Origin of the sequence: Streptomyces sp. JHA26 (genome assembly GCF_002005565.1) — a bacterium.
Lineage (GTDB): Bacteria > Actinomycetota > Actinomycetes > Streptomycetales > Streptomycetaceae > Streptomyces.
This window is the reverse complement of sequence record NZ_BDJC01000020.1, coordinates 1-57,318: the sequence shown is the minus strand read 5'-3', so window position 1 is coordinate 57,318 and position 57,318 is coordinate 1. Positions and strand designations below refer to the sequence as shown.

At 71.2% G+C, this 57,318-nt stretch carries 45 protein-coding genes, 1 tRNA gene and 6 pseudogenes (1 of these 52 only partly in view); 17 read left to right on the top strand and 35 right to left on the bottom strand.

The features are described 5' to 3' along the window. The 3 genes from JHAT_RS14900 to JHAT_RS14890 form a co-directional block, all read right to left on the bottom strand. On the bottom strand, positions 1-3,203 hold the 5' portion of the coding sequence (locus JHAT_RS14900; protein ID WP_077798650.1) for an NACHT domain-containing NTPase. Its footprint begins 409 nt before the window's first position; the window shows 3,203 of its 3,612 coding nt (coding positions 1-3,203); it begins with the start codon at positions 3,201-3,203; its stop codon lies beyond the left edge, outside the window. Between the two features lie 315 nt (positions 3,204-3,518). Then, positions 3,519-3,737 carry a hypothetical protein gene (locus tag JHAT_RS34640; RefSeq protein ID WP_171990899.1) on the bottom strand — a complete coding sequence of 73 codons (219 nt, stop codon included), beginning with the start codon at positions 3,735-3,737 and terminating at the stop codon, positions 3,519-3,521. A gap of 142 nt (positions 3,738-3,879) precedes the next feature. Beyond that, positions 3,880-4,866: an aldo/keto reductase gene (locus JHAT_RS14890; protein WP_077798648.1), complete on the bottom strand. Its 987-nt coding sequence runs from the start codon at positions 4,864-4,866 to the stop codon at positions 3,880-3,882. Between the two features lie 278 nt (positions 4,867-5,144). On the opposite strand from JHAT_RS14890, the gene JHAT_RS14885 reads away from it, so the two are divergent. From JHAT_RS14885 to JHAT_RS14875, 3 genes are all read left to right on the top strand, one after another. Beyond that, positions 5,145-5,579 (top strand): ATP-binding protein, encoded by a 435-nt coding sequence (locus JHAT_RS14885; RefSeq protein WP_077798647.1) that lies wholly within the window; start codon positions 5,145-5,147, stop codon positions 5,577-5,579. 79 nt (positions 5,580-5,658) lie between these two features. Beyond that, on the top strand, positions 5,659-5,946 hold the full coding sequence (locus JHAT_RS14880) for a hypothetical protein (RefSeq protein ID WP_077798646.1): 288 nt from the start codon (positions 5,659-5,661) through the stop codon (positions 5,944-5,946). Positions 5,947-6,124: 178 nt separating this feature from the next. Then, positions 6,125-6,661, top strand: coding sequence for a hypothetical protein (locus tag JHAT_RS14875; protein WP_077798645.1), 537 nt, complete (start codon positions 6,125-6,127; stop codon positions 6,659-6,661). A gap of 45 nt (positions 6,662-6,706) precedes the next feature. Here the strand turns inward: JHAT_RS14875 and JHAT_RS35735 are convergent, their stop codons facing one another. Together JHAT_RS35735 and JHAT_RS14865 are read right to left on the bottom strand one after the other, a co-directional pair. Further along, a complete protein-coding gene (locus JHAT_RS35735; protein WP_290439805.1) occupies positions 6,707-6,841 on the bottom strand; it encodes a hypothetical protein in 135 nt (44 codons plus the stop codon). Between the two features lie 141 nt (positions 6,842-6,982). After that, positions 6,983-7,483 carry a hypothetical protein gene (locus JHAT_RS14865; protein ID WP_077798644.1) on the bottom strand — a complete coding sequence of 167 codons (501 nt, stop codon included), beginning with the start codon at positions 7,481-7,483 and terminating at the stop codon, positions 6,983-6,985. A 494-nt stretch (positions 7,484-7,977) separates the two neighbouring features. Here JHAT_RS14865 and JHAT_RS14860 point away from each other — a divergent pair, with 494 nt between their 5' ends. The 4 genes from JHAT_RS14860 to JHAT_RS14845 all read left to right on the top strand — a co-directional run bounded on the left by JHAT_RS14860 (position 7,978) and on the right by JHAT_RS14845 (position 14,960). Further along, positions 7,978-9,615: a hypothetical protein gene (locus JHAT_RS14860; RefSeq protein ID WP_143660433.1), complete on the top strand. Its 1,638-nt coding sequence runs from the start codon at positions 7,978-7,980 to the stop codon at positions 9,613-9,615. A gap of 155 nt (positions 9,616-9,770) precedes the next feature. Further along, positions 9,771-11,585: a DUF4357 domain-containing protein gene (locus JHAT_RS14855; RefSeq protein WP_077798642.1), complete on the top strand. Its 1,815-nt coding sequence runs from the start codon at positions 9,771-9,773 to the stop codon at positions 11,583-11,585. Further along, positions 11,582-12,790, top strand: a complete 1,209-nt coding sequence (locus tag JHAT_RS14850) for an McrC family protein (RefSeq protein ID WP_077798641.1) — start codon at positions 11,582-11,584, stop codon at positions 12,788-12,790. The genes JHAT_RS14855 and JHAT_RS14850 overlap by 4 nt, the downstream gene beginning before the upstream one ends. A gap of 40 nt (positions 12,791-12,830) precedes the next feature. Continuing rightward, positions 12,831-14,960 carry a UvrD-helicase domain-containing protein gene (locus tag JHAT_RS14845; RefSeq protein ID WP_077798640.1) on the top strand — a complete coding sequence of 710 codons (2,130 nt, stop codon included), beginning with the start codon at positions 12,831-12,833 and terminating at the stop codon, positions 14,958-14,960. 196 nt (positions 14,961-15,156) lie between these two features. On the opposite strand, the gene JHAT_RS14840 is transcribed toward JHAT_RS14845, so the two are convergent. From JHAT_RS14840 to JHAT_RS14815, 6 genes and pseudogenes are all read right to left on the bottom strand, one after another. Then, positions 15,157-15,555 (bottom strand): EVE domain-containing protein, encoded by a 399-nt coding sequence (locus JHAT_RS14840; protein WP_077798681.1) that lies wholly within the window; start codon positions 15,553-15,555, stop codon positions 15,157-15,159. A gap of 108 nt (positions 15,556-15,663) precedes the next feature. Further along, positions 15,664-17,322 (bottom strand): N-6 DNA methylase, encoded by a 1,659-nt coding sequence (locus tag JHAT_RS14835; RefSeq protein ID WP_077798639.1) that lies wholly within the window; start codon positions 17,320-17,322, stop codon positions 15,664-15,666. A 143-nt stretch (positions 17,323-17,465) separates the two neighbouring features. After that, positions 17,466-18,494 (bottom strand): alpha/beta hydrolase family protein, encoded by a 1,029-nt coding sequence (locus JHAT_RS14830; protein ID WP_077798638.1) that lies wholly within the window; start codon positions 18,492-18,494, stop codon positions 17,466-17,468. Between the two features lie 86 nt (positions 18,495-18,580). Next, a complete protein-coding gene (locus tag JHAT_RS14825) occupies positions 18,581-20,200 on the bottom strand; it encodes a phosphodiester glycosidase family protein (RefSeq protein WP_077798637.1) in 1,620 nt (539 codons plus the stop codon). A 129-nt stretch (positions 20,201-20,329) separates the two neighbouring features. After that, entirely contained in the window at positions 20,330-21,115 is a 786-nt protein-coding gene (locus tag JHAT_RS14820) for an SAM-dependent methyltransferase (protein ID WP_077798636.1), read from the bottom strand. 76 nt (positions 21,116-21,191) lie between these two features. Beyond that, positions 21,192-21,509: pseudogene (locus tag JHAT_RS14815) on the bottom strand (discoidin domain-containing protein); the annotation flags it as partial. Between JHAT_RS14815 and JHAT_RS14810 the strand changes: the two are divergent. Then, positions 21,489-21,944 (top strand): annotated as a pseudogene (locus tag JHAT_RS14810) (coagulation factor 5/8 type domain-containing protein); the annotation flags it as partial. The pseudogenes JHAT_RS14815 and JHAT_RS14810 overlap by 21 nt on opposite strands. Positions 21,945-22,060: 116 nt before the next feature. On the opposite strand, the gene JHAT_RS14805 reads toward JHAT_RS14810, so the two are convergent. Further along, positions 22,061-23,182 (bottom strand): Gfo/Idh/MocA family protein, encoded by a 1,122-nt coding sequence (locus JHAT_RS14805; protein WP_077798635.1) that lies wholly within the window; start codon positions 23,180-23,182, stop codon positions 22,061-22,063. 105 nt (positions 23,183-23,287) lie between these two features. Between JHAT_RS14805 and JHAT_RS14800 the strand changes: the two genes are divergently transcribed. After that, on the top strand, positions 23,288-23,743 hold the full coding sequence (locus JHAT_RS14800; protein WP_077798634.1) for a MarR family winged helix-turn-helix transcriptional regulator: 456 nt from the start codon (positions 23,288-23,290) through the stop codon (positions 23,741-23,743). Positions 23,744-23,808: 65 nt separating this feature from the next. On the opposite strand, the gene JHAT_RS14795 is transcribed toward JHAT_RS14800, so the two are convergent. From JHAT_RS14795 to JHAT_RS14780, 4 genes are read right to left on the bottom strand one after another with little or no spacing between them, the layout of a single operon-like run. Next, the gene (locus JHAT_RS14795) at positions 23,809-25,167 is read right to left on the bottom strand and encodes a GH1 family beta-glucosidase (RefSeq protein ID WP_171990898.1); all 1,359 of its coding nucleotides are present in this window, start codon (positions 25,165-25,167) and stop codon (positions 23,809-23,811) included. Positions 25,168-25,196: 29 nt separating this feature from the next. Beyond that, positions 25,197-26,036 (bottom strand): carbohydrate ABC transporter permease, encoded by an 840-nt coding sequence (locus JHAT_RS14790; RefSeq protein WP_077798632.1) that lies wholly within the window; start codon positions 26,034-26,036, stop codon positions 25,197-25,199. Between the two features lie 17 nt (positions 26,037-26,053). Continuing rightward, entirely contained in the window at positions 26,054-27,043 is a 990-nt protein-coding gene (locus JHAT_RS14785; RefSeq protein WP_077798631.1) for a carbohydrate ABC transporter permease, read from the bottom strand. 14 nt (positions 27,044-27,057) lie between these two features. Further along, entirely contained in the window at positions 27,058-28,374 is a 1,317-nt protein-coding gene (locus JHAT_RS14780; RefSeq protein ID WP_077798630.1) for a sugar ABC transporter substrate-binding protein, read from the bottom strand. 272 nt (positions 28,375-28,646) lie between these two features. On the opposite strand from JHAT_RS14780, the gene JHAT_RS14775 reads away from it, so the two are divergent. Beyond that, a complete protein-coding gene (locus tag JHAT_RS14775) occupies positions 28,647-30,440 on the top strand; it encodes a coagulation factor 5/8 type domain-containing protein (RefSeq protein WP_077798629.1) in 1,794 nt (597 codons plus the stop codon). A 140-nt stretch (positions 30,441-30,580) separates the two neighbouring features. Here JHAT_RS14775 and fusA read toward each other — a convergent pair whose 3' ends face one another. The 4 genes from fusA to JHAT_RS14755 form a co-directional block, all read right to left on the bottom strand. Continuing rightward, on the bottom strand, positions 30,581-32,620 hold the full coding sequence (gene fusA, locus JHAT_RS14770) for an elongation factor G (RefSeq protein ID WP_077798628.1): 2,040 nt from the start codon (positions 32,618-32,620) through the stop codon (positions 30,581-30,583). A 194-nt stretch (positions 32,621-32,814) separates the two neighbouring features. Then, the gene (locus tag JHAT_RS35265; protein WP_253195498.1) at positions 32,815-33,255 is read right to left on the bottom strand and encodes a DUF6461 domain-containing protein; all 441 of its coding nucleotides are present in this window, start codon (positions 33,253-33,255) and stop codon (positions 32,815-32,817) included. A gap of 166 nt (positions 33,256-33,421) precedes the next feature. Next, positions 33,422-35,056, bottom strand: a complete 1,635-nt coding sequence (locus JHAT_RS14760; protein ID WP_077798627.1) for an RNase H family protein — start codon at positions 35,054-35,056, stop codon at positions 33,422-33,424. 220 nt (positions 35,057-35,276) lie between these two features. After that, positions 35,277-36,509 (bottom strand): DNA sulfur modification protein DndB, encoded by a 1,233-nt coding sequence (locus tag JHAT_RS14755; RefSeq protein WP_077798626.1) that lies wholly within the window; start codon positions 36,507-36,509, stop codon positions 35,277-35,279. Between the two features lie 327 nt (positions 36,510-36,836). On the opposite strand from JHAT_RS14755, the gene JHAT_RS14750 reads away from it, so the two are divergent. Then, positions 36,837-38,972 (top strand): N-6 DNA methylase, encoded by a 2,136-nt coding sequence (locus tag JHAT_RS14750; RefSeq protein WP_253195497.1) that lies wholly within the window; start codon positions 36,837-36,839, stop codon positions 38,970-38,972. A gap of 313 nt (positions 38,973-39,285) precedes the next feature. Here the strand turns inward: JHAT_RS14750 and JHAT_RS14745 are convergent. Then, positions 39,286-39,625, bottom strand: a pseudogene (locus tag JHAT_RS14745) (transposase family protein); the annotation flags it as partial. A 44-nt stretch (positions 39,626-39,669) separates the two neighbouring features. Then, a complete protein-coding gene (locus JHAT_RS14740; protein ID WP_143660430.1) occupies positions 39,670-40,404 on the bottom strand; it encodes a hypothetical protein in 735 nt (244 codons plus the stop codon). A 276-nt stretch (positions 40,405-40,680) separates the two neighbouring features. On the opposite strand from JHAT_RS14740, the gene JHAT_RS14735 reads away from it, so the two are divergent. Next, complete coding sequence (locus tag JHAT_RS14735; RefSeq protein ID WP_077798623.1) at positions 40,681-41,190, top strand: hypothetical protein; 510 nt, start codon at positions 40,681-40,683, stop codon at positions 41,188-41,190. Here the strand turns inward: JHAT_RS14735 and JHAT_RS14730 are convergent. Together JHAT_RS14730 and JHAT_RS34370 are read right to left on the bottom strand one after the other, a co-directional pair. Beyond that, positions 41,185-41,430 (bottom strand): DUF6461 domain-containing protein, encoded by a 246-nt coding sequence (locus JHAT_RS14730; RefSeq protein ID WP_253195496.1) that lies wholly within the window; start codon positions 41,428-41,430, stop codon positions 41,185-41,187. The two genes, JHAT_RS14735 and JHAT_RS14730, sit on opposite strands and share 6 nt — an antisense overlap. A gap of 183 nt (positions 41,431-41,613) precedes the next feature. Next, positions 41,614-41,934, bottom strand: coding sequence for a hypothetical protein (locus JHAT_RS34370; RefSeq protein ID WP_143660427.1), 321 nt, complete (start codon positions 41,932-41,934; stop codon positions 41,614-41,616). Positions 41,935-42,271: 337 nt separating this feature from the next. Between JHAT_RS34370 and JHAT_RS14720 the strand changes: the two genes are divergently transcribed. Continuing rightward, entirely contained in the window at positions 42,272-43,450 is a 1,179-nt protein-coding gene (locus JHAT_RS14720; RefSeq protein ID WP_077798621.1) for a Cmx/CmrA family chloramphenicol efflux MFS transporter, read from the top strand. 117 nt (positions 43,451-43,567) lie between these two features. On the opposite strand, the gene JHAT_RS14715 is transcribed toward JHAT_RS14720, so the two are convergent. Then, positions 43,568-44,158 (bottom strand): dihydrofolate reductase family protein, encoded by a 591-nt coding sequence (locus tag JHAT_RS14715; RefSeq protein WP_077798620.1) that lies wholly within the window; start codon positions 44,156-44,158, stop codon positions 43,568-43,570. Positions 44,159-44,227: 69 nt separating this feature from the next. Here JHAT_RS14715 and JHAT_RS14710 point away from each other — a divergent pair, with 69 nt between their 5' ends. Both JHAT_RS14710 and JHAT_RS14705 read left to right on the top strand, forming a co-directional pair. Next, positions 44,228-44,806 (top strand): TetR/AcrR family transcriptional regulator, encoded by a 579-nt coding sequence (locus tag JHAT_RS14710; protein WP_077798619.1) that lies wholly within the window; start codon positions 44,228-44,230, stop codon positions 44,804-44,806. A 273-nt stretch (positions 44,807-45,079) separates the two neighbouring features. Beyond that, on the top strand, positions 45,080-45,811 hold the full coding sequence (locus JHAT_RS14705; protein ID WP_077798618.1) for an EcsC family protein: 732 nt from the start codon (positions 45,080-45,082) through the stop codon (positions 45,809-45,811). A gap of 197 nt (positions 45,812-46,008) precedes the next feature. Here JHAT_RS14705 and JHAT_RS14700 read toward each other — a convergent pair whose 3' ends face one another. Then, on the bottom strand, positions 46,009-46,362 hold the full coding sequence (locus tag JHAT_RS14700) for a hypothetical protein (RefSeq protein ID WP_077798617.1): 354 nt from the start codon (positions 46,360-46,362) through the stop codon (positions 46,009-46,011). 436 nt (positions 46,363-46,798) lie between these two features. Here JHAT_RS14700 and JHAT_RS14695 point away from each other — a divergent pair, with 436 nt between their 5' ends. Further along, complete coding sequence (locus JHAT_RS14695) at positions 46,799-47,905, top strand: vWA domain-containing protein (protein WP_077798616.1); 1,107 nt, start codon at positions 46,799-46,801, stop codon at positions 47,903-47,905. Between the two features lie 189 nt (positions 47,906-48,094). Here JHAT_RS14695 and JHAT_RS14690 read toward each other — a convergent pair. Together JHAT_RS14690 and JHAT_RS14685 are read right to left on the bottom strand one after the other, a co-directional pair. Continuing rightward, positions 48,095-48,179 (bottom strand) — tRNA-Leu (locus JHAT_RS14690). A gap of 146 nt (positions 48,180-48,325) precedes the next feature. Then, positions 48,326-49,123: pseudogene (locus JHAT_RS14685) on the bottom strand (aldehyde dehydrogenase family protein); the annotation flags it as partial. On the opposite strand from JHAT_RS14685, the pseudogene JHAT_RS14680 reads away from it, so the two are divergent. After that, a pseudogene (locus JHAT_RS14680) lies at positions 49,112-50,254 on the top strand (acetate--CoA ligase family protein); the annotation flags it as partial. The pseudogenes JHAT_RS14685 and JHAT_RS14680 sit on opposite strands and share 12 nt — an antisense overlap. A gap of 305 nt (positions 50,255-50,559) precedes the next feature. Here the strand turns inward: JHAT_RS14680 and JHAT_RS14675 are convergent. From JHAT_RS14675 to JHAT_RS14645, 7 genes and pseudogenes are all read right to left on the bottom strand, one after another. After that, on the bottom strand, positions 50,560-51,768 hold the full coding sequence (locus JHAT_RS14675) for a sugar phosphate isomerase/epimerase (RefSeq protein ID WP_077798615.1): 1,209 nt from the start codon (positions 51,766-51,768) through the stop codon (positions 50,560-50,562). A 115-nt stretch (positions 51,769-51,883) separates the two neighbouring features. Further along, positions 51,884-53,290: a nucleotide pyrophosphatase/phosphodiesterase family protein gene (locus JHAT_RS14670; RefSeq protein ID WP_077798614.1), complete on the bottom strand. Its 1,407-nt coding sequence runs from the start codon at positions 53,288-53,290 to the stop codon at positions 51,884-51,886. Further along, complete coding sequence (eboE, locus tag JHAT_RS14665; protein WP_077798613.1) at positions 53,287-54,462, bottom strand: metabolite traffic protein EboE; 1,176 nt, start codon at positions 54,460-54,462, stop codon at positions 53,287-53,289. Before eboE ends, JHAT_RS14670 begins: the two co-directional genes overlap by 4 nt. Before the next feature lie 3 nt (positions 54,463-54,465). After that, a complete protein-coding gene (locus JHAT_RS14660) occupies positions 54,466-55,314 on the bottom strand; it encodes a TatD family hydrolase (RefSeq protein WP_077798612.1) in 849 nt (282 codons plus the stop codon). Then, the gene (locus JHAT_RS14655; protein ID WP_077798611.1) at positions 55,314-56,042 is read right to left on the bottom strand and encodes an EboA domain-containing protein; all 729 of its coding nucleotides are present in this window, start codon (positions 56,040-56,042) and stop codon (positions 55,314-55,316) included. The genes JHAT_RS14660 and JHAT_RS14655 overlap by 1 nt, the downstream gene beginning before the upstream one ends. Positions 56,043-56,055: 13 nt before the next feature. Continuing rightward, positions 56,056-57,033: a sugar phosphate isomerase/epimerase gene (locus JHAT_RS14650; protein WP_253195495.1), complete on the bottom strand. Its 978-nt coding sequence runs from the start codon at positions 57,031-57,033 to the stop codon at positions 56,056-56,058. Then, positions 57,030-57,318, bottom strand: a pseudogene (locus JHAT_RS14645) (prenyltransferase); the annotation flags it as partial. The pseudogene JHAT_RS14645 and the gene JHAT_RS14650, both read right to left, overlap by 4 nt.

Below are 57,318 nucleotides of genomic sequence, written 5' to 3'. Positions count from 1 at the left end.
GGCGCAAGGGCGTCCACCGCCGCGACGGGTCGCCCGTCCACCAGAAGCAGTGCGCTGTCCTTCGTCGAGAGAACCTGACGACTTGTGGCTTCCCGTTTGTAATCCATGGTCTGCAGTTGACGCCAGTAGCCACCTTCTTCTCCCGTGGCGACTCCAAAGCGCAGGGACATTTCACCCCATCCCATCGCCACAAGGCCGTGGCTACCGCCCATGAGGACTGTCGTTCCGGATCCCTCCCAAAGCAATGGCAAATTGTCGATGACGTGGCCCGTCCCCGGCTCTTTCACAAGCAGGGCGTGGGCCACGGGATCGAACGCAGCGAGTGCCTGCTGATCTCGCCACACGATAGGGATGCAGTACTCCCCAGCTATCGTGATGCCGACCACACCGCCTGTCGCCGCATCGATGATCCGCCCCTCAGTCACATCGCTGTACCACCAGGTGGCAGAATCCCAGTTTCCGATGTTCACGGAGTGTGGATCACCGACGATAGGCAGTCGAGAGGGTGGCTCGTGTATTCGGCCTCTCGCCCAGTGCAGCACCTCGTTGCCTTCATGAACCACCACCGCTCCGCTGGAATGGACCAGGCCTTGGCGATATTGCCCGTCATCCAGTAGATCCCCGTGCCCCAGCCATGCGCCGGTGAGGTCTGCTCCGGCGAGGTCGACACTGGTCAGTCGCGCGTCGCCTAGCTGTGTATCTCGCAGGTCAGCACCCGCGAGTGACACCTTTTGCGTAGAGTGCCACGGCCCAAAGCCCGAGAGATCGAGCCCTCTCAACCGTGCCCCCTCCAGACTGCCCCCGGCGAAGACGATCAAGTTGAGGCAGTTGGCCGCGAGGGTCCCCGTCTCCACCTCCGCTCCGGTAGTCGCCCGTGCCACGTCGAGCAGTCGCTCCTGGTGATCCATACATTCGCGGACCATCGTCGAGAGGAACTCGTACACCGCTTCGTTCTGATCCAGCTCGCCGAACGTGCTGCCCAGCACGTCGATCGGTTCCGCCACGAACGCAGCGAGTGCGGGCAGCTTCCCGTCGCCCGAGCGAGCCGAGAAGTACTGCGACCACGTCCACTCCCGCTGCCCGGTGTCCACAGACTCCGACGTAGGGATCACGCCGAGGAAGTCACCTTCCAACAGACCGAGTTCCGCCGCGAACTTGAGGGCTACCAGGAACTCCAACAAAGACTTGTGCGAGGGGCCGTAGTCGCCCTCGGCGTTGCGCACCAGCATGCCCTGGTTGCGCATGTCCTGTTCCCAGTAGTCGAGGTCCTTGGCGCTCTGCACTGCAGAGCCGAAGCAGGACCGCAGTCGATCGGGGAAGTCGCGGTAGTTGAGGCTGAGCTGGTTGGTGGAGAGCATCTCCCACGCGACCTCGCACAGGAAGAAGAGCTTGTCGCCGCGCGATGTGAACGTGCGCTCCGCCCGCACGTCACGGTCCATCTTCCGTTGCACGGCATAGAGGTAGATCCGGGCGAGATTGATCTCGGCCCCCTGCTCGATCTCCGGCAGTGCGTCGATCACCAGCTCGGACATGACCGGCCGCCCCATGAGCTCACGCACGTCCTCGTGCTCCATGACCAGCCGTACCTTGTCCTCGGCCAGGTCATGGCGGAGCATCCGTTCGATCTGCTCGTCGTCGAAGCGAACCAGCTCGACGATGTCGAAGGTCGGGCCGTCCTTGGACTCGAGAGATCCGGCCGTGGGCACGCTGATCTCACCGCCGAACAGCTTGCGCGCCTCCTGGGCGTCACGGAAGTGTTCCTTGCGGCTGCTGAGCAGCACCTTCGCGCCGGGTTCGACGGCGCCGGCCAGTTCCCAGAAGTTCGCGATGACGGTGTTCCGATCGGCCCTCGCGGCCATCTCGTCGAAGCCGTCGAAGATGAGCAGCAGACGGCCCATACGGTTGAGGACACGGAAGACGTCGTAGCTGCGCAGGTCGATCTTGTGCTTGTTGAAGAAGAACTCCGACAACAGACCCTGGACCGTCGCCTGCTTGGCGTAGTCCCGCAGCGGGATCAGCAGGGGAATCCGGGGCCTGGGCACCCCCCTCTGCTTGGCGTCGCGCCAACCACGGGCCATATCGCCGGCCAGGTGCAGGGCGAACCACGACTTGCCCATGCCGAACTCGCCGAGGACGGAGAGATGCCTCTTCGCCGGTTCTTCCAGCCAGCCCGCCACGTAGTCGTCCAGGCCGCCGTCCCGCCAGTCATAGGTACTGGTGTCGAGCGTCCGCTGCGTCGCGGGGTCGATCTCTTCCTTGCGGCAGGAGACCGGCACGTAACGGCTGTCGATGCCGCGGCGGCGAACCTCTTCTTCGACCCAGGCGATGTACGGCTCGAAGTCCGCTTCAAGATCGACCAGCTCGTCGAAAGAGAAGCAGAACAGTACGTCGCCGCTATCCGCAGCCTGGCGGCGGGCGGCCTCACTGACTCGAAGTCGGGCCAGTCCCCAGCCCTCCAGGGCGGTCTCGGCAGTGACCAGTTCGTCGAGGAGCCGCATGTGGTGCGGCGCGAGTTCACCCTCGACGCAGAGCATCACCGTACGATCGAAGCGCCCGGGACGCCGCTGGGGGATGTCGACCAGCATGGCCACATTGCCGTCGGCCACCTCCCACGTGCGCCGGATCTCGTAGCCCACAGCGGTGAACCACTCGTGCGCGTCCTGCATGAGACGTTGTGCGGGCGAGAGTTCGGCGCGTCCCGGCTCGGTGCGAACGCGATGGCTCTCCTCCTCCACCCGCGTCTGAGGAACTCGTTCCAGGAGCGTGTCGATCTTCTGCTCAAGTCGAGCCTCGTGCGGTGCCCGACTGCGGTCCACAAGAGAGTGGAACTCGGCGATGAATCCGTCGACATGCTCCTCGAATCCGTGGTCGAGGTGCCCGAACTCGCGTGTCTCGCGGTTGCGCTCCACCGCTTCCGACGTCTCACGGCGCAGCCGGCTCCAGTCGCCGTCGGAGAAGGACCTGTGGAACGCATCCCGTACGTACGTATCCCGGAAGAAGACCAGCACAGACTGCGAGCGACCGGTGCAGTACTCGATGAGTGTGTAGGCGTACAGACTGGCGAAGTCCTGCGGTGGCACCGTGGGGTTCAGCCGTGCTGCCCGCAGCGCTCGGATCACCGCCTCACGACGCATCGCGGTATCCGACAAGGGCTTGGCTGCCATCCTTCCGATGATCCCTGCGGCCGTCGTGACGATCTCCATCGGTATAGCTCGCCTCCCCCGAAACCTCGCCCCACGTCTGCGCGTTGAAGAACCTTAGCGGCTCTCACCGGCTCACCGAGGACAGATTGCGTGTTGATCGGCCCGACCCATCACCGCTCAGTCGCTCGCTTGAGCGACACGGCGGCGGCATACCCCGGCAGGACCTCCACGTCGCCGACCGTCCAGCCCTCCGGCCCGGGGGCCAACACTGTCCCTGTCCCCACGGCTGGCGGTGTTGACCGCGAGCTGGACACGCCTGAGCAACGACGAAGCTCCTGGTGGACGGGTTCTCGACGCCGGAGGCTGCGGCGGGCCTCACAGGCCGTTCCGCTTCACCTCCTTGATGCGCTCGGGCGTCCCGTACTCACGGAGTTCCTGCGGAGACTTGTCGAACCCCTGCCCCAGAGGGCGCCCCTTGTCCTCCGGCGCGTTCGCGGCCGCACTCGTCCCGAGGCCCACCGCCACGACACCGACCGCTGTCACCACCGCGGCCGCGACCTTCTTGCTGCGCACCACAGACCTGACACCCGCCACCGAAGGCACCTCCGGATCCGACGCCGACCCCGAGGGAACGTCAGGGTAGTCGGCGACGGACAGCCGGATTCACCGGTCCGGTCCAGGCCGGTCGCAGGGTCTTCGAGGCGGCCAAGGGCTCCGCCCATGACCAGGACAGGGCCTAATGCGCGGCGTCCAGTTTCGCCCGCTGGTCCTGTGTGAGGTCGAGGTCCGTCGCCGCGAGGCTCTCCTCCAGTTGGGCCACCGAGGACGCGCCCACCAGGGGGATGACCGGGATCTCGCCGCCGATCAGCCAGGCGAGGACGACCTGGTTCCGCGTGGCTCCCGTCTCCGCCGCGACCTCCGCCAGGGCGGCGAGGCGGGTGGCCGTTCCCGCGTTCTGGTAGCCGGGGTCCAGAGGCTTGTCCGCACGGCCGTAACTGCCGTTCAGAAGCGGGGAGTAGGCGACCAGGGAGAGGGACGGGTCCTCGCGGAGGTAGCTGAGGTGGTCGCCGGAGACGACCCCCAGGTCGCCGTCGGGAGAGCGGAGCGTGGGCTCGTCGGTGCGATGGCGGAGGTAGCTGTGGTGGTACTGCAGAACCTCGTAGCCGGGCAGTCCCGCGGCTGCCGCCAGGGTCCGGGCGCGCTCCAGGCGCCAGACACGATGGTTGCTCGCACCCAGCAGGCCCACCGTGCCGTCGGCGACGACGGCGGCGAAACCCTCCACCGTCTCCTGGAGGGGGACGCGGGGATCCTCGATGTGCGCGTAGAGCAGGTCCAGCTTGTCCGTGCCGAGGTTCTCGCGGCTGCGCTCGGCCGACTCGCGGATCGTCTTCGCGGTGAGGCCCTCGACGTCCTTCGTGAAGGTCGAGGTGGGGTGGTTGGGGCGGCCGCCGAGCTTGGTGGCGATCGTGATCTCGTCGCCGACGCCCCGGCTGCGCCGCCAGCGTCCCAGGAGCCGCTCGCTCTCGCCGCCCTGAGTGCCGTTGACCCAGAACGCGTAGTTGTTGGCGGTGTCGATGAAGGTGCCGCCGGCTTCGACGTACCGGTCGAGGATCGCGTACGAGGTCGCCTCGTCGGTGGTGGTGCCGAACCGCATGGCGCCGAGGCTCAGGACGCTCACCTTGCGGCGGCTGTCCGGGCTCTGACCGATCGTGCGGTAGCGCATGCTGGGGCCTTCCGAAGGGGATGCCTGGGGCTTCGGCGGTGATCCTGCCTGCTGGAGTGCTCTCGAAGTCAAGGGGCGCCGAGGTCGCCCCCCCTCGGACCAGGGAGCGGGTCACCAGGTGCCGGACCGCCACGACCGCGGCATGATCCGCCCGCCGGACAGGCCCTGGTCGTGCCGGTGGCGTCACCTCGAGCCCGCACGGCAGGTGTCCGTACGGTGACTCCACGTACGGGGCTCACCTCTGGAACGCGCCCCCGCGCGCCCGCCACCGTGGTCCCATGAGCACAACCACACCCCAGCTTCCCGCCGCCGCGCGGACGTTCACGCAGCAGTTCTCGTCCACCCGACGCGGTGCCCGCCTCGCCCGACTGCTCACCTACGAGCAGCTGCGGACCTGGCAGGTGTCACCCGGCGTCACCGACCGGGCGGAGCAGATCGTCGCGGAACTGGCCGCCAACGCGGCGCTGCACGGCCGTGTCCAGGGCCGCGACTTCCGTCTCGCCCTCACCCACGACCCGGCCGCCGGCGTGCTGCGCATCGCGGTCTCCGACGCCCGCGGGGAGCGGCTCCCCTCCCCGGTGGGGGACGCCGTCACGCCGTCGGACGACGAGTCGGGCCGGGGCCTGGTCATCGTCACCGCCCTGGCCGACCGCTGGGGCACGGAGCCGTATCCGCCGGGCGGCAAGACCGTCTGGGCCGAGTGCGCGTGCTGAACGCCGTCCTGGTCGTCGACACGCCCCTGAGGGCGTGAGGCCACCGCCGCTCGGGTCGCTCACCAGGAAGGAGAACCGCATGGCGACGAAGAAGTACACCGTCACGCTTCCCGAGGGGCCCGTCGAGGCCGTCCGGGCCGAGGAGGGTCCCGGCGGGTTCAGCCGCTCCGTCGCTCACGCCACGGAGCGCCAGCGGGAGCAGGACCGTCTCGGGGAGGTGGTCGCCTGGTGGGAAGAGGAGTACGGCGAGGTCACCGAGGCCGAACTGGCGGAGGCGGAGCGCCGGGAGATCGAGCGCAGGCACGCCGAGCCGGCCCGCGCGCACCGCACCGATGAGTCATGCGCTCTCCCCCCTTGCTTCTCGTGACCGCTGTTCACACCTGACGCTCCACATCGGCAACCGTACACACCTCGCAACACAAAGCGCGTTGACATTATCAACGCGCATGCATCATGCTCCAGTTCACAGAGCATGAGCAGCCCAGGCGGCACCCCTGTGCCTCAGCTGCCGTGCGCCCACCCCGTTCGCCGTCCCGGGAGAAACCGTGAATCCGCAGAACCGCCCGCAAGGCCCCTCCGACATACGGCCGTTGCGCAAGCGCAAGAGGCTGTGGGCCGTCGGCGCCGCCCTGTTCGCCCTGGGGGCGATCGGCGGCACCCAGTCCGCGCAGGACGAGGTGGACGCCGCCCAGGCCTTGGCCGCCAAGCCCGTGCCGACCGTCACGGCCACGGCCACGGCTACGGCTACGGCGACCGTCACCGCCGAGCCGGAACCCGCCCCCACAGTCACCAAGACCGAGAAGGTCACCACACCCGGCCCGACCGTCACCGTCACCAAGACCGCCCGGGCCGCCACCGGATCCGGCACCAGCGGCACCAGCGGCACCGGTGACAGCAGCGACAGCGGCAGCGACAGCGGCAGCGGCTCCGGCACCTGCTCCATCACCTCCAACGCGGGCAACTGCTACCGGGCGGGGCAGTACTGCCGGAACAGTGACCACGGGGCCACGACGACGACCGCGGGCGGCACGCGGATCACGTGCAGGTACAGCTCGAACGCGTGGCGCTGGTCCTACTCCTGACGGGCGACAGGGCAAGGCCGCGAGCCGGCTCCCGACGGCGCCCGTTCACAGGGGCGGCTTGGTGCCCGGCACCCGGTCGAAGCCGAATCCGTGGGCACGGTCGATGAGTTCCCGGTTCGACAGGAGCGGCTCGGCGGTGAACCAACGGCAAGAGGCCGACAGGAGTGCGCGTCCCCGCACGACGGTCGCCAAGTGGCGTGTCGCCGGGAGGCTCGCTCCCGTCGTGGCCCCGGGGCTTGTGTCCGGGGCGGTCCGGCGGATTCGCCGACAGCTTCGGTAGAGGGTCGTCGGCTCCCGGGCCTCGCGGAGCCGTGCTCCGGCTCAGGCAGGCGCCGGTTCCCAACGGTAGGCGTCGGCGGCCTCGTCGTACGGGCGCAGCAGTGGTCGCAGTTCCGCGCGCACCAGGTCGGCGTCCGCCGGTGGCAGGGGCAGCGACGCCCGTCGCATGCGGACGCTCCACGTCGCCGGGTCCGGGAAGGCCGACAGCCGGGGGACCAGGTCGCGCAGGACGAGTCCGTCGCGGAAGGGCGCCAGCCCGGACACTTCCAGGCGGCAGCCCTCCGTGAAGGAGCGGCCGCCGAAGACGACGGGTTCGTCCAGCGTCCGCACCGGAGTGGCGACCGAGGCGCGGGCGATCACCCGGCCCAGGTCGCGGGTCGGATTCCGGAAGCAGCCGCGCGTCGTGTAGAGGAAGATCTCGTCATCCTCTTCCAGGGCCCGCGCCGCTTTGGTCCGCCCGGCCGGGAACGCCATGCGCTGCTCGGTCACCACCCAGCTCAGAGCGGCCCGTTCTCCGATGATCAGCAGGTGCGAGGACGACACGCCGGTCACCTTACCGAGGCACCGGATGCCCGGCCGCCGCCCTGCAGGCCGGAGGCCGGCCCCACGTACTGCTCGAACTCCCCGGCCAGGACGTCTCCGCCCGCTCTCCACCGCCCGTGGACGCCGCGTACAAGCGCCACGACCGTCGATCGGCGCATCGAACACCCTCCATGTGTACACGTTTTCGAATTGCTCTATTGCTGTCAATTCGTTGACAACGCTCACACGTGCACTCCATCCTCTTTAGGCAAACAGGATGTCCGTCGTTCCCCGGCACACCTCGTCCCGCACCCCACGAAAGGGGCAGTCGTGATCGACCAGCCGCGGACCGCGCTGCCGAGACGTGGCCCCCGCCGCGCGAACCGCCTCCGGCCCCGGCGCGGATCCACACCCGTCCGCAGGAGGCCGCCGACCCGCTGACGGCACCCGACGCCGCGGAGGACCGAGCCGTCACCCCCTGCACACCGCACATCTCCGGACATGAGGACCCCGCCTTGGACACCCGCCGATACCGCATGGTCGTCACCAGCGGACTGGACTACGTCACGACCGGTGCGCAGGTCGACGACCGGCTGCGCCGATGGCTCAGGGACCCCCCGAAGAGCTACGACGTCGACGCCTTCGCCGAGGGCCGCAACGAGATAGCCCGCGGCGTCACCCTCGACCACGACTCCGCCACCGGCGCCTCGGGGGCGTACGGCCGTTGGCGGCTGCGCGAGACGCTGCCCGGCGGAACCTGGCAGACCACCCTGGTGATCCGTCAGGCCGGAGACGGCCCGACCAGGGTCCAGCTGGACGTGGAACACCTGCCGGACGACCCCGAGGCCGTGCCCGTACCGGCCAAGACGCCCCGGCTCGCGCGCGGGCTCCTCGATGTCCTCGAGGCGCGCGACGGCCGCGCCGACGTCACGGCCGATCCCCAGGTGGTCGAGGCGGAGGACGTCGACGCCGTCATAGACGAACTGTGCGACGAGACACGGCGCCTGCCGGTCGTCGTGGCCAGCACGCCGTACGGGGCCGACTTCGACACCTGGCTGGAGGACACCGTGGACCCGCTGGTCCGGCCCCTGGCCGGTCTGGCGATCCTCTACGTGCTCACCCCCGAGGCGGAGACCCGTTTCAACCGCGCGCTGGAGTACCACCGGGTCTACGGCGGCGGGGTGCGTACCTACCTCCCGGGAGTCGACCCGGCCTGGCCCGCCGACGGGCAACGGCACCGGGTGATGTCCCGCAGACTGATCGCCGACCGCCCGTCGCAGGCCCGCAGGATCATCGCCCAGCTGCCCCAGCGGCTGGCCGCCCGTGCTCCCCTCCCCGCCGAGCTCGACTCCGTGCCGGTCATGCGGACCCGTGCACCGGGTGACTCCGCCGCGCCCGAGCTGGAACGGCTGCGCGTCGAGAACGAGGCCCTCCACGAGATCCTGGAGGAGGCGGGGCGGGAGCAACGGGTACGGGCCGACGAGATCCGCGACCTCAAGTACGAGCTGCGCAAGGCCGAGGACAACGAGACCCTGCTGATCGCCGAGTACGACGAGCAGTACCGGGAACTGCACTCCGTCCGAGCGCAGTTGCAGATGCTGCGCAAGCAGATGGTGGAACTGGGTGCCGCCGCGGCCGCGTACACCCCGCTCACCGTGCCGGAGGACTGCCCGGAGTCCTTCGAGGAACTCCTGCGCCGCCTCGACTCCCTGCCCCGCCTGCACTTCACCGGCTCCCGGAAGGTGACGCTCGACCTCGACGCGCAGGCGTACGGCTCGTCCTGGGTGCGCATGACCTGGGACGCGCTGCTGGCGCTCGGGGACTTCGCCCGGGCGGCAACCACCGGGCAGGCCGGCCGGGACTTCAAGCAGTGGTGCGCCGACGCCCCGGGCGGGGTCCGCACGATCTCGCCCCGGAAGATCGTGCGGGACGAGTCCAAGTCGGTGAAGGGCAACTCGAGCTGGCGCCGACAGCGTACGTTCCCCGTGCCGGAGCACGTCGATCCGGCACGGAAGGTGTTCATGGGCGCGCACGTACGCGTCGGCGGCGGCAACACGATCGCGCCGCGGCTCCACTACTTCGACGGAGCCCGCGCGAAGTACGGCATCTACATCGGGTACATCGGGCCCCATTTGTCCAACACGTTGACGTGACGGACCGCTGACCAGCGGGAGGTGCCCGGCGAGTCGGGCGTGGGCCGGTCCTCTCGTCACCGGAGACCGGCCCACCGGTGCCGGCGTCACGGCGGGATCGTCAGTGTCCGCCGGTACGCTGCGGACGGATTGACCAGGAGGGGTGAGAGGGGCCCATGGCCGACGAATATCCGGAGTTCCGGCTCCGGCTGCCCAGCGGTGACGGCATCGACCGGGCACGCGGAGTGCTCCTGGACGAGACGGGGACCAACGGCAGCCGGAAGTTCCTCGTCCGGGCCGGTTCTCCGGCGCGGGACCATGTGATGCCCTCGCTGGGCAAGCATTTCAAGGCGCCGACCAGACGTCGTGAGGAGCTCCGGGCACAAGGCGTGCTGGTGCCGTCGGCGCGCTGGCCGGGCTGGCTGGAGCTGACCGAGGACGTGGTGTTCGGCTCGCCCTCCTTCGCCGCCGTCGTGCTGGTCGGGGCGCCGCGCAACGGGTGGGAGGAGTGGCGGACCGAGGACGGCAGGCCCCTGTCCGACTTCATGTCCGGGGTGTGGGCGGGCCCGAGTCGCACGTGGCTCGTGCGCGGCTCCAACGTCACCGGCCTGGACCTGGTCCAGCGTCTGTGGCTGCCCGAGGGACGCGTCACCCTCGCCGCCTCCCGGCTGCGGCAGGGCGTTCGGCAGGGCGTCAGCAAGGACGAGCTGCGCACGCTGGTCCAGGAGGACTACGAGTCGACCGCCACGTACAGCCAGCGGCAGCAGCTCGTCGAGGACCTCCACGCCTTCCTGTCGCGCATGAAACCCGGGGACACCGTGTGCACGATCTCCGGCGGCCGGCTGTACGTCGGCGAAGTCACCGGCGAGGCCGGACAGACGGAGTCCGAGGACCGCCGGTCGAACCTGCGCCGGCCCGTGGAGTGGCAGCCGACCGGCTTCCCCTACGACGACCTGCCCGAGGAGCTCCAGCAGAAGCTGTCCGTCCAGCACGACGTCGTCGACCTCTCCGCCGTCCAGGCCCACGTCCAGGGGCTCGGCCTCACCGACCAGGAACTGGCCGAGGAGGCAGGGGGGACGGAGCGGGACCCGAGCGTGGAGATCCCCGCGCTCGCCGCCCGCCGCGAGCTGGAGCTGCCCCGGCCCACGGAGGAACTGGCCGCCGATCTGCTCGTGCACGACGCGGCGTGGCTGGAGGAGGTGCGTGATCTGCTCTGGGACGAGCGGCAGCTCGTGCTCTACGGTCCGCCCGGCACCGGCAAGACCTACCTCGCCCTCAAACTCGCCGAGTTCCTGGGCGGCGGCCCCGAGCAGGTCAAGCTCGTGCAGTTCCACCCCTCGTACTCCTACGAGGACTTCTTCGAGGGGTTCCGGCCGCAGGAGGACCCGGAGACCCGGGAGGTGGCGTTCCGGCTCACCGCCGGGCCGCTGCGGGAGCTGGCCGACCTCGCGTCCCGCGAGGGCAACCGGCACATCCCGCACTTCCTGATCATCGACGAGATCAACCGGGCCAACCTCGCGAAGGCCTTCGGCGAGCTGTACTTCCTGCTGGAGTACCGCAACAGGTCGGTGCGGCTGACGTACTCCGGTGACGACTTCGCGCTGCCGCCGAACCTGTTCGTGATCGGGACGATGAACACCGCCGACCGGTCCATCGCCCTCGTCGACGCGGCGATGCGGCGGCGGTTCGCGTTCGTCGAGCTGTCGCCGCGCACCGAGCCGACGAGCGGTCTGCTGCGCCGGTGGCTGGAGCGGGAGGGCCGGGAGGCCGAGCCCGCGGACCTGCTCGACGCGCTCAACGCGCGGATCGACGATCCCGACTTCCGCATCGGGCCCTCGTACCTGATGAAGAAGGGCGTGTACCGGGAGGGCGGTCTGGAGCGGACCTGGCGGACGAAGATCCTGCCGCTGCTGGAGGAGCACCACTACGGCGAGGGCGTGGACGTCGAGCAGCGGTACGGGCTGGCGGCGCTGCGGGAGTCGTCGGGGTGACGCCGGTCGTCGAGCTCGTCGAGCACGCGCCGGCGGTCGGTGTGGCCCTGCCGGACGACGTGGGGCGGGCGCTCGCGGCCCTGCGGGTCGTGGACGCCGCGCCGGACCCGTACTCCCCCGGGCGCTGGTCGCTGCGGGCCGGCAGCAAGGTCGGGGCCGTCGCGGTCGCGGTGCCGGGGCACGACCGGCTGACGGTCCGGATCGTGCCCAAGGTGCCGATCGTCCGTCTGTTCTTCCTGCTCGGTTACAGCCTCGACCCCGCCGGTGCCTGGCGGGACGGCGAGGTCGACGTGGCCGAGCACCGGGAGGTGCTGCCCGCGCTCGCCCACGCCGTGGAACGACAGGTGGACCGGGCCCTGCGGCAGGGGCTGTTGCAGGGCTACCGGATGACGGAGGAGACCTCGCCGGTCGTGCGGGGGCGGATCCGGGAGGCCGAGCAGATACGGCGCCGGTTCGGGGCGACGCCGCCGGTGGAGGTGGCGTACGACGACTTCACCACGGACATCGCGGAGAACCGGATCCTGCGGGCGGCCGTCGAGCGGCTGCTGCGGCTGCCCGGCGTGCCGCGCGAGGTGCGCCGGCGGCTGCTGCACCAGCGGGCGCGGCTGGCGGACGTCACGGTGCTCGTGCGCGGCCGGCCCCTGCCCGAGTGGCGGCCGAGCCGGCTCAACGCCCGGTACCACCACGCCCTGCGGCTGGCGCGGGCCGTGCTGGAGGGCGCCTCCCCGGAGCACGGGCCCGGCGGGCTGCGCGTCGAGGGGTTCCTGTTCGACATGAACAAGCTCTTCGAGGACTTCGTGACCGTCGCCCTGCGGGAGGCGCTGCGCGGTTCCGGGTACGTCGCGCGGTTCCAGGACCCGCTCCACCTGGACGAGGCGCGGACCGTCCGGATGAGGCCGGACCTCGTCCTCTACGGGCCCGACCGCGCGCCGTGCGCGGTGGCCGACGCCAAGTACAAGGCGGAGAGACGGGGCGGCTACCCGGACGCCGACCTGTACCAGATGCTCGCCTACTGCACCGCCCTCGGACTCGGCGAGGGGCACCTGGTGTACGCGAAGGGCAACGCCGGTCACGCCGCCCACCGGGTGCGGCACGCGGGCACCGTCCTCCACCAGCACGCCCTGGACCTCGACCAGGAACCGGTGGGGCTGCTGGCCGAGGTCGGGGAGGTGGCCGAGCGGCTGATCGGCAGGTCACGCGTATGATCGGCTCCGCAGTGACCGTCCGGGGTGGGGAGGGCACGTCGTGCCGCAGCTGGCGTTCGCCAACAGTTTCTGGGAGAGCTACGACCTCCTGGAGAAACCCGTGCGGGCCGGCGTGCGCAAGGCGATGCAGAAGTTCCAGCAGCTCACCGTTCCCGAGCTGCAGGCGGACAAGGGGCTGCACCTGGAGTCCGTCGAGAAAGCCCGTGATCCGCGGATGCGGACCATCCGGATCAACGACTTCTGGCGCGGTGTCGTCCTCGCTCCCGACGACGGCAGCGACGTGTTCCTGCTCGTCAACGTCGTCCCGCACGACGACGCCTACACCTGGGCCGCCAAACGGCTCTACACCACGAACTCGGCGACGCGGGCGCTCGAGGTCCGCAACGTGGTGGCCATCGAGCAGCTGACTCCGCAGCTGGAGAAGGCCGCGGCCGCCGCGCCCTCGCTGCTGTTCGCGCGGTACTCGGACACCGTGCTGCGGGAGCTGGGCCTCGACGACCAGGTGCTGCGCGCGGTGCGGACCGTCATCGACAAACCCCAGCTCGAGGCGTTCGGGACGCTGCTGCCGGAGGACCAGTTCGAGGTGCTGCAGTACCTCGCGGAGGGGTTCGGCCCCGAGGAGGTCTACCGGGACGTCGTCGCGGTGCGCCGGCCGGTGGCCGCCGGCCCCGATCCGGACGAGAGCCTCGCGGCCGCGATCGCCAACACCACCAGCCGGATCACCCTGGTCACCGGACCGGAGGAACTCGCCGACATCCTGGAGAAGCCGTTCGCGGCCTGGCGGGTCTTCCTGCACCCCTCGCAGCGGCGGGTCGCCTACCGGGTGTCCTACGGCGGCCCGGTGCAGGTCACCGGGGGTCCCGGGACCGGGAAGACGGTCGCCGCCCTGCACCGCGTCAAGCATCTGCTCGGCCGCTCCGCGGACACCCGGGTCCTGCTCACGACGTACACCAACGCGCTGGCGGCGACCCTGCGCGAGAACCTGTCGCTGCTCCTGGACGGTGACGAGGAACTGCTGGGGCGGGTGGACGTGACGACGGTCAACGCCTACGCGCACGGCGTCGTCACCCGTCTCGACGGCAAGGCGCCCTCGCCCGTCGGCGACCGCGAGGAGCGGCAGGTGTGGCAGCGGGTGGTCAAGAGGCTCGGGCTGCCGTGGACCGAGCAGTTCCTCGCCCAGGAGTACCGGCACGTCGTCCTCGCGCAGGACCTGCGCACGCTGGACGACTATCTCGCGGCCTCGCGGCGCGGCCGGGGCAGCGCCCTGTCCCCGGGCAGGCGGGAGCGGCTGTGGCCCGCGGTGGAGCTGTTCGAGGCGATGCTGCGGGAGCGGAAGGAGACGACGTACCTGAAGGTGTGCGCGCGGGCGGCCGAGCTGCTGGCGGCGTCGTCGCCCACGCACGACCACGTGGTGGTGGACGAGGCGCAGGACCTGCACCCCGCTCAGTGGCGGGTGCTGCGGGGCGCGGTGGCCCCCGGCAGCGACGACCTGTTCCTCACGGGCGATCCGCACCAGCGCATCTACGACTCGAAGGTGTCCCTCGGTTCCCTGGGCATCGCGGTGACCGGGCGCACCCACCGGCTGCGGCTCAACTACCGCAGCACGGAGGAGATCCTGACCTGGTCCACCGGCCTGCTGAGCCCGGTGACGGTGGAGGACCTGGGCGGCGACGGCCACGACACGCTGGCCGGCTACCGGTCGCTGCTGCACGGACGCAGACCGCACACGGCGGGGTACGGGTCGGAGCAGGAGGAGGTCGCGGCGCTCGTCGCGCGCGTCCAGGACTGGGTCGCGCGGGGCATCCGGCCCGCGGAGATCGGCGTGTGCGCCCGGTTCAACGTCCTGCTCGACAAGGCCTACGACAGGCTCGCCGCGGCCGGGGTGCCGGTGGTCCGGGTCAGGGACAACGCGGGCGCCGAGGTGGACGGGGTGCGGCTCGCCACCATGCACGCCATGAAGGGGCTGGAGTTCCGGTGCGTGGCGGTGCTCGGTGTGACCGCCGGTGCGGTGCCGTTCGGCCGGGAGGTGACGCCGGCCTCCGTGGACGTCCTGCAGCACGAGTCGGATCTGCTGCGGGAGCGGTGCCTGCTGTTCGTGGCGTGCACGAGGGCACGGGAGGCGCTCGCGGTGTCCTGGAGCGGGACGGCCAGCCCGTTCCTGCCGGGTTGAGTCCCCTCTGCGCTGAGGAGCCGACAGCCTGATGCACGTGTCCGGTGCCCTCACCGAGGACGAGCTCGCCGAGGTGACGTGCGCCTCCTGTCCGTGACCCGCCGCCTCCAGCTACCACCACTGGTGCGGCTCGCCCTGCGCGGGCCACACCGGCGCACGGCGGCCGGTACGCGACGGCCGACGCATGTCGGCCGTGCTACAGCCCCGCACGCGCCAGCAGTACCGTCAGCGCCTCCGGCTTCACCTTCTGGACCGACCGCACCTGGCCCAGGCCCAGTTCGTCCCGGCCCACCGGGTCGCGGTGGAGCGACTTCGTCGCCTCGGGCAGCAGGGTGACGGGGACGAGGAAGGGGGTCCCGGGGTCCTCGTCGTCCGGGCGGGGCTCCTCGTCGACCTCGGCCACCGCGGCGACCGCGGACTCGGGCCGGGCAAAGTACAACCAGAGGCGGTCGCCGGGCTCCATACGGTTGCGGCGACCGAGCCAGAGTTCCAACTCGGGCTCTTCCTGCGCCAATTGGAGAATCGTCTCCTTGTCGGGCGACTCACCGTCCAGCGTGTCCCTGCGGGGATCGAGGATGTAGATCCAGTCCGCCATGCACATCCCCCTCGTCCAGGACACTCGGCCCGCGTGAAGACACTTCGAAGCAGCGTCTCATCGTGCCAGACACCCGGGGGATGTGCGTACACGTTTTCGACAGGGGCGTCACGTGCCCGGTTTCAGCGCCCCGTTGCTCAGTCCGTCGCGGGCCAGTGCCGCGATCTGGCGGCTGAGTTCCGCCACCCTGCGCGACCGCTCCTCGAACTCGCGCAGCGCGTGGAAGGCGGCGCCGTACCCGCGTTGCGCGGTGATGTCCATCTGCGGGATGCGGGCGCCCTTGCTGTCGAGGCGGAAGGTGCCGCTGGCGGTCGTGGAGCGGCGGCTGTTGGCGGCGCTGTGCAGGAAACCCTGGAGGAAGTCGGTGTCGAGCTGGTCGCTGACCGAGACCGGTTCCGGATCGGCGAACTCGATCAGCCCGGCCCTGGCCAGGTCGGCCACGCTGACGCTGGGTCCGTCCAGGGTGCCGGTGCCGTCGCCGGCGACGAGGGCGGGCAGCAGTGCGGTCAGGCGCCGTACGTGTTCGGTGAGCTCCTGGCGCAGGGTGTCGTACTCCGTGACGTAGTCGCGGTGGGACTCCTCGACGTGGCGGCTCGGGGTGAGGTCGACCGTGTCGTCGAGCAGGTCGATCTGGGGAACCTCGGTGATCTGCTGGGGCCGGGGCTGCAAGGGGCCGTCCGGGTCGTTGGACGTGAGGTCGACCATGCGTACGGTGGCGGCCGTGTCGTCCGGCGTCCGCGGCCGCCGCAGGTGCCACAGGTGGACGGGGAGGGAGTGCGCGGCAGCCGTACCGGGGGCCAGGGCCGTGACCTGGGTGAGGATGCCCCGGCGCACGAGCTCGGCCCGGATGCGACGGCCGGCCTTGCGGTACGCCACCGAGGCGGGCATGACCATCACGACACGGCCACCCGGCGCGGTGTGCGCGTAGGCGTGCTGGAGCCAGGCGAGTTCGCCCTCTGCGCGGGAGGGCGTGCCGAGTTCCCAGCGGGGGTCGAGGAGGAGCTCCTCCCTGCCCCAGTCGGTGTCGCTGACCGGCGGGTCGCAGACGACGAGGTCGGCCTTGACGCCGGACCACCGGTCGGCGCGCAGCGAGTCGCCCTGCTGGATCTCGACGCGGGAGAGGCCGGCGAGGTCGGCTCGCGACTGCGCGAGGCGGGCGCTGCGGGCGTCCACTTCCTGGCCGTACCGTCGTGCGCCCTGCCCGGCGCCGAGGGCGAGCAGGAGCGTGCCGATGCCGCAGGCGGGGTCGAGGAGGACCGCGTCGGGTGCGACGTCCCCCGCGAAGTGCCGGACGGCCCGCACCACGCGGGGCGAGGTCACCTGGTCGGAGCCGGCTCGCCGCACGGACTCGGTGAAGCGCTCGGCGAGGCCGTTGACCACGTCGGCGGCGGAACCGCTGCCCGCCATCTGCCGGGCGAGCCGGACGGCCTGGTCGGGGAGCGCGGCGGGCACCTCCTTGTGGGGGTCCGCGAGGGCCTGTGCCACGTCGGCGAGCCCGCCGAGGATGTCGTCGCCGTAGGCCCCGCGCAACACCTGCCAGAGCTGGACCTCGTCGGTGACGCCCTGCCCCTTGCTCTGCTTGTCCAGCCACGCCTGCACTTCGGCGAGGTCGAACAGGGGGCTGTTGGCGCCGCCGCCGACCGGCGCGGGGAAGTCGTCGTACCGTCGCCGCCAGTTGGACACGGCGGCACGGGTGACACCCGCGATACGGGCGATCTCGGAACCGGTGACCGATGGGTTCGCCGACGTCGTCGGGGTCTCTGGCATACGCCCTACGGTACACAGAGGTGCGATGACGTTCAATGAAGGATGGCCGTTGACGGCGTCAACGACAGGGCCGGTCGCTCGCCCGTGCCGGCCACGGCGAAGCGGCCGCGTGAGAAAGGGTGTCGGGACGCGGCGCGTCCGGGTCAGTCGTCGACCCCCAGGGCCCCGAGCAGCATCGGCAGCGACGCGTGCAGCTCCCGCTCCCAGTACGCCCAGCCGTGCGTCCCCGGCCCGTAGAAGTGGGTCGTCAGGTGCCGCGCCCCCACCCTGCGCAGCTCCCCCGCCAGTGCGTGGTTCTGCCGGTTGAAGTCGGCCTCCAGGGCGCTCGTGGCGCCCGGTGCGTCCAGGGGGCCGGTGGTGCCGTCGCCGCAGGACAGGTAGACCGGGATCGAGCGGAGTCGTTTCGCCAGGTGGTACGGGTCGTGGGCCTCCCAGATCCGGCGCTGGGCCACCGGGTCGCCCCAGACGCGGAGCGGGTCGGTGTTCTGGCCGGCGAAGAAGCCCATGATGCGGTCGACCGACTCGTCGTCGAGGAGGGGGTGGGCGGAGCCGGAGAACGCCGCCGTCGCCCTGAACATCCCCGGGTGCCGGGCGGCGTACAGCAGGGCGCCCTGGCCTCCCATCGACAGGCCGGCGACCGCACGGTCGGGGCCCGCGCCCCAGTCGCGTTCCAGGAGGCGGCGCAGTTCCCCGGTGTGGAAGGTCTCCCAGGCCGGGTCGCCGCCCTCGCCGTGGTTCCACCAGTCGCTGTACCAGCCGTTCCAGCCCGCCTCGGGCATGACGACGAGGACGTCGCGCAGGCTGTCGGTCCGCGCCAGGTCCGTCATGCTCGTCCACGACGTGTAGTCGCCGCAGCAGCCGTGCAGGAGCCAGAGGGTGGGCCAGTGCTGCCGGTGGCGCCGGTCGTGCGGGTTCCAGCCGTCGGGGGTGAGCAGGCGGACGTCGACGGTGCGGCCGCCGAGGGCCGTGGACCGGACCGACAGGTCGACCTGCCGGTCCGCGACCCGGGTGACGGCGACGACCTCCGCGCCGGGGCGGGTGGCGCCGGCCCGCGGTTTCCCGGCGGCCAGGGCTCCGGGTGCCGTCGGCGTCAGGACGGCCAGCAGTACGGCGAGGACCAGGAGGAGTCTCGCTCGCGACGGGCCGAGGACGGTGAGCACGTTCGCGAACACGGCGGCTCCCTGGGTGGGTTGCTGTTCGTGGTGCGGTGGTGCGGTGGTGCGGTGGTGCGTCCTGTGGTCGGTCGTGGAGGTCCGGGTCAGGCGCCGTCGCGGCGGGGCAGGATCAACAGGGCGTCCCCAACCGGGCGTTCGCCCGCCGCGTCGGACGGGTCGTTGATGACCCTGCCACCGGCCACCATCGTCGTCGAGCCGCCTCCGTCGAGGTTGACCGCGTCGCGCAGTCCGAGCGCCTTGGCGATCCTGGCGCTCTCCGTGATGCTCAGGCCGAGGGCCTCGGTGCTGCGTCCGTCGGCCGTGATGAGCACCGTGCGGCCGGCCGCGTCCACTCCGGCGAGGGTGCGTGGGTTGCGCTTGTGGGCCCAGCCGTAGTACCAGCTCGGGTCGTCCGGGCGGACCATGCCGTCGGTGACCGGGGTGACGTGGAGGCGTCCGTCGCGGACCAGTTCGGGTGCGGCGTTGACGATGTCGGTCTCGGGGGACGGCGTGACGCGCCTGCCCCGGTCGTCCAGCAGGGTCGTCGCCAGGTTCACGCGGGTGCCCGGGCGGGCCAGGGCCGTCAGGTCCGCGACGCGGTTGCCGGTCGCCTGGACCGAGGTGCCACCCTCCGGGAGCTGTCCGCCGCGCGGTGAGCGCAGCTCCACGACCCGGTCGTGGGCGTCCAGTACCGCCTCCACGCCCTCGCCGGACGGGGTCTTCGCTCCGTAGTCGGGGGTGAAGGCGACGAGTTCGTCCGGGTTCGTGCAGGTCACGTCGTGCAGCGGGAGGGGCGTGGGCCGGCCGCCCTCGCCGCCGCCGCAGTTTCTGATCAGGCCGGGGACGCGGTTGACGCCGTTCAGGGGGAGCGAGGTGCCGCGGGTCGTGATCCGGCCCCGCCAGGTGTAGCGGGCGATCTGCGTCCGTCTGCCGTTGTCGTGGATGACCAGGGCCGGGCGGCCGTTCACCGGTTCGCTGAGCAGGCGTCCGTCGTAGACGCCCACTCCGGTGGGGTCGCCGGGGGCGCCCGCCTTCGGGTCGAGGACGAAGAAGCCGGCGTTGACCGCCGCCGTCGCACCGGCCGCGTTCGCCAGGGCGCTGGTGGTCTCCCGGTTCTCGATGTCGGGGCCGTAGGAGGCCTCCAGCTTTCCCCGGAACGCGTGCGGGTCGATGGTGAGCACGTCGACGTGCCAGGGGCCGCGGTCGGCGGCGCCGCCGTCCCAGCCGGTGAACACGGCGGATCCGGTGTGTCCGGCCGTTCGCAGGCGGGTGCGTTCGGCCGTCGCGGCGGCCTGGGAGTCGAACGATCCGACGCGGACCCGCCAGCCGAGGGTGCCGCCCGCGTAGTCGACCGTCCTCTCCGTCGTCACCTCCTCGACGCGGACCTGGAAGCCGTCCTGCCGCAGTCGGGCGGCCAGTTCGTCGGCGCTCGCCCTGTCCTTCAGCGTGGTCGGCGGTGCGTCGGGGTCCGGTGAGGTCTCGCCGCCGGGGATGGAGACCTCCACCGTCCAGCGCAGGGACGGGTCGTCGTCGCCGCGCACGATGCGGGTGAGGATGACGCCCGGTTGCAGGGTCGTCGTGGTGCGGGACTCGGACAGGTCGGAGGGGCCCAACGGGAGAGCACGGCCGCCCGGTCGCGGGCCCGGGGACGCGTGCGCCGGCAGCGTGCCGCAGGTGACGAGGATCCCGAGGACGACTCCCGCGACACACAGTCTCTTCTTCATCCGTCGTCCCGTCTCGCGCCGTTCACGGACACCGACCGACCCATGCTGCGCACAAGTATCGGCCGGTTCCGGCTCACGTCAAGGCGGCCCGGCGGACGTGGGCCACCCCCTCCGTACGGATCGCGCCGGTCAGGGGACCCGCGCCACGCCCACGTAGAAACCGCTGCGCTCCTGCACCGGTGCGGGCTCCTCCCGGTACCACTCGGTGGCGAACACCAGGCCGGGCGCGACGAGTTCCAGCCCGGCGAAGAAGGGCTCGACCTCGCTCCGGGTGCGCATCCGCAGCGGGATGGCGCCCTTCTTGTACGCGGCCTCGGTCTCCTGCTTCAGCTCCGGGTGCTGGTCGGCGGTGCCGTGCGAGAGGAGCAGGTGACTGCCGGAGGGGAGGGCCCCCACGAGGGTGCGCACGATGCGGTACGGGTCCTCGTCGTCGGGCAGGAAGTGCAGGAGCGCGATCAGGGAGAGGGCGACCGGGCGGTCGAAGTCCAGTACCTCACGGGCTCGTTCGAGTATCGCCTCGGGCTGCCGTACGTCCGCGTGGAGGAAGTGCGTGGCGCCCTGCGGGGTGCTGGTCAGCAGCGCTTCCGCGTGCCTGAGGACGATCGGGTCGTTGTCCGCGTAGACGATCCGGGCGTCCGGCCTGATGCCCTGCACGATCTGGTGCAGGTTGGGTTCGGTGGGGATGCCGGTGCCGATGTCCAGGAACTGGTCGACGCCGTTCTTCGCCAGCCAGGCCGCCGCGCGGTGCATGAACGCGCGGTTGCGGGCCGCGTTGCCCCGCGCCTCCTCCGGGAGGGTCTCGCCGACCTGCTGGTCGACGGGGTAGTTGTCCTTGCCGCCCAGCAGCCAGTCGTAGACCCGGGCGGGGTGCGGCTTGCTGGTGTCGATGCGGGGTCTGGATACACCGGCGGTCACAGGACACTCCTCCGTACGCGGAACGGCACCGTCAGGTCGTCACCCTAGTCGTCACCCTAGCGGTATCCGGCGCAGGTCAGGTGTAGACGCCGAACTCGTACAGCGAGCAGCCGTAGCCGGTGCCGCGTGCGGTGCCGTTGACGCGGACGTAGCGGCCGGTGCCGGTCACGTCGAGGTCGTCGACGCCGCCGTTGCCGTCGGTCACCGTGCGCACGGTCCGCCAGTTCGTGCCGTCGTCGGAGGTCTGGACGGTGTAGGCCCTGGCGTAGGAGGTCTCCCAGTGCAGCTGCACGTGGCGGAAGGTGGTGCGGGTGCCGAGGTCCACCCGCAGCCACTGCGGGTCGCTCCAGTCGCTGGCCCAGCGGGTGTTCGGGTCGCCGTCCACGGCGTCGGCGTCGGCTGGGAGACCAACCGCTGCGACTACGGCGTCGTCGTCAACGGCGACGACGTCCTGGCCACCGGACTGTTCGTCGAGCACTTCAACAAGTACGACGTGCAATGGAACGGCGAACGCGGCCGCACGGTCCTCTTCCAGAACGAGAAGGCCTACGACGCCCCCGACCAGGCCGCCATCCAGAACGGCCCGGTCAAGGGATACGCCGCCTACAAGGTCGCCGACCACGTCACCACCCACGAGGGCTGGGGCATGGGCAGCTACTGCTACTACAACGTGAACCCCTCCATCGTCCAGCACCACGGCTTCGCCGCACCGAACCGGCCCGGCGTGCGCTTCCACGGCCTGCTGGTCGTCTCACTGAGCGGGCACGGACAGTACGAACACGTCATCAACGAGACGGGGGCGCCCACGTCCGGGGGGACGGGGGTACCTCGCCTCGCATCCGTCCGCGGGTCGTGTCGACAGTCCGTGACGGGCAACACCTCCGTACATGACGGCATACACGGTGGACGCGGCGCAGTGGCCCGGTGGGCCGGGGTCGCGTCCGGTCAGGTGCTCGTCGTGGTGGAGGCGATGCTGCGGTGCCGGGCGGCGCCGTGGGCGAAGTCGGGGACGTGCGAGGTGCCCTCGCGCAGGTCGTCCAGGAACTGCCGGTAGGCGTGGGCGACCGCGTAGGCCGGCGCGTCGGCGCGCGGGTCCAGGTGCGGGACGCGGAGGTACCGTTCCGGCACCGTGAGGGGGGCGAGGCCGGTGGACGTTCCGCGGCCGCCCTCCAGGGTGAGCGGGCTGAGCTGGGGGTGGCCGACCGGGGCGGTGAGGACGAGGTCGCCCTCGGTGCCGTTGATCTCCCAGCGGAAGTTGGTGCCCCGGGACATGCCTCCGCGGTAGTGGAAGGTGACCACCGCGCCGCCGGGCAGCCGCCCCGAGGCCACCACCTGGTCGGCGGCGGTCATGGGCACGGGCCGTCCGCTCTCGGTGTCCACGGCCGACGTACGGCGCGACGCCAGGTGGATCCGCAGTTCCTCGGGCTCCCCCAGCACGGACGCGAGCCCGTCGAGGGCGTGGCCGAACGGAACGGTCAGCAGTGTCGCGCCGTTGGCGGCGTCGAGCACGTAGTGGTCGCCGGGACCGACGGTGGCGCCCCAGGCGCCGCCGGATCCGACGACCGTCGTCGACAGCACCTCCCCCACGTATCCGTCGGCCACGAGATCCCGCATGTGGGCGAGGACCGGGTGCGACCGCGCCTGGAGTCCGACGGCGGTCGGCACGGAGCGGTCGCGCGCCAGCCGGGCCATGTCCTCGGCCTCCGCGAGCCCGTTGCCCAGCGGCCATTCGCACAGCACGCCCTTGCCGGCGTCCAGCGCCGCGGTCACCAGCTCCCGGTGGTGCGGCACCTTGACCGCCACGACCACGAGGTCCACGTCGTCGCAGGCGGCCAGCTCGGCCGCGGTCCCGAAGGTGCGGGGCACGCCGTGGGTGTGTCCGGAGAGTTCCGCCGACCGCTTCGAGCTCGTGCTCAGCGCCCTCAGTTCGTAGCCCGGGAGGGCGCGCAGGGCCGGCAGGTGGGAGCGCTGGGCCCAGCTCCCCCGGGCGCCGAGTCCGATGATGCCCACTCCGATCGGTTTTCCGGACCGGGCCAGTTCGGCGAGCGGTGATGCGGATGTGTTCATGACTCGCAGCCTTCTTCGCGTGGACGTCCCGACGCACTCACAGGCGGGCGAGGGAGCGGCCGCCTGTTAGTGTTGACATCTCAACACTAGGAAGGGAGTGTTGACATGTCAACACCTGGCGGCGGGGCCACCGGCCCGGACGAGTCCACGGGGGGCACCGCACCGGGGCCCGTCGACCTCTGGTCCGCCTTCAAGCGCGCCCACGAGGTCGTGCGTGCCCGCGTGATCGCGGACACCGCCGAGGCGGCGGGCCTGTCCGAGCCGGACCTGACGATCCTGGTCGACCTCAACAAGGCCGGGGGCGCCCTGCGCCAGAGCGAGCTCGCCGCGTCGCTCGGCTGGGACCGCACCCGCGTCTCCCACCAGCTCACCCGCATGGACAAGCGCGGCCTCGTCACCCGCGAACGCGCCGCCGGTGTCACCGTCGTCCTCACCGACGCCGGGCGTCGGGCCGTCGCCTCCGTGCACCCCGGCCTGGAGGCCGCCGTGCGCCGCCACTTCACCGACAAGCTCTCCGCGCGGGAGATCGAGACGCTGAGCTCTGTGCTCCGCCGGTTGTAGTCGCCCGGACCACGTCACCGGTGAGCGCGGGCCGTTCGCCCGCGCCCACCGGTGACGTGGGTGTGTCAGGCCGCCCGCCGCGCGGGGTCGCCGTGGCCGCGGATGATGTCCGCGTACCGGTGGCCGGAGCCCTTGATCGTGCGGACCTGGGTGTCGTAGTCGACGTGGACGAGGCCGAAGCGCTTGTCGTAGCCGTACGCCCATTCGAAGTTGTCCAGCAGCGACCAGGCGAAGTAGCCGGCCAGCGGGGCGCCCTTGCGGGCGGCGTCGGCGCAGGCGGCCAGGTGACGGGTCAGGTAGTCCTGGCGCTCCGGGTCGTCGACGGTGCCGTCGGGGCGGACGACGTCCGGGAAGGCGGAGCCGTTCTCGGTGACGTAGAGCTTGCGGGCGCCGTACTCGTTCGTCAGGCGCAGCAGCAGGGTCTCGATGCCGCTCGCGTCGATCTCCCAGTCCATGCCGGTGCGCGGTACGCCGTCCCGGCGCACGAACGCGGCGCGGGGGGCGGGGCCGTCCGGGTCGTCGGCCACCACCTGCGGGAAGTAGTAGTTCAGGCCGAGCCAGTCGAGCGGGGCCGCGATGGTCTCCAGGTCGCCCTGCTTCTCCGGGAGTTCGACGCCGTAGACCTCGCGCATGTCCTCCGGGAAGCCCCGGCCGTGCACGGGGTCCAGCCACCAGCGGTTGGTGTGGCCGTCCATGCGGACCGCCGCCGCCCGGTCCTCGGGGCGGTCGCTCGCGGCGTGGATGGTGGAGAGGTTGTTGACGATGCCGACCTGGGCGTCGGGGGCCGCGGCGCGGATGGCGCGGGCGGCCAGACCGTGGCCGAGCAGGAGGTGGTAGGAGGCGCGGACCGCTGCCGTCAGGTCCGTCCAGCCCGGGGCCATCTTGCCCTCGAGGTGGCCGATCCAGGCCGAGCACAGGGGCTCGTTGAGGGTCGCCCAGTGGCTCACGCGGTCGCCGAGGCGTTCGGCGACCGCGGAGGCGTACGCGGCGAAGTGCTCGGCGGTGTCGCGCTCGGGCCAGCCGCCGCGGTCCTGGAGGACCTGGGGCAGGTCCCAGTGGTAGAGGGTGACCGACGGGGTGATGCCGGCCTCGAGCAGGCCGTCGACCAGCCGGTCGTAGAAGGCCAGGCCCTTGTCGTTCACCGGGCCGTCGCCGCCCGGCACGACGCGCGGCCAGGCGACGGAGAGGCGGTAGGCGTTGGTGCCGAGGCGGCGCATCAGGTCGATGTCCTCGCGCCAGCGGTGGTAGTGGTCGCAGGCGACGTCGCCGTGGTCGTCGTTGTCGATCCTCCCCGGGGTGTGCGAGAAGGTGTCCCAGATCGACGGGGAACGGCCGTCCTCCGCCACGGCCCCCTCGATCTGGTACGCCGAGGTGGCCGTGCCCCACAGGAAGTCGTCGGGGAGGGCGGCGTAGTCGATGGTCACGGAAGTCCTTTCGGGAGCGGGAGAGCCGGTCACTTGACGGCTCCCGCCGTCAGGCCTGCGACGAGGTAGCGCTGCAGCAGCAGGAAGCCGGCGACCACGGGCACGCTCACCACGAGCGATGCGGCCATGATCTGGTTCCAGTACACGTCGTTGAGGGTGGAGTAGCCCTGGAGGCCGACGGCGAGGGTGCGGGTGGTGTCGTTGGTCATCACGGACGCGAAGAGGACTTCGCCCCAGGCGGTCATGAAGGCGTAGACGGCGACCGCGACGATGCCGGGGACGGCCGCCGGGACGACGACGCGGAACAGCGCGCCGAGCGGCCCGCAGCCGTCCACCTCGGCCGCCTCGTCGAGGTCCTTGGGGACCGAGTCGAAGTAGCCGATCAGCATCCAGATGGAGAACGGCAGGGAGAAGGTCAGGTACGTCAGGATCAGGCCGCCGCGCGAGCCGAACAGGGCGATGCCGGTGGCGTTGCCGATGTTGACGTAGATGAGGAACAGCGGCAGCAGGAACAGGATGCCCGGGAACATCTGCGTCGACAGCACGGTCACCGTGAAGACGCGCTTGCCGCGGAAGTCGTAACGGCTGACGGCGTACGCGGAGAACACCGCGATCACCACCGAGCAGACGGTCGCCGCACCCGCCACGATCAGCGAGTTCACGAAGTAGCGGCCGAGCGGCACCGTGGACCAGATGTCGATGTACGGGCGGATCGTCAGCTCGGTCGGCAGCCAGCGGAACTTGCCGGTGACGTCGGCGAGCGGCTTCAGCGAGCTGGAGACCATCACGTAGACCGGGACCAGCACGAAGCCGGTGAGCAGGGTCAGGAAGACCCGCCGGGACCACAGGAAGGAGCGGGACGGGGCCATCGGGGACCGGGGCGAGCTCATGAGGCGGTCCTCCGTCCGCGCGAGGTGAGGGCGAGGTAGACGCCCGTGACGAGGAGCAGGAAGAGCAGGAGCAGGACCGACATCGCGGCGCCGGTGCCGAAGTTCCAGGTGACGAAGGACGCCTGGTAGATGTGGACCGAGATGAGGTCGGCGGCCTCGGGGGCGGTCTTGCCGAACATGACGTACGGGGTGTTGAAGTCGTTGAACGTCCACAGGAACAGCACCAGGACCAGGACCTGGTTGACCGGGCGGAGCGACGGCAGGGTGATGCGGCGGATCTGCTGGAGCATTCCGGCGCCGTCGAGGGCGGCGGCCTCGTACAGCTCGCGCGGGATGTTCTGCAGGCCGGCCATCACGATGAGGAAGGCGAACGGCCAGCCCTTCCACACCGAGACGACCAGCAGCGCGACGAAGCTGTTGTCGCCGATCAGCCAGAACGACGGCTCGTCGGTGAGGCCGAGCTGGTCGTGCAGGACGTGGTTCACCAGGCCGTTGTCGTGCTGGAACATGAACACCCAGGTGATGACGGCCGCGTAGACCGGCAGGGCGTACGGGACCAGGAACAGGGCGCGCAGCAGGCCGCGGCCGCGGAAGGCGTCCTGCATGAAGACGGCCGCCGCCGTGCCGATCAGCCAGCACAGGCCGACGGAGAGCAGGGTGAAGGCGATGGTGACGAGGAACGAGTGGAGCAGGGCCTTGCCGACGGGGGCGTCGAAGTCCACCGACACCGAGTAGTTGTCGAAGCCAGCCCAGGGCGCGGTGCTCCAGTCGCGGATGTAGAACTGGGTGAGTTCCTTGAAGCTCATCACGACGCCGATGACCATCGGCACGAGGTGGACGAGGAGTTCGAGGAGCAGGGCGGGCAGGAGGAGCAGGTAGGGCAGTCCGATGCGGCGGATCCGCCCGGGGCGGCGGCGGGGGTCGCGCGCCGCGCCGGGGGAGCTCTTCCGCACGGTGGCCTGCGCTGCGGGTGCAGTGGCAGTCATGGCGGTGTCGGGACTCACTTCTTGGGCATCTGCTGCTGCGCCTTGGTGAGCGCGGCCTTGACCGAGTCGGTGGTCACCTCGCGTCCGGCGGCGGCGTCGGCGAACAGTTCCTTGATGGCCGTGCCGACGGCGGTCTCGAACTGGGACTCGTCCGGCACCTGCGGCAGGGCGACGGCGCTCTTGGCGAGGGTGTCCTTCAGTACGGCGTTGGCCGGGGAGGTGAAGGCGGCGTCCTCCTGGGCGGCCTTGACCGGCGGGATGGAGCTGTACGCCGTGTTGAGGATCTTCTGCTCGGCGTCGCTGGTCATGAACTTCACGAACTGCGTGGCGCCGTCGAGGTTGTCGGTGTTCTTGAAGACGGCGAGGTTGATGCCGGCGACCATCGAGTTGACCTGCTTGCCGGCGCCGGGGGTGCCGGACTGCACGGGCACGGGGGCGATGCCGTAGGCGTCCTCGCTCATGCCCTGGGACTTGAGGTTGGCGGAGGCGGACTGCCACAGCAGCATGCCGGTCTTGCCCTTGGCGAAGTCGCTGACCGACTGGTTCTGGGCGTACTCGGCGTTGCCCGGGGCGATGACCTTGTCCTCGGCCATGAGGTCGACGTACTGCTTGACCGCGGTGACCACGCCGTCGTTGGTGAAGTCGGCCTTGCCGTCGGCGGTGAAGAAGTCGGCGCCGTGCTGCTTGGCGAAGACGAAGGCGTGGTGGATGTTCTCGGAGGGGTTCGAGCCCTCCATGCCTATGCCCCACTTGCCGTCCTTCGACAGCTTCTTGCCGTCGGCGACCAGCTCGTCCCAGGTGGCCGGCGGACCGTCGATGCCGGCGTCGGCGAACATCTGCTTGTTGTAGTAGAGCGCGTAGGCCATCGAGTACAGCGGGACCGCCGCCGGGTCCTGGCCCTGGACGCCGGTGGAGCCGAGCGCGGAGTCGACGAAGCGGTCCTTGCCGCCGATCTTGTCGAAGTTCTTCGCGTCCCAGGGCAGCAGGGCGCCGGTGGCCTGGAGGGAGGCGGACCAGGTGTTGCCGATGTTCAGCACGTCCGGGCCCTGGCCGGAGGTGGTGGCGGTGAGGATCCGGTTGAGCAGGTCGGACCAGGGCACCACCTCCAGCTTCACCTTGATGCCGGTCTGCTTCTCGAACTTGTCGAGCTCGGGCTGGAGGACCTTCTTGTCGACCTCGATGCTGGCGCCCTGGTTGGAGGCCCAGTAGGTCAGTTCCTTCGGCGAGTCGTTGGACCCGCCGCCCGTGCTCGATCCGCCTCCGCAGGCCGAGGCGGCGAGTGCGAGAGACAGGATGACGGCGCCTGTGGCCGCGGCTCGGATACTGCGCATGGCTCCTGATGTCCCTTTCCGGGGTGCAGGGGGTGACGCCCTTGCACGAAGGCGGCCGCCTCCACGCGGAGGCAGCGCATCACCACTTAATTTAGGACGTGAGTTAAACCTTCTCACGGCAGAACGTCAAGGGTTTCGACGGACTCGCCCCCCTCTCACCGCACTCTCGCCGCACCCCTTGACTCATCTGTTCCGGGGATGAACCATTCAGCGTCGAGAGAGCGCTCCCAGCACCCCACGCCGTTCACTTCCTGAACCAGGAGAGCCGCCCCATGACGTCCGACTCCCCGTCGTCCTCCCGGCCATCGGCCATCGGCCGCCGCACCCTGCTCGGCGCCGCGGCCGCCGCCCCGGTCCTGGCCGGACTGCCCTCGGCGGCCTCCGCCGCGCCCGCGGCGAGGCACCGGAAACCGCACCGGCTGAAGGGCGGTGGCGACCTTGGTCCGAACGTGATCGTCTTCGACCCGTCCACGCCCGGCATCCAGGCCCGGCTGGACGAGGTCTTCCGGCAGCAGGAATCGGCCCAGTTCGGCACCGGCCGCTACCAACTGCTGTTCAAACCGGGCACCTACCACGGCCTCACCGCCCAGATCGGCTTCTACACCTCCATCTCCGGACTCGGCCTCTCCCCCGACGACACCACCATCAACGGCGACGTCACCGTCGACGCCGGCTGGTTCGACGGCAACGCCACCCAGAACTTCTGGCGCTCGGCGGAGAACCTCGCCCTCGTCCCCGTCAACGGCACCAACCGGTGGGCGGTCGCACAGGCCGCACCCTTCCGCCGCATGCACGTCCGCGGCGGCCTCGACCTCGCACCGTCCGGCTACGGCTGGGCCAGCGGCGGCTACATCGCCGACAGCCGCATCGACGGCACGGTCGGACCGTACTCACAGCAGCAGTGGTACACCCGGGACAGCACGGTCGGCGGCTGGACCAACGCCGTGTGGAACATGGTGTTCTCGGGAGTCGAGGGCGCCCCCGCCCAGAGCTTCCCCGACCCGCCCTACACCACCCTCGACCGGACACCCCGCTCCCGCGAGAAGCCGTTCCTGTACCTCGACGGCGACCGGTACCGTGTCTTCCTGCCCGCCCTGCGGACCGGCTCCCGCGGCGTCACCTGGGGCAACGGCACCCCGCGCGGCACCTCCCTGCCGCTGGAGCGCTTCTACGTCGCCAGGCCCGGCGACTCGGCCGCCACCCTCAACCAGGCGCTCGAGCAGGGCCTCCACCTGCTGCTCACCCCGGGCATCTACCACGTCGACCGGCCGGTGAGGGTGAACCGCCCCGGCACGGTCGTCCTGGGCCTCGGCTACGCCACCCTGGTCCCCGACCACGGTGTCACCGCCCTGAAGGTCGCCGACGTGGACGGCGTACGGCTGGCCGGCTTCCTGGTCGACGCCGGACCGGTCAACTCGCCCGTCCTGCTGGAGGTCGGCCCGCAGGGCGCCTCCCGGAACCACTCGACCAACCCCATCACCGTGCAGGACGTCTTCATCCGGATCGGCGGGGCCGGCCCCGGCCGGGCCACCACCGCCATGGCGATCAACGCCCGGCACACCATCGTCGACCACACCTGGGTCTGGCGCGCCGACCACGGCGACGGCGTCGGCTGGGAGACCAACCGCTGCGACTACGGCGTCGTCGTCAACGGCCACGACGTCCTGGCCACCGGACTGTTCGTCGAGCACTTCAACAAGTACGACGTGCAATGGAACGGCGAACGCGGCCGCACGGTCTTCTTCCAGAACGAGAAGGCCTACGACGCCCCCGACCAGGCCGCCATCCAGAACGGCCCGGTCAAGGGATACGCCGCCTACAAGGTCGCCGACCACGTCACCACCCACGAGGGCTGGGGCATGGGCAGCTACTGCTACTACAACGTGAACCCCTCCATCGTCCAGCACCACGGCTTCGCCGCACCGAACCGGCCCGGCGTGCGCTTCCACGGCCTGCTGGTCGTCTCACTGAGCGGACACGGACAGTACGAACACGTCATCAACGACACCGGCGCCCCGACGTCCGGGACGGACACCGTGCCGTCGAAGGTCGCGCAGTACCCCTGATCCCGGCACCGGCGGGCACGCCCGTGACCGGCGCCGACGGTCCGGGTGTGCTCGTGCGGCGGCGGTGACGGTGGCGGCGGTGGCGGCCCCTCCCGGCCGGGTCGTGGGAGGGGCCGCCGTCACGCCTCACCGCTCACCGCTCACCGCGCGGGCGCGGGGGCCGGTGCGGGGGCGTAACCGGTGGGCCGGGCGGTGAAGGTGCCGCGGCCCTGGGTGCGGCTGCGCAACCGGGTCGCGTAGCCGAACAGTTCGGCCAGCGGCACCGTCGCGGTGACGACCGTCGCACCGGACCGGGTGACGGAGCCGGTCACCCGGCCGCGGCGGGCGGCCAGATCACCGAGCACCCCGCCCACCGCGTCCTCGGGCACGGTGGCCGTGACCTCGACGACCGGTTCCAGCAGCACCATCGCGCAGGCCCGCAGGGCGTCCCGCAGTCCGAACCGGCCGGCGGTGCGGAACGCGGTGTCCGAGGAGTCCTTCACATGGGTCGACCCGTCGGTGAGCGTGACGCGGAGCCCGGTCACCGGGTGACCGCCCAGCGGCCCCTCGGCGAGCGCGTCCCGGCAGCCGGCCTCGACGGCCCGGACGAACTCCTGCGGCACGCGCCCGCCGACGACCGCCGACCGGAACACGAAGCCGCCCTCGTCCCACGGTTCGACGTCCAGCACGACGTGCGCGAACTGCCCGGCCCCGCCGTCCTGTTTGACGTGCCGGAAGACGAAGCCGGTCACGCCCCCGCTGACCGTCTCGCGGTACGCCACACCCGGGCGGCCCACGGCGACCTCGACGCCGTACTCGCGCCGGACGCGTTCCACCGCGACCTCCAGGTGCAGTTCGCCCATGCCGGACAGCACGGTCTGCCCGGTCTCCGGGTCGCTCCGCACGGCCAGCGAGGGGTCCTCCTCGGTGAGCCGGGCCAGCGCGGTGGCCAGCCGGTCGGTGTCGGCGGACCGGCGGGCCTCGACGGCGACGTGCACGACCGGTTCGGCCACGCCCGGGGGCTCCAGGACGATCGGGGCGCCCGGCGCGCACAGGGTCGAGCCGGCGCGGGCGGACTTCAGCCCGACCACGGCGACGATGTCCCCGGCGACCGCCCGCTCCAGCGGGTCGTGCCGGTCGGCCCGCACGCGCAGGATGCGGCCGATGCGCTCGGTGCGGTTCGTGCCCGCGTCCCACACGGTGTCCCCCTTCTCGATCGTGCCCGAGTACAGCCTCAGATACGTCAGCCGCCCCGTCGGGGTCGCGTTGACCTTGAACGCCAGCGCGGCCAGCGGTGCGGCCGGATCGGCGGCCCGCTCCTGCTCCGTGCCGTCGTGCGTGCCGCGCACCGGGGGCACGTCCGCCGGGGACGGCAGGTAGGCCACCACGGCGTCCAGCAGGGGCTCGATGCCGCGGTTGCGGTACGCCGAGCCGCACAGCACGACCACGGCGTCGCCGGCACGGGTCAGGTCGCGCAGCGCCGCGGCGAGGGTGGCGGTGCTCAGCGTCTCCCGGTCGCAGAACTCCTCCAGCGCGGCCGGGTGACGTTCGGCCACGGCCTCCTCCAGCGCCCGCCGCCGGTGTGCCGCCTCCGCGCGCAGGGCGTCCGGCACCGGTCGTTCCTCGGGCGCCTGCGCGCCGTCCGCCCACACCAGCGCGCGCATGCGCAGCAGGTCGACGACGCCGGTGAAGCCGTCCTCCGCGCCGATGGGCACCTGCACGGCCAGGGGCGCCGGGTGGAGCCGTTCGCGGAGGGAGGTGACGGCCGCGTCCAGGTCGGCGCCGGCCCGGTCCATCTTGTTGACGAACGCGATCCTTGGCACGCCGTGCCGGTCGGCCTGCCGCCACACGGACTCGCTCTGCGGCTCCACGCCGGCGACGGCGTCGAACACGGCGACCGCGCCGTCCAGCACGCGCAGGGAGCGCTCCACCTCGTCGGCGAAGTCGACGTGCCCCGGAGTGTCGATCAGGTTGATCCGGTGACCGTCCCAGGAGCAGCTGACGGCCGCGGCGAAGATGGTGATGCCGCGGTCGCGCTCCTGCGGGTCGAAGTCGGTGACGGTCGTGCCGTCGTGGACCTCGCCGCGCTTGTGGGTGGTGCCGGTGGCGTAGAGGATCCGCTCGGTGACGGTGGTCTTGCCCGCGTCGACGTGGGCGAGGATGCCGAGGTTGCGGACGGTGGTGAGAGGGGTGCTGCGCATGGCCGCGTGGCCTTTCGGATGGACGGTCCGTAAACGGGCAGCGCGATTCCCCGGACGCGCGCCGAGCGCACGTCGCGTCCCGCCGACGCCCTCACAGGGGGTCGGCGGGATGCGGCGGAGCGTGGTTCAGGCGGACGTCACGGGCATCCGGTACCGGCCGCGCAGCGGGCACCGGAGGGTCCGGGACACCAGGATCACCGTGTACCGGGAACGGGGAGCGACGACGGCGGTGCGGTCACGCACGGCGGTCTCCCCTCACTGGTCGCGGATGCGCGGCCCCGACGGGACCGCGTGTGCTTGCCGGTTGGTGAGTGTAGGGAGGAGTGCGTGGGCGGAGCCACGGAATTTCCGCGGACCGGTACGCGGGCGGGCACCGACACCCGTCCGCGGTCGGAAGCCGCCGCGATCTCCTCGTAGGTCCATTCCTTGTACAGACGCTCTCCGTGGGCATCGGTGATGTCGATGACCAGGCCGGTCCACTCCCCGGTGCCGCGCGGTTCCGCCTCCATCGCCTGCAGCACCTCCTGCGGGCTCCGCCCCCGAATCAGTGTCAAGGTGTAGCCGCTCTCCCTCATGTGGCGGAAGAGCGGCGACGTGCGGATCCAGGCGTAGTCGTGTGCGGTCACCAAGTCCATACGGCGCAGTGTGCCTGACGCTTCTGACAATGCCGACATGCCGGTTCTCATCACTGGAGCCGGGACTCGGGCTGCACCCAGTCCGTGCCAGCAACATGATCGTGTCACGAGCTTCAAGAGACATTTTGCGGCCAGCCCGTGCGCACGAAAGCACAACCGCGCGCACTCAGGCCGCGGCCGCGAGGGGGCCGGGTTCCCGGCCGAGCGAGCGGAGGATTCGCGTTTCCTCCCGTCGAACCGCACCGGAAGGTATGCGGCCGGTCACGCGGCGGAACGCGAAGCGGGCCAAGGCGTCCGCGGCTTCGTTGAGCTCGTGCCCGACGTGTCCCTTCAGCCAGCGCACCTGGACGCGGTGGCGATGGCGTACCAAGCGGTGCAGCAGCTCGCGGCCCTCGGGGAAGACGAGAACACGGCGAGCGGTTTCGGCGTCGCCCGAGCCGAGGGCGGTGTCGACCGCCTTGACCGCCTGGACGCTGTCGCACAGGACGACGACGGGCGCGTCCTCGTGGTGATCGAGGAGGCTGAGGGCGGCGGCGCAGACTCCGATGACCTCGGCCTCCCCGCTGCTCGAGGCCAGGGAGTCGCCGTGGCCGGTGGCCCCGTCCTCGGCGGCCCAGCCGTAACCGCACAGCGCGGAGTCGCCTCCGGCCGCGGCGTCGGCGACGGCCACGACGGCGGAGTCGGGGAGGTCGGTGAGCAGGGCGTAGCGGTCCCCGTAGGTGACGTCGACGTCCTCGTCCGGACGCCCCGCGTCGTCGTCCTCGTCCGTGCCGTCGGGCAGGGAGTCGGCGAGCACGGTGGCAAGAGCGTGGTGGCAGTGCGGGCAGCCGTCGGCCTGCTCCGGGCAGTCCACCCGGTGCCGTGTGGTCAGTTCGCGTACGCGGTGCCACGCCTCGGGCTGGGCCTCCGCGAAACGTGCCAGGGCCGCGGCGCGGCACTCGCCGACGAGTTCCCCTCCGGGTCCCGTCACCACAGCGGTCTGCATGCGGTCGTGGAGGTCCGTCGTCCGTAGCTGTGCTTCGCGGCAGCGGGCGGCGAGAACGGCGGCGTCCTGGTAGGCGTCGTCAAGTGCCTCCAGTCGCGTCCGCCGTACGGCGGGAGCGCACGCGGCTGCCTCCCGTTCGGCCTGTCCGATCGCGTAGCGGCCCCAGGCCAGGGCGGTGCGGGTGTGACGAGCCCACCGCTCGACCACGGCGTCGTGCTGAAGGTACGGATTCTCCTCCTCGCGCGCGTCGAGCAGGAGGGCGCGGACGAAATCCTCGTCGTCGCCGTCGCACAGCTCACGCACCCGCGCGGGAAGCCGACGGACTCCCGTCTCCCGCTCCCAGGCCCAGCGGACCAGGTCGCCTTCCGGCGCCTGGGGTGTTCCGTCCGGCAGCCCTCTCCCCCGCAGTTCCTGCCGCAGGCTCTCGTCGTACGCCGGTCTGAAGGCCACCCGCGCCACGCGGAGCTCCAGCGAGTCCAGCGGCCGGGAGCGGCTGCCGATCCGCCGGGCCCGTTCCTTCTTGTACCGGGCCTCGGCCTGGGACCGGGCTCGTCGCACCCTGCGTGCGTGCGCACGCAGGTGTCGCAGCCGCTCGGGGGGCTGCTGCGACAGCTCCGCCCGCCGGACGGCCCCGCGGGCGAGTACGTCGGTGTGAGCGAGAACGACGGTGACGGGGCCGACGAGGGCGGCGTCCTCGAGGGCTGCGGCGATCTCCGGGGCGCAAACGCCGTTCATGTCGGTGAGAACGGCATCCTGCAGGGCGGTGAAGTCGTCGGCGAGACGACGGATCAGCTCGGGGTGTGGTGTGATCGTCACGGTGGTCCTCCCAAGGCAGGTCGCGGCCGGTGCGGGTGGAGGCCGCACGGGGTGTGCGTTCGGGTGGGTGTGCGAGCGAGCCCGGCGGTCCGGTCACCGGGACGGCCGCCGCCGGGGGCGCCGTCAGGGGCGCCGTCATCGAACGGAGGCGGCGACGGCACGGCGCGGGGGCTCGGCCGAGGAGACCCCGACGTCAACGCCCCCTGCCACACGCGCGGGTTCAGCCGCGCACGCCTCGGACCTTGCGGCCCAGTTCGCTGTACGGGTCGAGGAGCGCGCCCGCGACACGGCCGGCGGAGTCCTTCACACCGCCGCTGAAGTTGAGACGCCCGGTGGCGCCCACACTGGCGCAGACGCCGTCCCAGTAGACGGGCTCGCGCTCCCAGCGGACGTCGGCGAGCAGGCGCTCCACCGTGTCGTAGCCCATGGCGTCGTGAGGGGCGCACCACGGGGTCGCGCGGTGGAGCAGGACACCCAGGCCCGCCATCACGGCCGGGGCGGTGATCGCGCTGCGCCGGGCGAAGTCCGGGAAACGGTCCTCGATCAACCGGGACACGAGACGGACGACCACCGCCGTCACCTCGTCGGCGTCGGTGTTGGGGGGCAGATCGCCCTCGTTGACGTTGTCCGCCGAGTACTGCACGCCCTTGGCGCCGAAGACGGTGGTGACGATCAGCGCCCGCAGCGCGGAGAGCGTCACCACCTCCTTGTCGGTCTTGGTGAGCTGCCGCTTGCCGGCGTTGACCAGCTTGGCGAACGGCATCCGCCGCCCGTCGGACTCGACCTCGAGCTTCTCGCCGACCGTGTAGGCGAGGCGGGTGGCCAGGTCGCGCTGGTCCATGGACATGGCCAGGTTCTTGGCGACGTCGACGCCCTTGACGTTGCGGTCGTAGAAGATCTGGCGGGCGTCCGCCGGGGAGATGCCGATGTAGAGCTCGAAGGGGATGCGGACCCGTCGGCCGAGCTCGTCGTAGGTGAGGCCGAAGGATTCCGGGTCCCGGTAGATGTCGTGCCAGGCGGTGGTCTGGGTCTCACCGTCGATGGCGATCACCATGGCGTCCGGGGCGACGGTCAGCGTCCGCAGCCCGGAACCAGCGATCAGTTCGTCGCTCATCGCGGCGATCTCGCCCGGGTGCCAGAGCGTGATCGGGGGCGTGGACCAGGCGGAGCCGTGCTTGCCGAGAACGCCGGTGGCGATGTACTCGGCGTAGTCCGGGATGTTCTTGCCCTTCTGGGACTTCAGCGTCCGCTGCACGGTGGCGCGCAGCTCGGCGCGACGCCGGTCGTGCCCGGACGCGGTCTTCAGGGCGCGCGGGTCCTCCTCCTGACGCGGCGACGGCACGAGCCGCACCAGTGACGCGAGGGACATGGTGCCGATGACCGCGTCCTCGCGGAACGGCATGACGGTGAGCGGGATTCCTTCCGGCGTGCCGGTCGGCATGGTCAGACGCATGGGTCCCCCCTGAGTTGTGGTCGATGGGCCGTCGCCCCGCCTCGGATCCCTCGTGGCCCCGGCGACCCGCCGGGCGGCGCGGGACGAGTGGATGAGGGCTGTGAAGGCTGTGGGTCCTCTGAGCGCTCTGGTGCTCTGGGTGCTCTGAGGCATGGCTCTGAGGCATGACTGTGGCCATGAAGCTGCCGCTCCACGCCGTAGAGTGCTGCCTACCGGCGGAAGCAGGACCATGTAAGCACGAACACGAAAGCGCTGTCCAACAGCTTGTGCGAGTTGACGCGCGCTGTATGGTGTGACCACGTCGACCATCGGAGCCAGGACCACGCCATGTCGCAGCCACCCGCACCATCCGCCCAGGTGACAGCCGCCGAGATCTCCCGCATCGCGGGCGTCACGCGCGCCACCGTCAGCAACTGGCGCCGTCGGCACGACGACTTCCCCGCCCCCTCGGGCGGCACCGACAGCAGTCCGCTCTACGACTTGGAGGAGGTCCGCGCCTGGCTCGCCTCGCGCGGACAGCACACGGCGGCCACACCCAGCGGGGAGCTGCGCACGACCCTGCGTCTGCGCGAACAGGGGGGCACGGGTGTGTCCGACCTGCTCGTGCTGGTTCTCGCAGCGGCCCGCCGCCCCGCCGACGACCTCGCCGGCCTGCTCGCACTGCCCGACGACGACCTGGTGAAGCAGGCGAACGACGCGGCGGCCGGCGTCGCGGACGTGGTGCCGGACACCGGACCCGTCCGGTTCACCGCCGCCGACACCACGGTCCTGCGCGCCCTGCTGCTCTGCGTCCGCGACGAGGGCGCACAGACCGCGCTGGGTGTGCTGGCGGAGCGGGAACTGGAGGACAGCTCCGCCAGCGGCGCCTACCGCACTCCGACCCCGCTCGCCGACCTGCTGGCCCGCCTGGTCCCGGGCTCCCCCGCCCACGTCCTCGACCCCGCCTGCGGCAGCGGCACCCTGCTGACGGCCGCCGCCGCGCGTGGCGCACGCGCGCTGTACGGACAGGACAGCCTGCCCGTCCAGGCGCGGCGCACCGCGGTCGGCCTGACCCTGACGGCCGGGGAGGGCGCGGACGTCACCGTGCGCCCGGGCGACAGCCTGCGCGCCGACGCCTTCCCGGACCTCACCGTCGACGCCGTACTGTGCAACCCGCCCTACGGCGACCGGGACTGGGGCCACGACGAACTGGCCTACGACTCCCGCTGGGCGTACGGCTTCCCGCCCCGCGCCGAGTCCGAACTGGCCTGGGTCCAGCACGCGCTGGCCCACCTCGAACCGGGCGGCCACGCCGTGCTGCTCCTTCCGCCGGCGACGGCGTCCCGCTCCTCCGGTCGCCGCATCCGCGCCGAGCTGATCCGCAGCGGCGCACTGCGCGCGGTGGCGGCCCTGCCGCCGGGGGCGGCGATCCCGCTCCACATCGGCCTGCAGGTGTGGGTACTGCAACGCCCGGAGCCGACGCGGCCGGCGTACCAGACGGTCCTCTTCGTCGACACGGCCGACGAGCCGTCGGCGCCGGGGCGCGGCGGCACCCGTTCGGGTTCGGTGGACTGGGCGCGGGTGACGGAGCGGATCCTCTCCGCGTGGACGGCGTACGCCGAGGACCCGGACGGGTTCGAGGCGCAGGCCGGGGTGGCGCGGGCCGTGAGCGTGGTCGACCTGCTCGACGAGGTGGTCGACGTGACGCCCGCCCGTCAGGTCCGTGCCTCCCGGGCCGACGTCGACCCGCAGGAACTGGCCCGCGAGGCCACGACGGCCCGCGAGGGACTGGCGACGGCGGTGCGGACGGTGGCCGAGCTGGCCGACACGGCGGCGTGGGACGCGGCGGGGGCTTCGGCCCGCGACTGGCGCACGGCCACGGTGGCGGACCTGGCCCGGGGCGGGGCGCTGAAGGTGCTGCGCGCGGTTCCGGTCTCGCCGCGGACAGTGGGCGCCGATGCGGAGGACGCGCAGGCGGGCGCCGACGGCACGGACCGTCGCCCAGTACTGGCGGGCCGTGACATCGCCGGTGGCACCGGACCGACCGGGCGGGCCTTGGACGTGCAGGCCGAGCAGATGCCGGAGATCGCCGAGGGCGACGTCCTGGTCCGCAACCTGGTCGGCGGTACGGGCCCCGTGGCCCGGGTCGCGGGCGAGGCGGAGGCCGGTGCCCTGCTGGGGGCCGGCGTCCACCTGTTCCGCCCGGACCCGGCGCGACTGGACCCCTGGTTCCTCCTCGGCTTCCTCAGCTCCGAGGCCAACCTGGCCGGCGCCTCGACCGGCAGCTCCACCCTCCACCTCACGCCGGGCCGACTGCGCGTGCCGCTGCTGCCCCTGGAGGAGCAGCGCCGGTACGGCGAGGCCTTCCGGCACGTGGAAGCGCTGCGTGAACAGGCGCGGCGCGCAAAGGACTTGGCCGAGGAGACGGCACGGCTCGTGAGCGGGGGGCTCACGGGCGGGCAATTGGTGCCGCAGCCGACCTAGTGATCTGGTCTTGAGTTCACGTCTCGCCACGTGAGTCGTGGTTCGTTTCAGATTTCGGCTCGGGCGGTGACAGCGGCTGGCGGCTGCGGTCTGCTGGAGGAATGGGGGACAGCAGGCTGCAACCGCTGGTGTTATCCGAGGACGAGCGGCTGGTGTTGCAGGGATGGGCCAAGTAGCGTGCCTCGTTGGTGACAACCACGCTGCTTCGCCCGACCCCATTCGCAAGCTCATCAGGATTCGCCGGTGACAGCTATCGTGCGTCGGCTCAGTTTGGTTGACCAGCGTCGTTCCCTGGTCACCCGGCGAGGGTGAGGGTGTGCAGGCGGGCGAAGGCGTGCTCGATGCGGGCGCGGACCTTGCGGTGTGAGCGGTTGTGCTCCTTTTCCGGGCCGGAAGGCCTGCTTGGCCGGGTGCGGGACGACCGGGCCGGTGTTCCTGTGATCGCCGTCGGCGATCACCGTGGTGCGGCCGACGGCGGCCTTGGCACCGGACAGCTTCCACGCCTTGCAGTCGTTGCGGTTGCCGGGCAGCGGTCGGCCGACGGCGAGGACGACGACGAGCCGAGTGTCGGCGTCGGTGACGACCTGATGGTTGGTGGAGTACCGGTAGTTGTTGAACTGCTCGGCGATGCCGTGGTCATGGGCGGGGACCAAGGGCCGGCCACATCATCGCAAACGATCGGGGCGTCTATCCCTGTTCAGTACGCTCCAAGGGCTGGAGGAAGGTTCGCGGTCGTGTGCGCTTCCGCGATGTTGAATACACTTGCGCAAGCCGGACACTCTGCTCGGCCGAAGACGTATCTGATCCCCTCGGCGAGCCGCTGCTGCCCGTCCCGGACGGCTATGGCGTGCATCCATCGGCCCGGGTCGCGAAGCTCCCCGGCCGGGGCGGGCCGCAGCAACCCCCGCTCCATGTCGCCCTGATCCCAGTCTCGAACGGCCGCGTAGCAGCCGTAGTCACCGACGGCGATGGTCACCTCCGCTTCGCAGCCGGGGCAGGACACGGCATAGAAGTCGTCGGCGAAGTCCCCCAAGGAGGCGCTCCAGTGGTACTGCCCTGCAAGGGCGAGCAGATCACCGAAAAGCCGGTTGTAGTCGGCCGGACGCGTCCGAAGTCTCTGGTCCACGAGTTCCCGCAACCGGTCGACCTCGTTCGGACAACCCGCGAGCAGAGCTTCACCGTCGGGGTGCCGCAATGTGTTTCGCACGATGGCACTGGCCAATTCGAGTGCCTGGACACACGCGGGAACCAGAGCTGCCAAGCGTGGGAGAGCTGCGAAGCTCGCCGCGGAGACCGTCTCACCGTGGAGGCAGAGGCGGTCCCACAGCTCGTCCCACGCCTCCGGAACTTCCTCCTGTTCCACCTGATCCAGGAGCTGTGGCACTCGCCCAACCGCCCCGTGAGCATCGACCACCTGCGTCCAGTCCGTCACGAGGGCATTCAACTGTTCCCACAACCCCGCCGCCAACCTGCGGGATGACAGGGCCACGCGCTCCCGAGCCATTGGCGGGGCAACCCTTAGGCCGTGCATCGAAGACGCTGTTCATGCTGCTTGCCGACGGTTGCGGGCCGCGCTGGAGGTGTGGGTTGCAGGGATGACGCCCACCCTGGAGCCACAGAGTTGAACGCGTTCAACAGGCCTGGCAAGGTATCTCTCCACGGCCGCTCCTCCCGGGAGGCCGATGCGGACTGAGGGTGGGAGATCCTGGTGGCGGGCGGAGGCAGGCTGCGTGCGTGGGGGACGGCCCTCGGTGTCCTGGTAGTTGTTCTGGCTGCTCTGACGGCATGCGCCGGCCCCTATCAGTACTACGGGGGAACAGGGCTCCACGGCGCCACGGCGGCCGAAGTCGCCGGGGGCTGGGAGAACATCGAGGGGACCCACGTGGTGCTTCGCAAGGACGGAACGGCCCTTCTCGAAAAACTCGATGGGCAGGACTTCGACTTCGAGGACGGCTGGCGCCTCTCCGGTATGGGAACCTGGCAACTGAACGACGACGACGGCGGACAGACCGTCCACCTCGCGCTGACGACCCGGACACGAGTCGAGAGGCGCTTTCCCGCACCTGTGGCCGACCACTCGGCTCCGGAGCCCCCGTCGACATACTCGTGGTTCTTCTACGTGGACCGCGATCAGCACGATGGGCTGGTGCTGTTCTTCATGTACGGCGATCCGGACATCGGGAACACGTACGTGATGACGCGCGAGACAGGCTCATAGCCATTCGTTGCTCGAGTGCGCCACAACCCGACCGCCCTCCGACAGCGTCTCGGCACACGGCATCCCAAGGCCACCGTCGAAGCCGAGGACAACTGCCCAGTCACCTTTCTCGCCCGGGGTCTCGAAGGCACCGGCAACGTAGGACTCGTCCCAGTAGTCGTCACCCACCTCGGCACGGTGAGCGTCATTCGCCTCGATCAGCCCGGCCGAGCCGTTCGGCGACGTAGTCGCGGACGTCATCCCGGACAGCGTCGGCGTCCCACCGGGCGCCATTGAGCAGGTGCTGCAGACCTGCCGACTCCGTGGGCGGCGCGCAGGCCGGGGTTCTGCACGGCTGTGAGGATGCTGTGATCACGGTGCCCTGCTTGGCCAGACCCGCCCTTCTGCGGGGCAGTTCGCACAGGCTCGCTGCTGACGTGTAGGTCAATGGGCGGCGGGAGGCTCGATGCATCCTGTTTCCGGGAAGTGCCCGTTGACGTTGACCCATATGCGTGAACTGCTTACCGCGCCGGAGATGCAGGCGGATTCGCCGACGTAGATGCCGAAGACGCTCCCGTCGGCCGGGGTGGTAGCGGCTTTGCCCGTGGTGCGGTTGCTGGCTTCGACGCGCCAGAGGACAGCGATGCCCTCAAGGACGGGCAGCAGGTGTTCGGGGGAGATCCCTCCACGTTGCTGTTGCGTTTTGAGGGCGGCCTTGACCTCCTGGGTTTTGACGGTGGCTGCTTGTTGGTCTGCGCGTGCCATTGCTCCTGGCCGACGAGCTGTGAAGTCTTCGAGCTGATGGGCCAGCATGTCTGTGCCGCGCCCAGGCGTTGCGGGGCGGGACGTTGGTGACACAGACCAAGGCCAATGCCGGTGAAACCGAGGTGTCTCGACGGGTCTCGGTCGGGTAGCGTGCGGGCCATGTCGAGTCCTGAGTCGGACAAGGTGGGGGCTTTCGGTCACGCCGTCAGCCCCCTGAACCACTGAGCTTGTAGCCCTGTCGTCGCGCCACGTTCCGTGGTGGGACGAGTGCGCCCTGGGGGCCGGCCGCGGTGGCGAGATGACCTTCTCGTGCCTCTCCTCACCTCGGAGCCACTCGATGCCTCTTCCGCTGTACCTGCTCGCCCTGGCGGTCTTCGCCATGGGCACCTCGGAGTTCATGCTCGCCGGCCTCCTGCCGGACATCGCCTCGGACCTCGACGTCACCGTCGGGACAGCAGGCGTGCTCACCTCGGCCTTCGCGATCGGCATGATCGTCGGCGCTCCCCTGGTGGCCGCACTTGCCCGCAACTGGCCCAGGCGCTCCAGCCTTCTCGGGTTCCTCCTCGCTTTCGCGGCGGCTCACGCCGCGGGCGCCCTCACCACGAGCTTTCCGGTCCTGTTCACCACCCGGGTCGTCGCCGCGCTCGCGAACGCGGGGTTCCTCGCCGTCGCTCTGACGGCTGCCGCCACGCTGGCCCCTGCCGACAAGAAGGGGCGTGCGCTGGCCGTGCTGCTGTCGGGCACGACGGTGGCCACGATCGCCGGTGTCCCCGGCGGGTCGGTCCTCGGCACGCTGTTCGGCTGGCGGGCCACGTTCTGGGCTGTCGCCGCCCTCTGCCTGCCGGCCGCCATCGGCATCCTGAAGGGGATCCCCACGGGACATGCGCAGAACGACGCGACCGGCGGACCGGCCCTGCGGGCGGAGCTCGCCCAGCTCGCCAGACCGCGGTTGATCCTGGTGATGCTGCTCGGCGCGCTGGTGAACGCGGCCACCTTCGCAGGCTTCACCTTCCTCGCCCCCGTGGTGACCGGCACCGCCGGGCTGGGCGAGCTGTGGATCCCTGTCGTGCTGGTGCTCTTCGGTGCCGGTTCCTTCCTCGGCGTCACCGTCGCCGGCCGGCTGTCCGACCGGCGCCCCGGTCCGGTCCTCGCAGTCGGTGGTCCGCTGCTGCTCCTCGGCTGGCCGGCCCTGGCCCTGCTGGCCGACCGTCCGGTCGCTCTGCTCGCCCTCGTGTTCGTCCAAGGCGCGCTTTCGTTCGCGCTGGGCAGCACGCTGATCACCCGGGTCCTCTACGAGGCCGCGGGCGCTCCCACCATGGCCGGCTCGTATGCGACCGCGGCCCTCAACGTCGGCGCCGCCGTCGGTCCCCTCGTCGCCGCGATCGCCCTCAGCACCGCGGTCGGGGACCTCGGACCGCTGTGGGCAAGCGGGCTCCTGGTCGCCGTCGCGCTGCTCATCGCGTTCCCCCTCCGCGCCGTGGTCACGGCCGGCCGAAGCACCGAGGTGCTCCGGTGACGCATGCGAACGCTCCCTTGACCGTCGAGGACCGCCGAAGACCCGTGGAGCGCTGCCGCACCCGGCCGACCGTCCACGCCCCCGCACGAGCGTCACCGATGTCATGGCCGGCGACACCTAGCGGCGGGTGAGGCGGGTGAGGGTGACCCCGTTGGGGAAGGCGGTGCGCTCGGCGACGTCGAAGACGGTGGGGTCGAAGACACCGTCGACCACCGGGATTCCCCTACCGGCAACGACCGGATAGGTCTTGATCAGCAGCTCGTCGATCTCGGGCAACAGGGTGCCCGCGAGCCGGCCGCCTCCGCAGAGCCAGATGTCCAGGAGGCCCGCCTCGCCCTTGAGTTCGCGGACGAGGGCGAGTGGGTCGTTCGGCACGACGGTGACGGCTGGGTCGGTGTCCGGCCTGAGCGTGCTGGACACCACGTACTGGCGCAGATGCGCATAGGGGCTGGTGATCCCGTTGTCGAGGGCTGGGCGGTAGGTGCCGAGGCCCATGACGACGGTGCCGAAACGCCGGTTGGGCGCGTCGGTGACGCCGACGGCCGCGCGGTAAGCGGTCGGGACGGTCTCCGGGTACAGCGCGTTCGTCCAGGCCGAGTAGGCGGCGGCCTGCTGCTCATCGCCCTGCGGAAAGAAGTCGAACTCGCCGTCGGGACCGGCGATGCGGCCGTCGAGCGAGACGCCGACGTAGTACACGAGCTTTCGCACAGCTATCCCCCACACGTAGTACTCTGCTTGAAGTGGTTTGAACGTAGTACTACAAGTGGAGTGGTGTCAATGGTGAGACGGAACGACCAGCGACGTGCGGCCCTCGTCGACGCGGCGATCGAGGTGCTGGCCCGAGAAGGCGCACGCGGCCTGACTTTCCGGGCCGTGGATGCCGAGGCCGCCGTTCCCCCCGGCACGGCGTCCAACTACTTCCTCAATCGCGACGACCTGTTCACTCAGGCCGGCGCCCGGGTTTACGAGCGACTCCAGCCGGACGAGGCCACGATCGCCCGCCAGCAGGCGGCCGGCCGCGACCGGGAAACCTATGCGGAGCTGATGCGCGAACTCGTCGGCCGCATCGCCTCCTTCCGCACCGGTTACCTCGCACTGCTGGAACTCCGCCTCGAGGCCACCCGCCGCCCCGAACTGCGCAAGGTCCTCACTGAACGAGTCCGAGCAGACGTCGACGCCAACGTCGCCTATCACGAGGCCTCCCACCTCCCGGGCGACGCCACGGCCGTCAAGCTGCTCATACTGACCCTGAACTGGCTGATCGTCGAGCAGCTCACTCTGCCGGACGTCTTCACGGAGGAAGAGCGTGAACAACTGGTGACGGCCGCAGTGGAGCGCATCGTGGAAGCGGAGTAGAAGACTCGGCCTCTCGCCGTTCCTGAGAGGAACGCACGCAAGCAAGTCGTTAAGGTTTGACGACGCTTTCACTTCCGTGGGAGGGTATGGTCACTTCAGCTCGCGAAGGGCGGTGCGGCAGACGTCGTGACGCAAGGGGTGGGCGGGCGGTGACAAGGGGGATACGGCTTCGGTCGTCCGCAGCTTCGCCGGGGTGTCGGCGACCGGACTCCTCCTGCTGCCCGCAGCAGTGCGGGACGCCCCCGGCGGGGGCGCTCGCGGAAGGGGTGTGTGATGGCCGACGAGAAGACTCCTGACGAGGGTGCGGCCGAAAGGGCCGGACGGTGGGTCGCCGAGCTCGCGGAGAAGGTCATGGTGAACGGCGTGGGGCCGGTCACGGGGTCGGTGACCTGGGCCGAGGACCGTCTTTCGCGTCGGCAGGGTGACGCTTACCGGGCACCTGACGCCGAGGAGCGCCGTTCTTCCGAGGACATGAAGGACGACATCGACGCGGTCGTCGCCCGCCTCATCAAGGAGTCCGTGGCCGCGGCCGGGACCCAGGGGTTCGTCACCGGGCTCGGAGGTCTGATCACCGCAGGCGTGACGATCCCCGCGAACGTGGCCGCGTCCCTCGCCATCAACATACGGATGGCCGGTTCCATCGCACACCTCCGAGGGTGGGACATCGGCGACCCGCACGTGCGAACCGTCGCGATGATGCTCGCGATCGGGATGAGCGCGCAGAACGTTCTGGCGTCCCTCGGCGTGAAGGTCGGCCAGAAGCTCGGCGAGCAGATGATCAAGAAGATCCCGATCACGGTGATCCGGGCGATCAACAAGAAGGCCGGAACCCACCTCGTCGCGAAGTACGGAACCCAGCGCGCCGCGATCACGCTCGCCAAGGGGATCCCGATCCTGGGAGGCATCGTCGGAGGCGCCGTGGACGCGGGAGCGACCGCTGTCATCGGACGGGCCACGGACAAGGCCCTGCGCGACGGCACGCTGCGGGCCGAGGAACCGAAGTGACGATGAAGCGGACCGAGCGGACGAGGTGAGGGTGAGCCGGTAGTGCTCCCCGGCGATGAAGCGGCCGAGGTTGACCGGCCGCCAGTGGCACGGACCCCGACTCCACGTCCGAGTCCGGCCGCGGCCGCCTCCTCGTCACCGCGTAGCGGGCGGCCGGACCGGCCCGGACGGGCCGGTCGACCGGCCGCCGTCAGCGGTTACCTGACGTGGAAACCGTAGACGTGATGGGTGCCGGCCCCGGTGAAGGGGGCCGACGTGTGGGGCGGGAGGACTGCGACGTCCCATCCGGAGTTTGTCCTCCAGAAGACGACCACCTCGTGGGCGCCCGAGGAGAAGGAGGTGACCCCGCTCTGTCCGAGCGAGACGTCACCGGGTCCGGTCCAGCACCGGCTGCGCTCCGCGCCGTCCTCCAGATACGTCACCCGCACGGCGTCCGTGCCGACGCCGCAGTCGACCTCCTCAGTGGCTAAGGCGGGAGCTGCCGGGAGCACAACGCTCAAGGCGACGGCCGCCATGGCGCCCAGTGCCAGCTTCCTGGTTCGGCTCTTCATGCTCGTTGTTCCTTCCGGTCGGAGCTCCGGCGGATCGAAGCTTTAGATGAACCATCAACCATTAGCCGCGTGAGTTCAACAGTGCGGTGAGATGTCCTCACGCGTCGGCCGACGCCACGCCGTGGGCGAACACACGGGCGTCCGCCCCTGCGACCAGGAACACCGGCCGGGCTCCTGTGGTGTTCCCACCGTCGGATCCCAGCCGGGACAGCAGCGTGACGCGATCGAGAGACGTCCGAGTGACAGCCCGTACGGTGGGTGCGGGCCGACCCCCGGGCACATGCGCGAAACCGCAGCTCAGACGCGTTGTCAGTCCCCCTCCCTAAGGTGAAGCCATCATCTGGACGGACCAGAATCCATCCCGGCGTTCACGCCTCGGGTGGACACGTCCGCCTGCGGAAAAGGGTGTTGGGGAGCTGCCCCGACGGGGAAAGGGATGGACACGATGAGCGCCACGGTGAAGGACCGGCTGAAGAAGCACTTCGTGAATCACGTCGCTCTCGTCATCGACAAGTCCGGTTCGATGCGGGGTCACTCGGAGCAACTCGTGCGTGTGGTCGACGAGTTCGTGAAGGGGCTGAAGGAGGAGTCCGACCGGCTCGGCCACGAGACGCGGATCAGTCTCTACGCCTTCGACCACCTGGTCGAGAACCTGGTGTGGGACATGGACGTCAAGCACCTGCCGTCCATGCGGGGCCTGTACACCGTCGAGAACGGCGCGACGGCGCTGATCCAGGCATCGGTGAAGGCGCTCGACGACCTCGGCCACATATGGGAGGAGTACGGCGAGCACAGCTTCCTCCAGGTCGTCGTCACCGACGGCGAGGAGAACGCCTCCGGCGCCGACACGACGGGCGCGCGGCACGACCTCCTGCCCGACGGCCGCGCCGTCCTGGACCAGTGGCGCAGCAGGATCACGGAGAAGATGAACACCCTGCCGGACCACTGGACCTCGGCCATCATGGTGCCGAACTCCCTGGCCAAGCGCACCGCCCAGCAGTACGGCTTCCCGACGGGCAACATCTCGATCTGGGACGCGGACTCGGACCAGGGCGTCGAGGAGGCGATCGGTGCCGTCAAGTCGGCCGCCACCCGGTTCCTGCGGGACCGTGAGCAGGGCGTGCGCGGTACCCGGAACCTCTTCGCGATGGGCCAGGATCTGAGCGCGGCGGACGTGAAGTCGAACCTCCAGGCCCTGGACGCCGGCAAGTACGTGCTCATCCCGGTGGACCAGCGCACGTCGATCCGCGACTTCGTCACCAGCGCCGGGCATCCGTACAAGACCGGCTGCGCCTTCTACGAGCTGTCCAAGCGGGAGAAGGTGCAGGCCAACAAGCAGATCGCGGTGGCGGAGAAGGACCCGGCCACCGGCCGCATGACCGGGAAGGTGTTCACCGGTCCCGCCGCCCGGCAGCTCCTGGGCCTGCCGTCGACGGAGGTCACGGTGGCGCCGGGGAGCAACGACGCCTACACGGTGTTCGTCCAGTCGACGTCGGTCAACCGGAAGCTGGTCCCGGGGACCAGGCTGCTCGTCCTGCTGTGATCCGTGGCGTCCGCGCCGCTCATGATCCAGAATCGGCGGGCACACCCTCGGGAGGACTTTCCGTGCCCTCGCTCCATGACGCCGCCACCTGGCAGCCGAGGGGGCGGTCGCCTGAGCCGCTCCATCGGTCGGGACCCCGGAACGCCTCGAGGGCCCCGACCATCCGGTCGAGGCCCTCGAAGGAGCACGTGTCCGAGGGGGGACTTGAACCCCCACGCCCGATAAAGGGCACTAGCACCTCAAGCTAGCGCGTCTGCCATTCCGCCACCCGGACTAGGTGTCTGCCGCCCTGCGGGGGTGTTCCCCGCGGCGACATGGACAACCATACCAAGGTTTCGGAGTGCCTTTCACCTGCGTTTTCCGTGCCTCCGGACGGTGGTGGTACGGGGTGCACGGGGTGTGTCCGGGCGGTCACGCGGGTCAGGGCGTGAGCTGGTACTCCGGGAAGTTCCCCGGCAGCCTCTCCCCCGCCGGGCCGCGGGTCACCGCGCGGACGAGGAGGTCGCCGCCGACGAAGGCGCCGCGCCAGGACGCGCCGAAGCCGCCGAACAGCTCGTCCCGGTCTCCGCGCGAGCGCGGCACCCCGTGGCCGATCTTGAAGGCGCGGATGTGCGGGGCGAGCCGGTCGAAGGTGGCGCGTTCGTCCGTGGAGAGGGTGGCCACCAGGGCGCCGTTGGACGCGTTCATGGCGGCCAGCAGTTCCGCCTCCGTGTCGACCAGGACGATCGTGTCGACCGGGCCGAACGGTTCCGCGTGGTGCAGCGGGGAGGAGCGGGGCGGGTTGAGCAGCGTGACGGGCTGGACGTACGCCGACGTGTCCTGGCCGGGCAGGAAGCGGGCGTCGGTCGGGGTGCCGCGGTGCAGCGGGACGGCGCCGCGGTCGATCGCCTCGGCGACCTGGTCGTGCAGCTCCTTCGCCTTGGCCGCGTTGATCACGGGGCCGAGGTCGAGCGCCGGGTACGGGTCGTCCGGATGCTCGACGGCGAGGGGGTGGCCGGTGCGCAGGGTGCGGACGGCGGGGAGGTAGGCGGCGAGGAACGCGTCGAAGAGGCTGCGCTGGACGACGAAGCGCGGGTAGGCCGTGCAGCGCTGCTTGCCGTAGTCGAAGAGTTTCGGGATCGTCGCGCTCAGGGTGTCCCAGTCGGAGAAGTTCCAGATGCCCCAGGTGTTCAGGCCCTCCTGTTCGAGGATGTGGCGTTTGCCCAGGTCGGCGCCGTCGCCGCCGACATCCGGGTGATCCTCGCGACCGAGGCGCCCAGGGAGCGCCGCCGGTACACGCGCGAGGAGATCCTCACCTCGATGCGCCGGCTGATGCAGCCCTCGTCGATCGCCGTGATCGGCGCCTCCGACGAAGCCGGCAAGATCGGCAACTCGGTGATGCGCAACCTCGTCGACGGCGGTTTCGCGGGCGAGATCCACCCGGTGAACCCCAGGGCCGACGACATCGTGGGCCGCAAGGCGTACAAGAGCGTCACCGACGTCCCCGGCGAGGTGGACGTGGCGGTCTTCGCGATCCCCGCGCGGTTCGTGGCGGCGGCGTTGGAGGAGGTGGGACGCAAGGGGATCCCCAACGCCGTGCTGATCCCGTCCGGTTTCGCGGAGACCGGTGAGCACGGGCTCCAGGACGAGATCGTGGCGGTCGCCGAGCGGTACGGCGTGCGGCTGCTGGGGCCGAACATCTACGGCTACTACTCGACCTGGCAGGACCTGTGCGCCACGTTCTGCACGCCGTACGACGTCAAGGGCGGGGTCGCGCTGACCTCGCAGTCGGGCGGCATCGGGATGGCGATCCTGGGCTTCGCGCGGACCACGAGGACGGGCGTGTCGGCGATCGTGGGCCTCGGCAACAAGTCGGACCTGGACGAGGACGACCTGCTGACCTGGTTCGGCGAGGACCCGCACACCGAGTGCATCGCGATGCACCTGGAGGATCTCAAGGACGGGCGCGCGTTCGTCGAGGCCGCGCGGGCGACCGTGCCGAGGAAGCCGGTCGTGGTGCTCAAGGCGGGGCGCACGGCGGCGGGCGCGAAGGCCGCCGGGTCGCACACCGGGGCGCTCGTCGGGGACGACGCCGTCTACGACGACGTGCTGAGGCAGGCCGGGGTCATCCGGGCGCCAGGGCTGAACGAGATGCTGGAGTACGCGCGCGCGTTGCCGGTGCTGCCCGTGCCGAAGGGCGACAACGTGGTGATCATCACCGGGGCCGGCGGCAGCGGCGTGCTGCTGTCCGACGCGGTGACGGACAACGGGCTGTCCCTGATGGAGATCCCGCCCGACCTGGACGAGGCGTTCCGCGCGTTCATCCCGCCGTTCGGGGCCGCGGGCAACGCGGTCGCCTTTCCGGCGGGGCGGCTGCGTGAGAACGGCAAGCTGCCGGCGCGCTGGGCGATGATGCTGGGGTCGGCCGGCACGCTGCTCGGCTACCTGTCGCTGGCGTTCGCACCGCTTCCCGATGTTCGCGGCGCTGTTCCTGCGGCCGCCGGGACGCTCCGGCGACAAGCGCGTCACACCCGGCCCCCGGCCGCTCGGCGAGGGATGACCCGACGGACCTCCCCCGCCGGGCCGGCACGGACCGGCACGGACCGGCACGGACCGGCACGGACCGGGCGGCCCCTCCCGCGGCACGCGGAAGGGCCGCCCGGTCCGTGTTCCGGTCAGTGGCGCCGCTTGCGCAGGGCCGCCAGGTTGTCGTAGCTGATCTTGGCCTCGCGCAGCGACTGCGCCGGGTCGGTCGCGCTCGGGGAGTTGTCGTCCTCGATCATCGGGTTGTGGTAGTTCCGCTGCCCGACCCGGGAGAAGAACGTCATGTAGTCGATGACCCCGGTTCCGAAGGGCACCATGTCGTAGCCCATGCCGTTGGTGGTGCTGACCACGCCGTCCTTGGCGTGGAAGAGCGGGTAGCGCCGGTTGTTGCGGACGACCAGCCCGGCCGGGTCGAAGACGTTCTTCCGGGTGGAGCCGTCGTGGGCGGTGTACGTGTGGAACTTGTACTGGGCGACGTGCGCCCAGAAGATGTCCATCTCCAGCCAGACCACCTTCGGGTCGGTGATCTTGAGGAAGTACTCCAGCTTCCGGATGCCGGAGCTGCGGGTCGGCCGGCCCTGTTCGTCCAGCGGGCCGCCGTCGAGCAGGAAGCCGTAGGCGCTGTCGTGGTTGTGGGTGTAGAGCTTGATGCCCTCGCGGTGGGCGATCGCGCCGAGGGCGTTCCACTTGTCGGCGGCCACGTCCCAGTCGGCGCGGTAGGCGCTGCCGGTGGGGTCGCCGCCGGTACCCATGTGGTCCATGCCGAGGATGTTGGCGATCTCCAGGTGCTTCTTGAAGGTGTCCAGGTCCGCCGTGGTCAGCGGCCAGGAGGACGGGATGAAGCCGTGGTTGCCCTGGGCCCGCAGGCCGTACTCGTCGAGCCAGGAGCGCAGCAGCTTGGCGCCCTGGACGGATTCCAGGCTGGCGCCGCCCGGCGCGTTGGCGTGCTGGTTGTAGCCGGCGAACTCCACCTGGCGGTAGCCGTGGCGGGACAGCTGCTTGAAGACCTCGCGGAAGCCGGAGGGCAGGTCGGAGGCGAGGGGGTCGCGGGCGGTGGCGTCGCGGACGGTGTAGAGGATGATGCCGCGCTTGTCCGCCGGGACGAGGACCTGCCCGTGGCCGTGGTCGTGGCCGTGGCCGTGGTCTCTGTCCCGGTCGTGGGCGAGGGCCGGGGAGGCGCCGAAGACGGGGGCCGCCACGGCTCCGGCCGCCACGGCGGTGCAGGTGCTGAGGAAGCGGCGTCGGTTCACGCCGAGGGTGCGGCGCAGGCTCTCGTCCGGGCCGTCGGCGGCCGGGGCGATGCCGGAGTCGGTGCGGGAGGGGTCCGTGAACGGGGTCACTGATGCCTGCCTTCTGGGGTCGTGGCCTGCGCCGATGCGGCTCGGGCGGGCCGTTGTCAGTGCCGTGTGTTTCACTCTCAGTAGTCGGAATGCGGCGGGCGTACCGGGTGGTGCGTCAGCCGAGTCCGGCCAGTTGGAGCAGGAGTTGTTTCACATCGGTGGCCGCGACGCGGTCACCGACAGCGCGGGGGGTGGAGCAGATGAGGAGCGGACCGTCGTCGTCGCTCGCGGGGAGGCGGCCGTGGCTGCCGCGAATAGGTGAGGCGTCCAGGGGCACGACCGCCATGCGGTAGCGCATGCCGAGCTTCTTGCGGGCCACGGCCGTTGCGGCCTTGACCTTCACATAGGGGTCGAGCGGGTCCATGAACAGCTCGACCGGGTCGTAGCCGGGTTTGCGGTGGATCTCGACGAGCTGCGCGAAGTCGGGCGCGCGGTCGTCGTCGAGCCAGTAGTAGTACGTGAACCAGGCGTCCGGCTCCGCGACGGCGACCAGCTCGCCGGCGCGCGGGTGGTCGAGGTGGTGGGCCTTCTTGCCCTCGTCGTCGATGAGCTGCTCGATGCCGGGCAGGCCGTCGAGGGCGGCGCGGGTGGCGTCGAGGTCCTCGGGGCGGCGGACGTACACGTGGGCGATCTGGTGGTCGGCGACCGCGAAGGCGCGGGAGGCCATCGGGTCGAGGTACTCCATGCCGTCCTGGGTGTGCACCTCGAGCAGGCCGGCGCGGCGCAGGGCGCGGTTGATGTCCACGGGCCGGTTCACGGGGGTGATGCCGTACTCGGAGAGCGCGACGACGGTGCGGCCCTCGGCCCGGGCGTCGTCGAGGAGCGGGGCGAGTGCCGCGTCCAGGTCGGCGGCGGCCTTGAGGGAGCGCGGGTCGTCGGGGCCGAAGCGCTGCAGGTCGTAGTCGAGGTGAGGGAGGTAACAGAGCGTCAGGTCGGGGTGGCGGGTGGCCATGATGTGCCGGGTGGCGTCGATGATCCACTGGCTGGAGACCAGGTCGGCGCCGGGGCCCCAGAAGTGGAAGAGGGGGAAGGTGCCGAGCTTGTCGGTGAGTTCGTCGTGCAGGGCCGGGGGCCGGGTGTAGCAGTCGGGTTCCTTGCGGCCGTCGGCGTAGTAGACGGGACGGGGGGTGACGGTGATGTCGGTGTCGGCGCCCATGGCGTACCACCAGCAGATGTTGGCGACCGTGTAGCCGGGGTGGGCGCGGCGGGCGGCGTCCCAGAGCTTGTCGCCGCCGACGAGTCCGTTGTGCTGGCGCCACAGCAGGACCTCGCCGAGTTCGCGGAAGTACCAGCCGTTGCCGACGATGCCGTGTTCGGAGGGCATGGTGCCGGTGAGGAAGGTGGACTGGGCGGCGCAGGTGACGGCGGGCAGGACGGTGCCGAGCGGTGCCCGGGAGCCGGACTGTCCGAGCTTCTTGAGGTGGGGCATGTGGTCGAGGAGACGGGGGGTGAGGCCGACGACGTCCAGGACGAGGAGCGGGGTCGGTCCGTCGGAGGAGGCGGGGGCGGGGGCGGCGGTCATGGCAGTTCCTTCAGGCCGAGGTCGGTCAGCAGGTCGCGGGCGAGGGTGAGCTCGGCGGCGATGCCGTCGGTGAGCTGGGCGCGGCCGCGGGGCCGCAGCTCGGGCGGGAGGGCCTGCCAGGTGTACGTCTCGACCTCCAGGTGGCGGGTGAGCGGGTGCGGGCCGCCGACGAGCCGGGACAGCGCGGCCTTCAGTACGGGGAGCGTGGAGGTGAGGGGTGCCGCGGGGTCGGCGTGCAGCGGGACGTGGAAGTGGGCGCGCCAGGCAGCGGTGCCGGGAAGCGGGCCGTCGGCGGCCAGGGCCTCGTCGAGGTCGTCGGTGCCGTGCAGGGCGCCGTCGACGGTGGTGGTGCGGGTCTGGTGCAGGAAGCGGGGTTCGGCGAAGGCGGCGAGGGCTTCGCGGACCGCGGGATCGCGGGGGTGTTCGGCGTGCAGGGCGGCGGAGAGCTGGGACTTGACGACGGGGACGCGGGCCTCGGTCAGGGCGTCCAGGGCGGTGTGCGGGTCCTCGAAGGAGGTGGCGAGGTGGCAGGTGTCGACGCAGACGCCGACGCGGTCGTGGCCGATCGCGGTCAGCGGGGCGATCGCGTCGTGGGTGGTCTCCACGACGCAGCCGGGTTCGGGTTCGAGGCCGATGCGGATGGAGCGGCCGGTCAGTTCCTCGAGGGCGTCGAGGCGTTCGGCCAGGGTGGCCAGGGCACTCCGGGCCTTGTCGGCGCGGGTGTCGTCGTAGGCGGTGCGCCAGGCCAACGGCAGGGTGGAGACGGTCCCCTCGGTGACGTCGTCGGGCAGCAGGCCGGCGAGGACGCGGGCGAGGGAGGTGGTGTGGTCGAGGCGCTCGGGGTCGGCCCAGTCGGGCTTGTAGACCCGGTACTTGACCTCTTCGGCGCCGAATCCCTCGTAGGGGAAGCCGTTGAGGGTGACGACCTCCAGGCCGCGCCGGTCGAGTTCGCCGCGCAGGCCGCGCAGTGCCGAGGGGTCGGTGACCAGGGCGTGGGCGGCGTCGCGGGCGAGCCACAGGCCGATGCCGAGGCGGTCGCGGCCCAGGCGCCTGCGGACGGGTTCGCAGTGGTCGCGGAGCTGGGCGAGGACGCCGTCGAGGGTCTCGGCGGGGTGGACGTTGGTGCAGTAGGCGAGGTGGACGGTGGAGCCGTCGGGGTGCCGGAAGCGCATCGCTCACTCCCCGCCGCGCAGGATGGAGTTGCCCTCGTGGGTGGCGTCGGAGGCGGCCACGTCGAGGCTCAGGCGCCCGCTGAGCCCGTAGAAGGCGACGGGGTTGCGCCACAGCACCCGGTCCACGTCGTCCTCGGTGAAGCCCTCGGCGAGCATCAGGTCGCCGACCTTGCGGGTCTTGAGCGGATCGCTCTTCCCCCAGTCGGCGGCGGAGTTCACCAGGACCCGTTCGGGGCCGTACGCGCGCAGGAGGGCGACCATGCGGGCCTCGTCCATCTTGGTGTCCGGGTAGACGGAGAAGCCGAGCCAGGCGCCGCTGTCCTTGGCCTCCCCGACGGTGGTCTCGTTGAGGTGGTCGACCAGGACCCGGTCCACGGGCAGGGCGGACTCGCGGACCACGTCGAGGGTGCGGCGCAGGCCGGCGAGCTTGTCGCGGTGCGGGGTGTGCACCAGGGCGGGCAGGCCGTGGTCGGCGGCGAGCTGGAGCTGCGCGGCCAGGGCCTTGTCCTCGGCCGGGGTCATCGAGTCGTAGCCGATCTCGCCGACGGCCACGACGCGGTCCTTGACGAGGTAGCGGGGCAGTTCGTCCAGGACCGGCAGGCAGCGCGGGTCGTTGGCCTCCTTGGGGTTGAGGGCGATCGTGCAGTGGTGGGCGATGCCGTACTGGGCGGCGCGGAAGGGCTCCCAGCCAAGGAGGGCGTCGAAGTAGTCGCGGAAGGAGTCGGGAGAGGTGCGGGGCTGGCCGAGCCAGAAGGAGGGCTCGACGACGGCGCGGACGCCCGCGGCGTGCATGGCCTCGTAGTCGTCGGTGGTGCGGGAGGTCATGTGGATGTGGGGGTCGAAGATGCGCATCAGGACTCCTTGCCGTGGGGGTCGGCCGTGCCGTGCGAGGAGCGCGGGGCCTCGGTCAGGGCCAGGACGCGGTGCAGGTCGTCGGGGACGGGACGGCCCGCGGCGGTGCGTTCGGCGGCGTAGTCGGTGAGCATGCGGGCGAGTTCGCCGTCCCCGCCGGCCCGCCGGTCCAGGTCCGCCACCTGGTCGACGGGGACACCGGTGAACAGGCACTTCAGCACGGCGTGCCGCCACTGGTGGGCGTCCAGGTGCCGGGCGGCGTAGGGGCCGAGGGCGGCGGCGACCAGCCGGGTGTCGTTGGTGCGCAGGGCGTCCTCGACGAGCGGGAGGGCGTCGGGGCCGGGCACCAGGTGGGGCAGCGCCTGCAGGACGGCGCGGCGTTCGTCGGCGGTGCCCTGCGCGTACACCCGGGACAGGACGCCGGCGTCGGCGCGGGCCGCGTGCAGGATGAGGACGCGGGCGGCGTCGGCGTGGGCGGGACCGCAGCGGCGGCCGGCCTCGGCGAGGCGCAGCTCCCACACGGAGATCGGGCCGTGGGTGCCGGGGTGGGCGGTGGCCTCGTCCAGGGCCTGGTCGAGCCAGGCGCGGGCGGCCGGGGCGAGCCGGGCGGTGAGGAGCGCGTGCAGGCCGGCCGGCGCGAGGTGGGCGGGGACGGTGCCCTGCGCGGCGTGCTCGGCGGGGGTGCCATCCGTGTCCTGGGTGCGGTGGGTGGCGTGGGATCTGGTCATGGGATGGCTCCCTTCAGAGGGTGGCGGAGGGCTCGCCCCGGTGGTCGGCGGAGGGGGACGCCGTCGCCGCCGCCCGGCGGAGGAACGGGAGGGAGTGTTCGGCGAAGCGGGGGCCCGCGTGCGAGTGGCGGGGCAGTTCGACGACGGTCAGGCCCTGGTAGCCGGTGGCGGCGAGGGCCTCGAGGACGGGCGGGAAGTCGATCTCGCCGTCTCCGAAGGGGAGGTGTTCGTGGACGCCGCGGCGCATGTCCTCGATCTGCACGTGGCGCAGCCAGGGAGCGGCCTCGCGCACGCAGTCGGCGGGCGGCAGGGGCTCGAGGCACTGGCAGTGGCCGATGTCCAGGGTGAGGCCGAGGTGCTCGGGGTCGCCGAGGGTGCGGCGCAGGACGTGGAAGTCGGCGAGGGCGGCCAGCAGGTGGCCCGGTTCGGGCTCGACGGCCAGAGGCACGCCGGCGTCGGCGGCGGCGTCCAGGACCGGGGCGAGGGACTCGGCCAGCCGCTTCCAGGCCGTGTCCTCGTCCGTGCCGGGTGGGGTGATGCCGCTGAAGCAGTGCACGGCGTGCGCGCCGAGGTCGGCGGCGACCCGGACGGCCCGCACGAGGAGGTCGGTGCGGCGGGCGCGGTCCTCCGGGTCCGGGTCGAGGAGGGACGGGCCGTGCTTGCGGCGCGGGTCGAGCACGTAGCGGGCGCCCGTCTCCACCGTGACGCCCAGCCCGAGGGCGGCCAGGCGGTGCGCGACCCGGCGGGTGCGGGCGGCGAGGTCGGGGGCGAGCGGGTCAAGGTGCATGTGGTCGAGCGTCAGGCCGACGCCGTCGTAGCCGAGGTCGGCGAGGAGGGCGAGGGCGTCGTCCAGGCGGAGGTCGGTGAGGCCGTTGGTGCCGTAGCCGAAACGGAGCGGGGACGGGGAGGCGCTGTCCGGGTCCGGCCGCAGGCCGGTGGCGGTGGTCGCGTCCGCGTTCGCGGGTGGCTCGTGATGCGGGTTCCGGCTCATGTGATGCTCACCTTCCTCATGCCGGTCCTCCTCGCGAACAGCCGGCCCGCCGGGGCCAGGGCCGCGACCAGGAGGGACGTGGCGACCGCACCGGAGCGGGCGGCGAGGGCCGCCTGGAGCGGGACCGTGGCCCGGATGCCGCCCCCGACGGCACGCTGGGTGAGCGGGGGCGAGGGGTTGAGCGTGGCGTGGAGGTAGGGGCGGGCGGCCGCGGCGGCGTAGGCGGCGCCCAGGGCGGTGGTGAGGGCGGCGGTGGCCCGGGCCGGGCCCGGCGTCCCCGGGGCG

Bases quoted from the DNA above. Each gene is read 5' to 3' on its own strand.
- JHAT_RS14660 (WP_077798612.1), bottom strand. From the start codon at position 55,314: ATGCGCATCTTCGACCCCCACATCCACATGACCTCCCGCACCACCGAC.
- JHAT_RS14670 (WP_077798614.1), bottom strand. From the start codon at position 53,290: ATGACCGCCGCCCCCGCCCCCGCCTCCTCCGACGGACCGACCCCGCTC.
- JHAT_RS14700 (WP_077798617.1), bottom strand. From the start codon at position 46,362: ATGAAGAGCCGAACCAGGAAGCTGGCACTGGGCGCCATGGCGGCCGTC.
- JHAT_RS14855 (WP_077798642.1), top strand. From the start codon at position 9,771: ATGGCCGACGAATATCCGGAGTTCCGGCTCCGGCTGCCCAGCGGTGAC.
- JHAT_RS34370 (WP_143660427.1), bottom strand. From the start codon at position 41,934: ATGGCACGCGCAGACCAACAAGCAGCCACCGTCAAAACCCAGGAGGTC.
- eboE (WP_077798613.1), bottom strand. From the start codon at position 54,462: ATGCGCTTCCGGCACCCCGACGGCTCCACCGTCCACCTCGCCTACTGC.
- JHAT_RS14775 (WP_077798629.1), top strand. From the start codon at position 28,647: ATGACGTCCGACTCCCCGTCGTCCTCCCGGCCATCGGCCATCGGCCGC.
- JHAT_RS14750 (WP_253195497.1), top strand. From the start codon at position 36,837: ATGTCGCAGCCACCCGCACCATCCGCCCAGGTGACAGCCGCCGAGATC.
- JHAT_RS14885 (WP_077798647.1), top strand. From the start codon at position 5,145: ATGAGCACAACCACACCCCAGCTTCCCGCCGCCGCGCGGACGTTCACG.
- JHAT_RS14785 (WP_077798631.1), bottom strand. From the start codon at position 27,043: ATGACTGCCACTGCACCCGCAGCGCAGGCCACCGTGCGGAAGAGCTCC.
- JHAT_RS14705 (WP_077798618.1), top strand. From the start codon at position 45,080: ATGGCCGACGAGAAGACTCCTGACGAGGGTGCGGCCGAAAGGGCCGGA.
- JHAT_RS14890 (WP_077798648.1), bottom strand. From the start codon at position 4,866: ATGCGCTACCGCACGATCGGTCAGAGCCCGGACAGCCGCCGCAAGGTG.
- JHAT_RS14835 (WP_077798639.1), bottom strand. From the start codon at position 17,322: ATGCCAGAGACCCCGACGACGTCGGCGAACCCATCGGTCACCGGTTCC.
- JHAT_RS14780 (WP_077798630.1), bottom strand. From the start codon at position 28,374: ATGCGCAGTATCCGAGCCGCGGCCACAGGCGCCGTCATCCTGTCTCTC.
- JHAT_RS14825 (WP_077798637.1), bottom strand. From the start codon at position 20,200: ATGAAGAAGAGACTGTGTGTCGCGGGAGTCGTCCTCGGGATCCTCGTC.
- JHAT_RS14805 (WP_077798635.1), bottom strand. From the start codon at position 23,182: ATGAACACATCCGCATCACCGCTCGCCGAACTGGCCCGGTCCGGAAAA.
- JHAT_RS35265 (WP_253195498.1), bottom strand. From the start codon at position 33,255: ATGGACTTGGTGACCGCACACGACTACGCCTGGATCCGCACGTCGCCG.
- JHAT_RS14840 (WP_077798681.1), bottom strand. From the start codon at position 15,555: ATGGCGGACTGGATCTACATCCTCGATCCCCGCAGGGACACGCTGGAC.
- JHAT_RS14755 (WP_077798626.1), bottom strand. From the start codon at position 36,509: ATGCGTCTGACCATGCCGACCGGCACGCCGGAAGGAATCCCGCTCACC.
- JHAT_RS14730 (WP_253195496.1), bottom strand. From the start codon at position 41,430: ATGACGTCCGCGACTACGTCGCCGAACGGCTCGGCCGGGCTGATCGAG.
- JHAT_RS14790 (WP_077798632.1), bottom strand. From the start codon at position 26,036: ATGGCCCCGTCCCGCTCCTTCCTGTGGTCCCGGCGGGTCTTCCTGACC.
- JHAT_RS14650 (WP_253195495.1), bottom strand. From the start codon at position 57,033: ATGAGCCGGAACCCGCATCACGAGCCACCCGCGAACGCGGACGCGACC.
- JHAT_RS14800 (WP_077798634.1), top strand. From the start codon at position 23,288: ATGTCAACACCTGGCGGCGGGGCCACCGGCCCGGACGAGTCCACGGGG.
- JHAT_RS14880 (WP_077798646.1), top strand. From the start codon at position 5,659: ATGGCGACGAAGAAGTACACCGTCACGCTTCCCGAGGGGCCCGTCGAG.
- JHAT_RS14655 (WP_077798611.1), bottom strand. From the start codon at position 56,042: ATGACCAGATCCCACGCCACCCACCGCACCCAGGACACGGATGGCACC.
- fusA (WP_077798628.1), bottom strand. From the start codon at position 32,620: ATGCGCAGCACCCCTCTCACCACCGTCCGCAACCTCGGCATCCTCGCC.
- JHAT_RS14710 (WP_077798619.1), top strand. From the start codon at position 44,228: ATGGTGAGACGGAACGACCAGCGACGTGCGGCCCTCGTCGACGCGGCG.
- JHAT_RS14695 (WP_077798616.1), top strand. From the start codon at position 46,799: ATGGACACGATGAGCGCCACGGTGAAGGACCGGCTGAAGAAGCACTTC.
- JHAT_RS14720 (WP_077798621.1), top strand. From the start codon at position 42,272: ATGCCTCTTCCGCTGTACCTGCTCGCCCTGGCGGTCTTCGCCATGGGC.